This window comes from Ferrimicrobium sp. (assembly GCF_027364955.1).
Classification (GTDB): Bacteria; Actinomycetota; Acidimicrobiia; order Acidimicrobiales; family Acidimicrobiaceae; genus Ferrimicrobium.
The window spans coordinates 1-56,347 of sequence record NZ_DAHXOI010000012.1 but is presented as its reverse complement, the minus strand read 5'-3'; the positions used below and the strand labels follow the sequence as shown (position 1 = coordinate 56,347).

The 56,347-nt window shown below is 57.5% G+C and carries 61 protein-coding genes (1 of these 61 cut by a window edge); 15 read left to right on the top strand and 46 right to left on the bottom strand.

Annotated elements, in window-relative coordinates; translation table 11 throughout:
- A protein-coding gene (locus M7Q83_RS09255; protein WP_366526395.1) for an MFS transporter crosses the window boundary here: on the bottom strand, positions 1–1,530 show its 5' portion. The gene continues 264 nt to the left of window position 1, outside the view; the window shows 1,530 of its 1,794 coding nt (coding positions 1–1,530); it begins with the start codon at positions 1,528–1,530; its stop codon lies beyond the left edge, outside the window.
- A 300-nt stretch (positions 1,531–1,830) separates the two neighbouring features.
- A complete protein-coding gene (locus tag M7Q83_RS09250; RefSeq protein ID WP_366526394.1) occupies positions 1,831–2,598 on the bottom strand; it encodes a class III extradiol ring-cleavage dioxygenase in 768 nt (255 codons plus the stop codon).
- A gap of 191 nt (positions 2,599–2,789) precedes the next feature.
- Here M7Q83_RS09250 and M7Q83_RS09245 point away from each other — a divergent pair, with 191 nt between their 5' ends.
- Together M7Q83_RS09245 and M7Q83_RS09240 are read left to right on the top strand one after the other, a co-directional pair.
- Complete coding sequence (locus M7Q83_RS09245) at positions 2,790–3,590, top strand: DMT family transporter (protein ID WP_298337877.1); 801 nt, start codon at positions 2,790–2,792, stop codon at positions 3,588–3,590.
- Between the two features lie 49 nt (positions 3,591–3,639).
- Positions 3,640–4,470: a rhodanese-like domain-containing protein gene (locus M7Q83_RS09240; RefSeq protein WP_298337838.1), complete on the top strand. Its 831-nt coding sequence runs from the start codon at positions 3,640–3,642 to the stop codon at positions 4,468–4,470.
- Between the two features lie 88 nt (positions 4,471–4,558).
- On the opposite strand, the gene M7Q83_RS09235 is transcribed toward M7Q83_RS09240, so the two are convergent.
- From M7Q83_RS09235 to M7Q83_RS09215, 5 genes are all read right to left on the bottom strand, one after another.
- A complete protein-coding gene (locus M7Q83_RS09235) occupies positions 4,559–4,978 on the bottom strand; it encodes a hypothetical protein (protein WP_298337836.1) in 420 nt (139 codons plus the stop codon).
- A gap of 89 nt (positions 4,979–5,067) precedes the next feature.
- On the bottom strand, positions 5,068–6,159 hold the full coding sequence (locus M7Q83_RS09230; protein ID WP_298337833.1) for a substrate-binding domain-containing protein: 1,092 nt from the start codon (positions 6,157–6,159) through the stop codon (positions 5,068–5,070).
- A complete protein-coding gene (locus M7Q83_RS09225; RefSeq protein WP_298337828.1) occupies positions 6,156–7,175 on the bottom strand; it encodes an ATP-binding cassette domain-containing protein in 1,020 nt (339 codons plus the stop codon). The genes M7Q83_RS09230 and M7Q83_RS09225 overlap by 4 nt, the downstream gene beginning before the upstream one ends.
- Entirely contained in the window at positions 7,162–7,965 is an 804-nt protein-coding gene (locus M7Q83_RS09220; protein WP_298337825.1) for an ABC transporter permease subunit, read from the bottom strand. Before M7Q83_RS09220 ends, M7Q83_RS09225 begins: the two co-directional genes overlap by 14 nt.
- Positions 7,955–8,923: an extracellular solute-binding protein gene (locus tag M7Q83_RS09215; RefSeq protein WP_298337822.1), complete on the bottom strand. Its 969-nt coding sequence runs from the start codon at positions 8,921–8,923 to the stop codon at positions 7,955–7,957. Before M7Q83_RS09215 ends, M7Q83_RS09220 begins: the two co-directional genes overlap by 11 nt.
- Positions 8,924–9,131: 208 nt before the next feature.
- On the opposite strand from M7Q83_RS09215, the gene M7Q83_RS09210 reads away from it, so the two are divergent.
- The 4 genes from M7Q83_RS09210 (at position 9,132) to M7Q83_RS09195 (ending at position 13,014) form a co-directional block, all read left to right on the top strand.
- Positions 9,132–10,484: an FAD-binding oxidoreductase gene (locus M7Q83_RS09210; RefSeq protein WP_298337819.1), complete on the top strand. Its 1,353-nt coding sequence runs from the start codon at positions 9,132–9,134 to the stop codon at positions 10,482–10,484.
- Positions 10,471–11,073 carry a class I SAM-dependent methyltransferase gene (locus M7Q83_RS09205; protein WP_298337816.1) on the top strand — a complete coding sequence of 201 codons (603 nt, stop codon included), beginning with the start codon at positions 10,471–10,473 and terminating at the stop codon, positions 11,071–11,073. The genes M7Q83_RS09210 and M7Q83_RS09205 overlap by 14 nt, the downstream gene beginning before the upstream one ends.
- A 165-nt stretch (positions 11,074–11,238) precedes the next feature.
- Positions 11,239–11,880, top strand: a complete 642-nt coding sequence (locus M7Q83_RS09200; RefSeq protein WP_298337813.1) for a DoxX family protein — start codon at positions 11,239–11,241, stop codon at positions 11,878–11,880.
- A 249-nt stretch (positions 11,881–12,129) separates the two neighbouring features.
- The gene (locus M7Q83_RS09195) at positions 12,130–13,014 is read left to right on the top strand and encodes a DMT family transporter (protein ID WP_298337810.1); all 885 of its coding nucleotides are present in this window, start codon (positions 12,130–12,132) and stop codon (positions 13,012–13,014) included.
- A gap of 102 nt (positions 13,015–13,116) precedes the next feature.
- Here the strand turns inward: M7Q83_RS09195 and mftD are convergent, their stop codons facing one another.
- Both mftD and M7Q83_RS09185 read right to left on the bottom strand, forming a co-directional pair.
- Positions 13,117–14,292 carry a pre-mycofactocin synthase MftD gene (gene mftD, locus M7Q83_RS09190; protein ID WP_298337806.1) on the bottom strand — a complete coding sequence of 392 codons (1,176 nt, stop codon included), beginning with the start codon at positions 14,290–14,292 and terminating at the stop codon, positions 13,117–13,119.
- 458 nt (positions 14,293–14,750) lie between these two features.
- The gene (locus tag M7Q83_RS09185) at positions 14,751–16,172 is read right to left on the bottom strand and encodes an APC family permease (protein ID WP_298337803.1); all 1,422 of its coding nucleotides are present in this window, start codon (positions 16,170–16,172) and stop codon (positions 14,751–14,753) included.
- Positions 16,173–16,679: 507 nt separating this feature from the next.
- Between M7Q83_RS09185 and glnII the strand changes: the two genes are divergently transcribed.
- Positions 16,680–17,720: a glutamine synthetase GlnII gene (gene glnII / locus M7Q83_RS09180; protein WP_298337800.1), complete on the top strand. Its 1,041-nt coding sequence runs from the start codon at positions 16,680–16,682 to the stop codon at positions 17,718–17,720.
- Positions 17,721–17,881: 161 nt separating this feature from the next.
- Here the strand turns inward: glnII and M7Q83_RS09175 are convergent, their stop codons facing one another.
- From M7Q83_RS09175 to M7Q83_RS09160, 4 genes are all read right to left on the bottom strand, one after another.
- Positions 17,882–19,078 carry an RtcB family protein gene (locus tag M7Q83_RS09175; RefSeq protein ID WP_298337797.1) on the bottom strand — a complete coding sequence of 399 codons (1,197 nt, stop codon included), beginning with the start codon at positions 19,076–19,078 and terminating at the stop codon, positions 17,882–17,884.
- Between the two features lie 251 nt (positions 19,079–19,329).
- Complete coding sequence (locus M7Q83_RS09170) at positions 19,330–19,569, bottom strand: MoaD/ThiS family protein (RefSeq protein ID WP_298337795.1); 240 nt, start codon at positions 19,567–19,569, stop codon at positions 19,330–19,332.
- Complete coding sequence (locus M7Q83_RS09165) at positions 19,559–19,696, bottom strand: hypothetical protein (RefSeq protein ID WP_298337792.1); 138 nt, start codon at positions 19,694–19,696, stop codon at positions 19,559–19,561. The genes M7Q83_RS09170 and M7Q83_RS09165 overlap by 11 nt, the downstream gene beginning before the upstream one ends.
- 91 nt (positions 19,697–19,787) lie before the next feature.
- Positions 19,788–20,270: a hypothetical protein gene (locus M7Q83_RS09160; RefSeq protein ID WP_298337789.1), complete on the bottom strand. Its 483-nt coding sequence runs from the start codon at positions 20,268–20,270 to the stop codon at positions 19,788–19,790.
- A gap of 321 nt (positions 20,271–20,591) precedes the next feature.
- Between M7Q83_RS09160 and M7Q83_RS09155 the strand changes: the two genes are divergently transcribed.
- From M7Q83_RS09155 to rpe, 5 genes are all read left to right on the top strand, one after another.
- Positions 20,592–21,374 (top strand): ABC transporter ATP-binding protein, encoded by a 783-nt coding sequence (locus M7Q83_RS09155; RefSeq protein ID WP_298337786.1) that lies wholly within the window; start codon positions 20,592–20,594, stop codon positions 21,372–21,374.
- Positions 21,371–22,204 carry an ABC transporter permease gene (locus tag M7Q83_RS09150; RefSeq protein WP_298337782.1) on the top strand — a complete coding sequence of 278 codons (834 nt, stop codon included), beginning with the start codon at positions 21,371–21,373 and terminating at the stop codon, positions 22,202–22,204. The genes M7Q83_RS09155 and M7Q83_RS09150 overlap by 4 nt, the downstream gene beginning before the upstream one ends.
- Positions 22,205–22,347: 143 nt before the next feature.
- Positions 22,348–23,361: an ABC transporter substrate-binding protein gene (locus M7Q83_RS09145; protein ID WP_298337779.1), complete on the top strand. Its 1,014-nt coding sequence runs from the start codon at positions 22,348–22,350 to the stop codon at positions 23,359–23,361.
- A 67-nt stretch (positions 23,362–23,428) separates the two neighbouring features.
- Positions 23,429–24,535: a 23S rRNA (adenine(2503)-C(2))-methyltransferase RlmN gene (rlmN, locus tag M7Q83_RS09140; RefSeq protein WP_298337775.1), complete on the top strand. Its 1,107-nt coding sequence runs from the start codon at positions 23,429–23,431 to the stop codon at positions 24,533–24,535.
- On the top strand, positions 24,532–25,245 hold the full coding sequence (rpe, locus tag M7Q83_RS09135; protein WP_298337773.1) for a ribulose-phosphate 3-epimerase: 714 nt from the start codon (positions 24,532–24,534) through the stop codon (positions 25,243–25,245). The genes rlmN and rpe overlap by 4 nt, the downstream gene beginning before the upstream one ends.
- Positions 25,246–25,407: 162 nt before the next feature.
- Here the strand turns inward: rpe and M7Q83_RS09130 are convergent, their stop codons facing one another.
- Positions 25,408–26,196, bottom strand: a complete 789-nt coding sequence (locus M7Q83_RS09130; RefSeq protein WP_298337771.1) for an enoyl-CoA hydratase-related protein — start codon at positions 26,194–26,196, stop codon at positions 25,408–25,410.
- A gap of 136 nt (positions 26,197–26,332) precedes the next feature.
- On the opposite strand from M7Q83_RS09130, the gene M7Q83_RS09125 reads away from it, so the two are divergent.
- A complete protein-coding gene (locus tag M7Q83_RS09125; RefSeq protein WP_298337768.1) occupies positions 26,333–26,485 on the top strand; it encodes a hypothetical protein in 153 nt (50 codons plus the stop codon).
- Between the two features lie 9 nt (positions 26,486–26,494).
- Here M7Q83_RS09125 and M7Q83_RS09120 read toward each other — a convergent pair whose 3' ends face one another.
- From M7Q83_RS09120 to M7Q83_RS08960, 32 genes are all read right to left on the bottom strand, one after another.
- Positions 26,495–26,725 carry a hypothetical protein gene (locus tag M7Q83_RS09120; RefSeq protein ID WP_298337765.1) on the bottom strand — a complete coding sequence of 77 codons (231 nt, stop codon included), beginning with the start codon at positions 26,723–26,725 and terminating at the stop codon, positions 26,495–26,497.
- On the bottom strand, positions 26,722–27,936 hold the full coding sequence (locus M7Q83_RS09115; RefSeq protein WP_298337762.1) for a hypothetical protein: 1,215 nt from the start codon (positions 27,934–27,936) through the stop codon (positions 26,722–26,724). Before M7Q83_RS09115 ends, M7Q83_RS09120 begins: the two co-directional genes overlap by 4 nt.
- Positions 27,911–29,953 carry a flagellar biosynthesis protein FlhA gene (locus M7Q83_RS09110; protein ID WP_298337759.1) on the bottom strand — a complete coding sequence of 681 codons (2,043 nt, stop codon included), beginning with the start codon at positions 29,951–29,953 and terminating at the stop codon, positions 27,911–27,913. Before M7Q83_RS09110 ends, M7Q83_RS09115 begins: the two co-directional genes overlap by 26 nt.
- Positions 29,954–30,075: 122 nt before the next feature.
- Positions 30,076–31,206, bottom strand: coding sequence for an EscU/YscU/HrcU family type III secretion system export apparatus switch protein (locus tag M7Q83_RS09105; protein WP_298337758.1), 1,131 nt, complete (start codon positions 31,204–31,206; stop codon positions 30,076–30,078).
- Positions 31,207–31,965 carry a flagellar biosynthetic protein FliR gene (locus M7Q83_RS09100; RefSeq protein WP_298337756.1) on the bottom strand — a complete coding sequence of 253 codons (759 nt, stop codon included), beginning with the start codon at positions 31,963–31,965 and terminating at the stop codon, positions 31,207–31,209.
- 30 nt (positions 31,966–31,995) lie between these two features.
- The gene (locus M7Q83_RS09095; RefSeq protein ID WP_298337753.1) at positions 31,996–32,271 is read right to left on the bottom strand and encodes a flagellar biosynthetic protein FliQ; all 276 of its coding nucleotides are present in this window, start codon (positions 32,269–32,271) and stop codon (positions 31,996–31,998) included.
- A 7-nt stretch (positions 32,272–32,278) separates the two neighbouring features.
- Positions 32,279–32,995, bottom strand: a complete 717-nt coding sequence (fliP, locus tag M7Q83_RS09090) for a flagellar type III secretion system pore protein FliP (RefSeq protein WP_298337751.1) — start codon at positions 32,993–32,995, stop codon at positions 32,279–32,281.
- Positions 32,996–32,998: 3 nt separating this feature from the next.
- Positions 32,999–33,418, bottom strand: a complete 420-nt coding sequence (locus tag M7Q83_RS09085; protein ID WP_298337749.1) for a flagellar biosynthetic protein FliO — start codon at positions 33,416–33,418, stop codon at positions 32,999–33,001.
- The gene (fliN, locus tag M7Q83_RS09080) at positions 33,418–33,726 is read right to left on the bottom strand and encodes a flagellar motor switch protein FliN (RefSeq protein ID WP_298337747.1); all 309 of its coding nucleotides are present in this window, start codon (positions 33,724–33,726) and stop codon (positions 33,418–33,420) included. The genes M7Q83_RS09085 and fliN overlap by 1 nt, the downstream gene beginning before the upstream one ends.
- Positions 33,727–33,728: 2 nt before the next feature.
- Positions 33,729–34,634 carry a FliM/FliN family flagellar motor switch protein gene (locus M7Q83_RS09075; RefSeq protein WP_298337745.1) on the bottom strand — a complete coding sequence of 302 codons (906 nt, stop codon included), beginning with the start codon at positions 34,632–34,634 and terminating at the stop codon, positions 33,729–33,731.
- 45 nt (positions 34,635–34,679) lie between these two features.
- Positions 34,680–35,165 carry a flagellar basal body-associated FliL family protein gene (locus tag M7Q83_RS09070; RefSeq protein ID WP_298337743.1) on the bottom strand — a complete coding sequence of 162 codons (486 nt, stop codon included), beginning with the start codon at positions 35,163–35,165 and terminating at the stop codon, positions 34,680–34,682.
- A 12-nt stretch (positions 35,166–35,177) separates the two neighbouring features.
- On the bottom strand, positions 35,178–35,963 hold the full coding sequence (locus tag M7Q83_RS09065) for a flagellar motor protein MotB (protein WP_298337740.1): 786 nt from the start codon (positions 35,961–35,963) through the stop codon (positions 35,178–35,180).
- Between the two features lie 2 nt (positions 35,964–35,965).
- A complete protein-coding gene (locus M7Q83_RS09060) occupies positions 35,966–36,772 on the bottom strand; it encodes a MotA/TolQ/ExbB proton channel family protein (protein ID WP_298337737.1) in 807 nt (268 codons plus the stop codon).
- Between the two features lie 2 nt (positions 36,773–36,774).
- A complete protein-coding gene (locus M7Q83_RS09055) occupies positions 36,775–37,017 on the bottom strand; it encodes a flagellar FlbD family protein (protein ID WP_298337734.1) in 243 nt (80 codons plus the stop codon).
- Between the two features lie 73 nt (positions 37,018–37,090).
- Positions 37,091–38,380, bottom strand: a complete 1,290-nt coding sequence (locus M7Q83_RS09050) for a flagellar hook-basal body complex protein (RefSeq protein WP_298337732.1) — start codon at positions 38,378–38,380, stop codon at positions 37,091–37,093.
- A 106-nt stretch (positions 38,381–38,486) separates the two neighbouring features.
- Positions 38,487–38,945, bottom strand: a complete 459-nt coding sequence (locus tag M7Q83_RS09045) for a flagellar hook capping FlgD N-terminal domain-containing protein (RefSeq protein ID WP_298337730.1) — start codon at positions 38,943–38,945, stop codon at positions 38,487–38,489.
- Between the two features lie 21 nt (positions 38,946–38,966).
- Complete coding sequence (locus M7Q83_RS09040; RefSeq protein ID WP_298337727.1) at positions 38,967–40,361, bottom strand: flagellar hook-length control protein FliK; 1,395 nt, start codon at positions 40,359–40,361, stop codon at positions 38,967–38,969.
- Entirely contained in the window at positions 40,345–41,487 is a 1,143-nt protein-coding gene (locus M7Q83_RS14285) for an NlpC/P60 family protein (RefSeq protein ID WP_366526392.1), read from the bottom strand. The genes M7Q83_RS09040 and M7Q83_RS14285 overlap by 17 nt, the downstream gene beginning before the upstream one ends.
- Entirely contained in the window at positions 41,487–41,900 is a 414-nt protein-coding gene (locus tag M7Q83_RS09025; RefSeq protein WP_298337724.1) for a hypothetical protein, read from the bottom strand. Before M7Q83_RS09025 ends, M7Q83_RS14285 begins: the two co-directional genes overlap by 1 nt.
- Entirely contained in the window at positions 41,897–43,228 is a 1,332-nt protein-coding gene (locus M7Q83_RS09020) for a FliI/YscN family ATPase (protein ID WP_298337722.1), read from the bottom strand. The genes M7Q83_RS09025 and M7Q83_RS09020 overlap by 4 nt, the downstream gene beginning before the upstream one ends.
- Positions 43,197–43,838: a hypothetical protein gene (locus tag M7Q83_RS09015; RefSeq protein ID WP_298337719.1), complete on the bottom strand. Its 642-nt coding sequence runs from the start codon at positions 43,836–43,838 to the stop codon at positions 43,197–43,199. Before M7Q83_RS09015 ends, M7Q83_RS09020 begins: the two co-directional genes overlap by 32 nt.
- The gene (gene fliG / locus M7Q83_RS09010) at positions 43,839–44,849 is read right to left on the bottom strand and encodes a flagellar motor switch protein FliG (protein WP_298337716.1); all 1,011 of its coding nucleotides are present in this window, start codon (positions 44,847–44,849) and stop codon (positions 43,839–43,841) included.
- Entirely contained in the window at positions 44,850–46,391 is a 1,542-nt protein-coding gene (fliF, locus tag M7Q83_RS09005; protein ID WP_298337714.1) for a flagellar basal-body MS-ring/collar protein FliF, read from the bottom strand.
- 120 nt (positions 46,392–46,511) lie between these two features.
- On the bottom strand, positions 46,512–46,811 hold the full coding sequence (locus M7Q83_RS09000) for a flagellar hook-basal body complex protein FliE (RefSeq protein ID WP_298337711.1): 300 nt from the start codon (positions 46,809–46,811) through the stop codon (positions 46,512–46,514).
- Positions 46,811–47,245: a flagellar basal body rod C-terminal domain-containing protein gene (locus M7Q83_RS08995; protein WP_298337708.1), complete on the bottom strand. Its 435-nt coding sequence runs from the start codon at positions 47,243–47,245 to the stop codon at positions 46,811–46,813. The genes M7Q83_RS09000 and M7Q83_RS08995 overlap by 1 nt, the downstream gene beginning before the upstream one ends.
- Positions 47,245–47,583 carry a flagellar basal body protein gene (locus M7Q83_RS08990; RefSeq protein ID WP_298337705.1) on the bottom strand — a complete coding sequence of 113 codons (339 nt, stop codon included), beginning with the start codon at positions 47,581–47,583 and terminating at the stop codon, positions 47,245–47,247. The genes M7Q83_RS08995 and M7Q83_RS08990 overlap by 1 nt, the downstream gene beginning before the upstream one ends.
- 363 nt (positions 47,584–47,946) lie before the next feature.
- The gene (locus M7Q83_RS08985; RefSeq protein WP_298337703.1) at positions 47,947–48,225 is read right to left on the bottom strand and encodes a hypothetical protein; all 279 of its coding nucleotides are present in this window, start codon (positions 48,223–48,225) and stop codon (positions 47,947–47,949) included.
- Positions 48,218–48,598 carry a flagellar export chaperone FliS gene (locus M7Q83_RS08980; RefSeq protein WP_298337701.1) on the bottom strand — a complete coding sequence of 127 codons (381 nt, stop codon included), beginning with the start codon at positions 48,596–48,598 and terminating at the stop codon, positions 48,218–48,220. The genes M7Q83_RS08985 and M7Q83_RS08980 overlap by 8 nt, the downstream gene beginning before the upstream one ends.
- Before the next feature lie 12 nt (positions 48,599–48,610).
- Positions 48,611–51,160, bottom strand: a complete 2,550-nt coding sequence (gene fliD / locus M7Q83_RS08975) for a flagellar filament capping protein FliD (protein WP_298337697.1) — start codon at positions 51,158–51,160, stop codon at positions 48,611–48,613.
- 88 nt (positions 51,161–51,248) lie between these two features.
- The gene (locus M7Q83_RS08970) at positions 51,249–52,082 is read right to left on the bottom strand and encodes a flagellin (protein WP_298337693.1); all 834 of its coding nucleotides are present in this window, start codon (positions 52,080–52,082) and stop codon (positions 51,249–51,251) included.
- Between the two features lie 97 nt (positions 52,083–52,179).
- Positions 52,180–53,193, bottom strand: coding sequence for an aspartate-semialdehyde dehydrogenase (locus M7Q83_RS08965; RefSeq protein WP_298337690.1), 1,014 nt, complete (start codon positions 53,191–53,193; stop codon positions 52,180–52,182).
- On the bottom strand, positions 53,190–54,398 hold the full coding sequence (locus M7Q83_RS08960; RefSeq protein ID WP_298337687.1) for an aspartate kinase: 1,209 nt from the start codon (positions 54,396–54,398) through the stop codon (positions 53,190–53,192). Before M7Q83_RS08960 ends, M7Q83_RS08965 begins: the two co-directional genes overlap by 4 nt.
- Before the next feature lie 131 nt (positions 54,399–54,529).
- Between M7Q83_RS08960 and M7Q83_RS08955 the strand changes: the two genes are divergently transcribed.
- Complete coding sequence (locus M7Q83_RS08955; protein WP_298337684.1) at positions 54,530–55,270, top strand: peptidylprolyl isomerase; 741 nt, start codon at positions 54,530–54,532, stop codon at positions 55,268–55,270.
- 35 nt (positions 55,271–55,305) lie between these two features.
- Entirely contained in the window at positions 55,306–55,884 is a 579-nt protein-coding gene (locus tag M7Q83_RS08950; RefSeq protein WP_298337681.1) for a peptidylprolyl isomerase, read from the top strand.
- Positions 55,885–56,347: the final 463 nt, after the last annotated feature.

Sequence of the window (56,347 nt, the reverse complement as noted above, 5' to 3'; positions counted from 1 at the left end):
GGAACGACCGATGAGATAATGGGCATTGGCCACTGGCAGGGTGCTAAGAAGCTTGGACCCCAGCAGCTTTGACATCGGGTTGTAACCCAAGAAGGCCGCAAACAGCGTGCTCACCGGTGGCAGCGAGGCCACCTGTTTCGCCAAAGCGACCGGCACATGCTGCTTGGTCAACCCGGACAAGAGGGCACTCGAGAGGTGCGAACGCAACCCAAAGATCATGAGGCTGAAGAAGACACCGATCGAGAGCACCATCGCCGAGTTCATAAAGGTCGCACTCATGCCGGAACCAACTCCGCGTTGATTTGCTGGCAAGCTATTCATGATCCCAGCGCGGTTTGGTGAGGCGAAAAGTCCCATCGCCAACCCGTTGATCGCTAGCAGAATCGCAAAGTCCATGTAGGAGAAGTCCACCGGGAGAAAGATCAACCCGATAAAGGAGCCCGCCGCGATAATCATACCTCCGGTCGCGAAAGGCCGTGCGCCGTAGCGATCTGAGAAATAACCAGATACTGGTCCAGCGACGAGGAATCCGATGGTCAAGGGCACAAGGTAGATGCCCGCCCACAACGGTGTTTGCGAGTAACTGAATCCATGGGTCGGCAACCAAATACCTTGAAGCCAAATGATGAGGATAAACATCATCCCACCCCGGCCTAGAGAAGCCAGGAGACTCGCCAGGTTCCCGGCCGTAAAGGCTCGAATTTTGAAGAGTCGCACGTTGATCATGGGCTCGTCGAGGCGTAGTTCGAGCCAGATAAAGACGCCCAGGGTAGCAAGTCCTCCAAAGATCGCGGCAATGACGCCAGGGTTCGTCCAACCCATGGTGTGGTCACCGTAGGGCTGGATTCCATAGGTAATGCCCACCAAGACTGAGATCAGCCCAGCGGCAAAGAGGAAGTTACCGAACCAGTCGATCTTGGCCTTGATCCGAATACCGGTGTCGTGGAGCACCATGTAGGCCCAGATCGTACCAGCGATGCCGACCGGCACCGAAACGAGGAAGATCAACCTCCACGAGATCGGTGCCAGAATGCCACCGAGGATCAGTCCGATGAAGGAACCAGCGATGGCGGTTACGTTGTTGATGCCAAGAGCAAGACCGCGTTGGTTCGCAGGAAATACATCGGTCAAGAGCGCCGCTGAGTTGGCAAAGAGCAATGCCCCACCCAAACCTTGGAAGATACGCATCGCGATCAGCCACAGGGCGCCAGCACTTCCATGCATCCAGGTAATGGAGAGCATGATCGAGAAGAAGGTAAAGATCGCAAAACCCATGTTGTACATACGAGAGCGACCAAACATATCGCCAAGTCGGCCAAAGTTAACCACCATCACCGCCGTGACGACCAGGTAACCCATGAGGACCCAAAGGAAGTAGGAGGTGTTGCCGGGGGCCAACGGGTCGAGGTGGATGCCGTTGAAGATCTCTGGCAAGGAGATGAGCGCGATCGACGAGTCGATCATAACCATCAACACCCCAAGCGTGGTGTTCGACAGGACTAGCCACTTGTACTTTGGGTTATCTCGCATCGCAGCGCTTCGCTGCCGAAAGGAGGACTTTCCCTCCAACGTTGCCGCCATTTGTTTCTCCTTAATACTCTTCGATTGTTGTTGTGACTATCTGCCATGCAGAGCTGCCACACTGCTTCCTCGTGTCACTCACCCACCCCCAGGCAAAGAGACGGTTCCTCAGACCAACCATCAGCCGCCAACGAAGGTGAACCTTCGGCAACAGCTACTGTTTTGCTACCACAGCCTAGCTGTTAGTTGCTTGCAACCTGCAACTACTTTTGTTACCCACTTTATTCCCAGCTATCAGCGGCAGTTCACTTACGCTCCCATCGAGATGGAACGCTTCGCCAAACCGAACCAAAAGCCCTCAACCTCGTTGACAATTGGGTCATCACCACCGGCTCCCAGCGTCACAAACAACGGTGCAAAGTGCTCAGTGCGAGGATGAGCGATACCTGCCGCCGGTGCCGCGTGTGCGAAATCGAGCAGCTGACCGACCTCACCGTTCGCGAGGGCGTTCGCTCCCCACTCATCAAACTCCCGAGACCATGACGGTGGATCCGCATCGGGCCCAGCGGCCCATCGCATCGCACGGAGGTTGTGGGTAAAGAATCCACTACCGATGATCAGGACGCCCTCATCACGCAGGGGTGCAAGCGCCTTGCCCAATGCCAGCAACTGGACGGGATCCAGCGTCGGCAATGAGAGTTGCATCACCGGAATCGTCGCCTCGGGAAACATGACCATCAGCGGCACCCACGCACCATGGTCCAGCCCTCGCGGTTCATCATGGTCGACTGGCTGGTGTGCTTTGGCAAGCAAGCGATCGAGAGACGCTCCAAGCGACGCTGAACCAGGGGCAGGGTACTCCAGCTGGTAGAAGCGCTCCTCAAAACCCCAGAAGTCATAGACTAACGGCACGGATCCCGAGGAACTCAGACTGATAGGATTCGACTCCCAGTGCGCAGAGATCACAAGAATTGACTCCGGAGTCGGTAGACGGCTTCGCCACTCCCGAAGTTCATCGATCCAACGCGTATCATCGAGCAGAGGTGGCGCGCCATGACTGAGATAGAGCACCGGCATGGAACTAGAAGAGGTGACAGACATGTCCCCAGTATAGTTGCAGATGCACACATTCGTTGGGTTCCTCTGGTCACCAGCGGAACCCAACGGGACGTTGTTACCTGCCATTACACTTTCGTTCATGTATTGTTAACCTTGTTCATGCGTTCGGCGAGGAGGCCACCACGATTGGGATCTGGGTATTGGGGGTCGTGCTTCTTGCCTCTGTCGCTCATGCCACCTGGAACGCGCTGGCAAAGTACATCGACGACGCCAGCCTTGCCTTTGCTTGGATCAATCTCACCGTGGCCGGTATTGGTGTCGTCTTCCTCGGGTTCGTCGGCCTCCCCAACGAGGAGGCGCTACCGTTTCTCCTAGTCTCATTCTTGATCCACATCGCCTATAACATTTTTCTCTTGAACTCCTACCGGTTTGGCGATCTCTCCCAGGTCTACCCACTCGCTCGCGGGCTTGCTCCGATCCTGGTAACGATCGGGGCCTTCCTCTTCGCGGGGGAGAGCCTCGGCACCGGCGAGGTGATCGGAATCCTCATCATCGCCGCAGCCCTCGCCTCTATTGCTGAGTTTCATGCCTCCAAGACGCTTTGGCTCTCCATCGCGACCGGGTTTGCCATCGGCGGGTACAGCTTGGTCGACGGCCTTGGCGTACGACATGCGCATTCCTCATTTGCCTATGCAGGGTTGCTCTTCCTCCTCGAAGGAGGGATACTTGGACTCGGGATCACGTTTTTGCGGATTCGTCAGCAACGCCCAATGATCACCGCCAAGCTCAGCCTTGGCCTTGGTGCTGGTGCGCTCTCCTACCTCGCCTACGCCGCGGTGCTGTGGGCACAACAACGTGCCCCTTTGGGCGTCGTGTCAGCCCTCCGAGAGACGAGCGTTATCGTGGCAGCGCTGATGGGAGCGTTTTTTCTTAAGGAAGGGTTTGGGCGCCGTAGGGCTGTCGCCGCCATCATCGTCTGTCTCGGTGTGGCGATTTTGGTTTTAAGCTGATGAGAGGATCGCACAACTGCTGGATCCTCGCTCAGCCTAAGGTGACCTTATGAATCGCGCACCGTTTATCGAACACGACCACATTAAACGTCTCTCCCACCCGGTTGTGCTTGACGTTCGGTGGTATCTTGACGGCCGCAATGGCCGCACGAGCTATCTCGAAGGGCACTACCCTGGTGCGATCTTCGTCGACCTGGATACCGTCGCCACCCAGCCCGGCAAGGCGACTGCTGGCCGCCATCCACTCCCATCACCAGAGCAATTTGCCTATTCCCTCGCGGCGCTCGGCATCCAACCTACGACGAAGGTACTCGTCATGGATGATGCTCGCGGTTCGATCGCAGCCAGACTCTGGTGGATGCTCGATGTGCTCGGCATCGAAGCCTATGTTCTGTGGGGTGGGATCCAGCAGTTGGCAGCCACCGACCTGTGTACCACACCCTGCCTTCCAGTCCCAGCTGCCCCCTGGGTTCCATCACTCGAGCAATGGCCAACCGAACGTATCGCCACCACCGAAGAGATCGAGGCAGCAACCTCCGAGTATCTGTTACTCGATGCCCGCGCCCAGGCTCGCTACCTCGGCAACGAAGAGCCGATTGACCGAGTAGGTGGCCACATCCCAGGTGCACAGTCGTTCCCGTGGCAGAGCATCCTCGACAGGATCGAGGCTGCCATCGATGTCACTGCAGATCCAGAGCTACAATCCCTCCTCGCCAGCGACCGGGTCATCGTCGCCTACTGTGGGTCGGGGGTTACCGCATGCACGCTGGTATTGGCGTTCCGAGCCTTAGGTCGTGACATCAAGCTCTATCCCCCCTCCTATTCAGGGTGGTCCAGCGACCCATCCCATCCAATCTGCACGCAGCCCTGTCAAACATAGGTCCAGCGCTTTGCAGAGGCCACCGATCGCCTTCGTTACTCCTGTGCCACCGAGAGCAGCGGCTATCGGCACCGTCGATAAGGGCGGCTTAGAGCAGCGCTACGATATCAGCGATCACGAGATAGAGCACCAGTCCGATCACCGCTAGATAGATGAAACTCATCTGCCAGCGCCACTTATGGTTCGCGACCCAGAAACGCCGTATTCCCTTCACATCGAAGAAGAGAGCAGCGACACCGATCGGGATGCCGATCTCGGGGCCAAAACCAGCGAGAGCACCGATCCCGAGAGCCGGGAGAATGAACGGAACAATAACGTAGCTCAAGGTGCATCGCAGTCCAGAGATAACCATCGCCAGACTAAAAAGTCGCTCAGCGGCCTCCTCGCGGCGCACCGTAGGACGAACGTCGGGGATACGAAGAATCTTTCTCGCCAAAGCATCGTAGCGTGACGCTGATGGGGGTTGATTGATCATGCACTGTTGATTCGCTGCGATAGCCTCGTCCATGCTTTCATCATAGCGACCCATCAACTACAGACAAAGTCGAGGGGCGAACACACCCACAGCTCGGCATCAGGTCTTGGAGTTGTCGCTCGTCAGCCCATCGGCTCGCCACTGCGCTCGACCTCAAGATAGCCCCGAATCGCCCCTAGCTGGGATCGCAACTCTTGGCTCGTCAGTGCTCGGAAGAGTGCTCTGATCTCAGGCGTCGAGATGTGCCCCGCCGGGATCGCCAGGACGAAATCTTCGGTCGCTCGCGCCTGGAAGTTGAGCCCAAACTCGAGCGCCACGGGCTCGATCGTGACACCAAAATCCGCAACCCGCGACACGATGGCACTGCCAACCAGTGCGTGGGCCGAGAGAGCAGAGTCATAACCAGTCACGGCTTCACCCGACACGCCCAACTCACTGAGCACTTCGTCGACCATGTGACGCGCCTCCGAGCCCGGTTGCCGATTCGCAAGGCGCAGCCCCTGTTCAATCTTCGCCGGCGTTGGAGACTCAGATCGATAGGCCAATCCCTCGCGCCAACGTGCGAATCGGAACAGCTCAGCGTCAACCTTCGGATAGGGTGCGCCATCAGCAACATGGAATCCGGCTGCATGGATGAGGCCACGACGCAAGAGATCCAGCGCCTCTCCATTCGACGCTGGCCACCAGAGACACCCGATTCGCGGGTCAACGTTGGCAAAAATACTGGGCAGCAGCGCCAGTGCTGGGTCACAGCCAGCGATAATCAGCGCAGGTGGCACCTCGCGATTCGGATTCAGGGCAACGTCACCAAGACGGCGCGGACTCGCTTGTCCAGACGGCGAGTCCGCGGAACCCGCTGTCGACGAAGAGATGGTCGCGCCAGCGGCCCCAAAGCCCACATTGAGGCTGTGATCGCCAGCAAGTGGCAGCGCAACGGCACGACCGTTGACCCAGGAAAAGTCGGCTCGAGAGGCCGTGAGTTCTGGTGCGAGTGAGGTCGCCACCACCTCGGGATACCTCACGGCTACGGAGAACAACTCCTCCACCCCTACTCCCAGCGCCCTTGCCAATGCGATCGCCGACTTCAGGGATGGATCAGAGAGACCAGCCTCGATAGCGGCGATCGCTTGACGTGACACCCCGACCTGAGCAGCCAACTGCTGTTGGGAAAGCCCCAAGCCAATGCGGGCAAGCCGCATCCGATCGCCTCTCATCGTTCGCTCCTTCCATAGCCGCCAGCCGATGAGGTGCAGGACCAGCGCCCGAGACATCGATCGTCATTGCCAAACACCGGGGGATCCAACACCGTCACGCTTGGCTGATCGCTCTCGGTGAGCCGGTTATCGGCAAAGGTCACGAGGAGCTCCTGGTCTGCGAGTCGTAGCCGATAACGCACGCCAGTGCCGACGTCACGTGCGGACAGAATTGAGACTGGGAGCACGCACCCACGGGCTGGATCCGCCTGAGCGATGACACGGTCCGGACGGACCCCGATACGAGACAGCTCATCGATAGCGACAAAACTCGTATAGCCAAGTATCTTCGCCATCGCAACGGTCGACGGCTCTCGCAACAACGTAGCAAGCGCTCCTGATCCAAGGGAACGGCCATGTTCCACAACGACGAGATCATCGGCAAACTGGGCGACAAGCTCCAATTCATGGGCCACCACCACAACCGGAATCTCAAGGGGACTCAGCAGTTCATCGAGCAAAACAAGCAACTCTTGGCGCAGGCGATCGTCGAGTCCCTGGAAGGGCTCGTCGAGTAAGAGCGCCCGGTTAGATCGTCCAAGGGTACGAGCGATGGCGACACGTTGTGCCTCGCCTCCCGAGAGCTGATGCGGTCGTGCGGAGAGCAGAGGCCCCAACTCCAACCGCTCGATCATCGGCAACAATGGCACCAGCGAGTGCTGGTCCTTGCCGTAGAGTAGATTGTCACGCACGCTGAGATGGGGAAACAGGTGCGGACGTTGACTGATGAGACCGATCTGGCGCTCGTGCGGTGCCACAAGAACGTGTTGCCCAGTCGCACCCAGCTGGGTCAGGACACGTCCGCCGAGCGTCACACGGCCCGTCGTCGGGATCGCAAGCCCAGCGGCAATCTCCACTGCGGTGGTCTTCCCCGCGCCAGAGGGGCCAAAGATACCCAGCCTTCGGCTGGGTTTAGCCTCAAAGGAGTATGCGATGGTCTGTTCCTGTCGAGTGATCGCAAAGTCAACGGCGAGCACGCCGACTCCAGAAAAATGCCAGCAAAGGGAACGGCAACGAGACGACCAAAAGCACGAGCGCATAGGGTAGTGCCCTCTGCAGCCCTACCTCGTTGAGTGTCGTCCAAACCTGCATCGGCAGACCATACGGGTGGTAGGCGATGATGATGACGGCACCAAACGCTCCGATCGCTCGCGCCCATGCGATGGCGAGACTCGAGGTGAGTTGTGGCAGCGAAAGCGGCAATGAGATCCGAAAAAAGCGCTGTCTCGGAGTGTCACCAAGGAGAGAGGCTTGGTCAAGCATGCCCTGATCGAGACCGACAAAAGTCGACTGGGCTCCAAGCACGTAATACGGCGCGGCCTCATAGACCTCGGCAACGATGAGGGCAAAGAAGGTGTTCGTCGCGGACAAATGGACGTGTGCCAACAACCCACCCAACGGCGTGAGCGGACCCAGCATGAAGACAAGAAGAAGCCCGATGACCAGGGGGGGCATCAACAACATCAACAACATCCCTGCCTCTAACCAACGAACTCCGCGCCTCGGTGATCGTGCCAAGGTGTAGGCGAGCGGCGTACCCAACAATACCAGGATCAACAGGGCGATAAGCGCCGAGCCGACAGAGACTCCGAGGGGTGAGAGGGCTCCTGGTTGGCGCAGCGCCGTCACGATCTCGGATGGTGAGACCTTCAGCACCAAGGTGATGAGGGGTCCAACAAGAACCAACCAGATCACGATGGTGGAGGCAACCGCGAGCCACGACGCCCACGTCGCAGGTCGGATCGACGGGTGGACGTTAGTCTGCATTCCGAACAGATCGTGGGACATCGGCACCCACAAAGATGGGCTTAAAGACGGTGTAACCTGCGTGGATGAATGCCCGCCGACCCAAGGATTCAAGCTGGTACCGAACAAAAGCGTCAGCGGCACGCGCGTCGTAATGTCCCAGTACCGTCGCATCAACAAGCAACGGTACTCCATGCACGACGGCACCATCGGTAAGGGTGAGCCGTGCGCTGGCATAGTCCTTAGCAAGACGCGGATTCCCGAAGTTGATCGCGGCAGGCAACGCAATGTAGGGCAGGTGGAGTTGGATCGCCTGTGACTGAAATGCACTCGCGGCATCGAGTTGGCCAGCCTCTAATCGTGCCTCAAGTGAGGTCTCCGAAAAGACCTCGGCCGGGTTGTCGAGAGCGCCAAGGATCCCCGTCACGAGACTCGATGGGAGATGCATGCGCCTGACAGCGAGTTCGACCATCTCATAGAAGGCCTGACCCTGGGGATCTGTATTGGGGTTGGTGCGACCGAGGAGGAACCCTTTCGCGTCGAGGAGGCCGAAGAGCCGGGAGATCGGAAGCTTTCCTTGGCTAATTTTTTTAAGAGTCGGGGCATAGGAGGTGTGGGGGTTATAAGCCACCACGATCGGAGAAGCGGCAAAGGAGACATACCAGGAAGTCTTCGACGGCTCGAGTTCGGCGATCGGAGCAGCTCCGATGCTCTCAAAAACATTCGGGGAAATCTCTCCAGCAACGATCTCCTTAGCCAGACCAAAAGATCCAGCACCCCTCCCAAGATAACCATATCCGCTGGTCTTGGCAAAGGCAGGTCCAATGGTCCCTTCATTCAATAATTGCAACGATCCAGCGTAGGCGACATTCGCTGTCTGATGTGAGACAGGCGACGCCCCCGTTGACGCACCGCACGCACTCAGCACCAGGGCACTCATCCCCGTCGCTACCACCATCCGAATTCGAGAACCCTTCACGCAATCTACAATAGCAGATAGCAATTCTTGCTTGCACCTACCGGGAATTTTCTTTATCGTCTGGGATAGGCAATGACTCCCATCGTTGGGGCTCTCCTGCTCCTGGACAGGGTGCACCCTCGTGTCGCCTGGGTTGAGAAGCGGTTGCGAATGCCTCGGCACCCCTGTCGCGACAACAAGCAATCTCGGTCTCCATTAGAGTAAACCCGTGACACGACCGCTCGACCTGCCGACCTCCTTCGCCGACAGGGTCTGCGTGACCGATCCGGACATCATTGATCCGTATTGCAACGACTGGACTGGTCGCGTCATCGGCACAACTGACCTACTCCTGCGCCCCGGTACCCACCATGAGGTTGCTCAATTGGTGCAGGCCGCACGTCAACACCGTGCAACCCTTCTCGTACAGGGAGGCAATACCTCGCTTGCCGGTGGATCCGTTCCGCTTGCTCATGAGATTCTTCTCACCACCGAACGCCTCGACACGATCGCCGTCGATCCAGCGTCGATGACGGCGACGGTCGGAGCCGGCGTAACGCTCGCCCGGCTCCAGTCAGAGATCGCCCGTTACGGATTCAGCTTTGGCGTCGACATCGCCTCTCGAGGCTCCGCGACGCTTGGTGGCATGACGGCAACCAACGCAGGAGGGATCCACGTCCTACGCTACGGACCAATGGCCGATAATGTCGTGAACCTTTCCTGTGTTTTTGGCGATGGATCGACAATCGAGCGCCGCGACACCCTGCTTAAAGACGCGACGGGCCCATCGTTGCAACGTCTGCTTATCGGTTCCGAGGGCATCTTTGGCGTGATCACCTCGGTAACTCTGCGTTTGCAGGCAACATCACAACATCGCTCGGTCGCCATCACCCCTTTGGAGTCGATCGACGAGGGCGTGGCTATCAGCACGTTGCTCCGTGGCAAGCTAGCATCGGTAAACGCCATCGAATACCTCGGACCTGAGGCGATTGCCCTCAGCCCGTCCAATCCACCCTGGGAGCGTGGGGCTGGCGGCGCACTCCTTATTGAGGTTCTCGAAACAACCTCCTCACTGGTCGATACCCTCGACAATCTCAGCCTTGATCGAGAGTGGGTGCTCGCCGACACGACACAAGCGATTCATGGCCTCTGGTCCTGGCGCGAAGACATTGCAATGTGGGTGGCCAGGGTTGGCAAACCGCTCAAACTCGACCTCGCCGTGCCAATCAACCGCATCGGCGACCTCTACCGACAGGCGCAAATGGTAGCACAGGATGCCCGCATTCAGTGCGTCTGCTTCGGTCATCTCGGCGACGGCAACCTCCATATCAACCTCGTAGGCGATGATCATTCCCTCGAAACATCCTCTCGAGCGATCTATCAGGCGGCGGTTGACCTCGGTGGCACCATCAGTGCCGAACACGGTATTGGTACCCTCAAGAAGGGGGTTCTCCCCCTGATGCGATCGGCTAGCGAACGTCATCGTCTCTCTCAGCTGATTGAACTCTTCAACCCAGGAAGGGTTGTCAATCCAAATGTTATGCTGGACCCATCACAAGGAGGCGGATATGAGCGAAGCTGACCAATGGAACGAGCGTTACCGTGAAAGCGACCGGCTCTGGATTCCAGACGCCGACGCATCCCTCAAGGAGGCAATGGCTACAATCGCGCCAACAACTGCACTCGATCTTGGCTGCGGAGAGGGTCGCAATGCTCTCTACCTTGCTCGAGAGGGCTTCCAGGTAACCGCCGTAGACTTCGCTGACGTCGCCTTAGATCGACTTCGTACCGTTGCGGCGAATGAAGGTCTGACCATCGAGACCGTCTGCGAAGACATGTACTCGTACCTCGCCCACCCACATCGCTTTGGCCTCGTGATCCTTGCAAATATCCACCCCCCACGTCCCGCGCGCCTCGATCTCTACGCCCATCTGCGTGAAATCGTGAATCCTGGTGGCCATCTCTATATCATCGGTCATCATGTCGACTCCTTCGGCGTGACCGGTCCACCCGACCGAGATCGTCTCATCGATGAGGACGAGATCCGGTCGGCCTTTGACGGGTTCACCATCGAAACACTCACAAAGGTCTCTGACATCGCCGATCACGGCCACGCGGCACCTTCCCTTGTCGCACTCCTCCAGCGCCCAAGCGACCCTACTACGGCATAACCTTCCGAGCAGGTCTCGCAGAGACGCAAGGATAGCTCTCCGCCACTCCTCACCAAGGCCCTAAGTCCCGCCCTTGCTGTGTCCAAGGCCACTGGGTATTGCCCCGTTCGATCCCTAAAACGAGTAGGTGAAGCCCGGGTGGGCCAGGGAGTGGAAGGAGTGATCATGACCAAGTTCATGCATCATCAGACAACGACACCAACCAAGACGGCCGATGTCACCAATATCGAGGAGCCACGAGCGGCTCGTTGGCTCTTTGCCAGCAAGGCCGCCTCATGGATCTGGCTGATCGTACGGCTCTGGTTGGGCTATGAGTGGATTAACGCAGGTGCCTCCAAGCTCTGGGGAGCAGAGTCGGCGGCGTTCTGGAGGAGTGGCCTTGGTGTCAAGGGCTTTACCCTTGGTGCTATCGCTGAGTCCAAGGGACCCCATGCACAGGTCTCCTATGGCTGGTGGGTCACGATACTGCGTCATGGGGTGCTCCCACACTATCTGTTGGTAGCACGCGTCGATGCAATCGCAGAGTTGGTGATCGGGATCGCCTTGGTTCTTGGTGCCTTTAGTGCAATCGCTGCCTTCTTTGGCCTTGCATTGAACTTCACCTATGTCTTTTCCGGTGCTGTCTCAACGAACCCCGTCTTTATCATCCTTGGCATCGGCATCGTACTGGCCTGGAGGAACGCTGGGTGGCTAGGACTTGACCGTTACCTGCTTCCACGGATGGGAACCCCATGGCAGCACCAGCGTGCTCTCCCAACTCAAGACCCAATCAGCCGAGACCCAATCAGTCGAGACTCAACCAACTGAAGACCCACAGACCTTAATCCACATCCCCAAGGCACACACCAACTCCCCCTCATCTACGAGGGGGAGTTGGTGTCTTTGCATGCACACTCCCCTGATGGCCTAGACGCCAATCCCTGCAAAGGAGAGGCCAGCCAATATCAGAATGATGAGGCCTGCCCTACCGGTAAGCTGGTGGCGTCAGCTAGGGCTGGGCTAGCTCCGACTCTCGGGTAAGGAAAGTTTGGTCGATACGTTGATAGCACCAGCGACGTGAATACTCGAGCCACGCTCACGCTTCTTTGCCTCTCGCTCATCTGGGGCTGTTCCTTCATCTTCATCAAGGTGGGAGTCGAAAGCTTTTCACCCATTGAGATTGCACTCCTCCGCACTCTCTTGGGCTCCGCCGTTATCCTCGTCATCGTCCATGCTCGAGGGCTCCAATTCCCGCATGGTCGCGGTCTCTGGTGGAGGCTCGCCATCGCAGCAGCCGTCTCGAACACGATTCCTTATGTGCTCTTTGGCTACGGAGAGACCCATATCAGCGCCATCTTGGCAGGCCTTCTCAATGCGATGACACCGTTGGTCACGTTCCCAGTAGCGATCATCGCCGGAATCGAACACTCCTCCTCTCGGCGTATCCTTGGACTGGCCCTCGGCTTCCTTGGCGTGCTGGTCGTGCTCGGCGTGGGTGGCAATATTGCGTCAGGATCGCTGCTTGGCAGTGCTGCTTGCCTGTTGGCCGCCGTCTCCTACGGGGTCGGTTTCGTCGTTGTCCGCAAGATCATCCCCATTACCGATGAGGCTCGTCTTGGCCTCGCTGGAGGGCAACTGCTCATGGCTGCCGCTGAAGCTCTCATCGTCCTACCGCTGTTCTGGCACGGCACCCAAGCGATCAATCCGCGATCGATCATCGCGATCCTCCTCTTGGGAGTGATGGGAACAGGTGTTGCTTATATCCTGAACTACGCACTCATCCACCAAGTCGGAGCATTAGGTGCCTCACTCACCCCCTTAGTGATGCCCATTTTCTCCACCCTCGCGGGAGCCTTCATTCTGGAGGAGCGCCTCATCTGGTACCAGCCCATCGGGGCTGCGCTCATTCTCATCGGCGCTTGGTTCGTCCAACGTTCCCCTCGCCTGCTCGCCCACGACTAGCAGACAGTCCTCATGAACCCACCCTGTTTCCTTCCAGCACACCAATCCTGAAGGTGTATACCATGGCCCTCTATCCACGATGGCTCAAGATACTGCATCTGCCTAGCGATCACCGATGGCAAAGTCATCTGGCACGAGCACATCCGCAGGATTGAGATCTGCAATCGATGCCTTGCCCAAGGCATAAAGCGTCTCTGAGACGCCGGCGCGAAGAATCTCGAGGACATTGGTAACGCCAAGCGCACCTCCCGCCGCGAGCCCCCAAAGATATGGGCGGCCAATCATCACCGCGCGAGCGCCGAGCGCGAGCGCCTTTACCACGTCGGAACCTCGTCGGACACCCCCATCGAGCAACACCTCGATGTCATCACCAACGGCATCAACAATGCGAGGCAGACAACGAACCGTAGCCGGGGTCGAGTCGAGGTTGTTCCCCCCATGGTTGGAGACCGAGATAGCGGTCGCTCCAATATCTCGCGCCCGATAGGCGTCTTGGACCCGAGTCACCCCTTTGATCATGAAGGGTCCATCCCATTGTTCGCGCAGCCAAGCGAGATCACCCCACGTCGGAGGAGGGGTACGCATCCACTCCTCGAATGCAGCAAAGAATCCTGGAACTTCACCGCGAAGATCAGCCATGTTAGGGACCCCAAGATCCGGCGGACCGCCTGCGGCGAGGTAGCGCTGCACGTAGCCTGGTCGCCTGACGAGCTCCGGCAGATACCTAACGATGGCCTTTGTGTCGAGGCGTTGGGGGATCCACGGACTTCCCCAATCACGTCGAAAGTCAAAACACCAGTCCAAAGTCACAATCAGGCCGCGTGCACCCGCCTCGCGTGCGCGCTGGAGTCGGCTCATCAAGAGCGACCGAGATCCTGACCAATAGGTTTGAAAGAGAAACTTCTCCGTCACCGCCGCAACGGCTTCGAGGGGAGAGGAGGCGAACGCAGAGACCCCCATCAGGGTGTCCGCTTCGTTCGCCGCGCGTGCCACGGCAACCTCGCCCTCCGGGTGCACCGCTTGAACACCGGTGGGCGAGAGAAGCACGGGGAAGCTCACCGCTGTTCCCATGACGACCGTAGCCAGCGCTCGCTCAGCCGGTAGATCAGCTACCGTCGGCAGAAGTGCAAGACGAGAAAACGCTGCGACATTCTCGGATGCGGTTACCCCGGCCTCAGCACCAGCGCGAATCGCTGCGAAGACAGAGGGCGGGAGTATCCGACGAGCACGACGCTCCGCCTCCGCCACCGATTCAAACCATGTACGTGTACTCGACATCGATTACCTCCACCTTCTCGTACGCTACCACACACCTCCATGGGAGCGGCCAACTCAAGGGGCCGATGCATCGCTGACGTATGACGTATCGGCCTGGGTCTCGATACCGCTCGATCGCCAGCAGTCATCGTCGGCGGTTTGAGCGCCACTGGCCATGTCAGTAATAGCGATTCGCTATCGATCACAACAGCATCTCGATAACACGCGGTTCTCGCTGGCAAAGCTTCCCGATCACAGACCCGCGCCAAGAGTTCTTCGCCAAGGATACTGCTCACTCAGCCATACCGGTACCGACGCTGCTTGGGCGAACCTTAGCAGCGATGCGAGCGTCAGCCATGGAGGTGATCGGTTCACCCAGCAACGGGATCGGAACTCACGAGGATATCCACTTATCTTGCAAACGGCGCACCGAAACCCTGACGAACGCTCACCCCGATCCGGTCAGGCCTTTTCACTAGCTACTCGAAGTCATCGGCAAGTACACTTCCAATCTTCTTCCCAAGATCCGGGATTTGACGTCTACGGATCACGGCAAAGACAAAGCTGACGACTAAGAGGGCGAGTACAATCCACGGGAAAATATCAAATGGATAGGGTTGCCCAGGCTTGATCAACCCCCACAGCGGCAGCACCAACGCGATGACACCAAGAACAGGAATGATGAGGTGTCGGAGCACCGAGAAAAGCTCTCGATGCTCGCGGAGAAAGTAGACCGGCAACGCAACGTTCAGCGCGAGATAGACCAGGATGATGGGGATCGTTCCAAGCGTCGCGATATCGCCAGCGATGTCCAGGGGATTACCATGGCTCGCCCACAGGAGCGTGATAATCAACGCGATCAAGGAGTAGGCCAACAGCGATATTACAGGAGTTCCGTATCGGTCACTCAACTTTCCGAGGGCGCTTGGCAGCAGTTTCTCCCGCCCAGCACTGAAGATGATGCGGGTCTGTGCGGTCGTTGCTCCGATCAGCGAAGAGAAAGTGCTGGTAAGACCGGCAAGGTAGACCAGAATTGATACCGGCCCAAGAGCCTTGTCGGCGGCGGTAACGAATGGGGCCGAAAGACCACCGATGGTCGTGGCGTTGTTGTGGAAGGCCACCGAGGTCGTCCACGCCATCAGAACGTAGATGATCGCCACCGAAATCGTCGCAATGTAGATAGCCCGTGGCACTGCACGTCTGGCGTTACGAGTCTCCTCCACCATAGCACCAGGGTTGCCAACGCCGATGAAGAGGAACATCGCGAGTGGGAAGGCAAGCCCCAACCCCGAGATACCCCTATGAATCAAGCTTGGCTCAAAGCTCGCAAAGTTGAGATGCGAGGAGTTGGTGATGACGATGGCTACCATGCTGACGATGATCAGCAACAGCTCGAACGCGAAGGCCATCGTCGCCCACCGTGCGCTGACTTTGACGCCACGATAGACCAGAAAACTCACAAACGCGACGAAGACAATCGTGATGGGCTCCCAAGCGATGGTGATATGGAGGTACTTCAGGAGGATCAGGCTGGTCCAGCCGCCCATGATCGCCATGACATAGCCAACCGCGACGATATAACCAACAGAGAGTGCCCACGCCGTCATCACCCCAGGAATCGCTCCGAACGCCTTCCCGATGTAGGAGATATAGGAGCCCGAGCTCGGAGACACCTTGGTGAATTCAGTCAGGCTGTTGAGCTTCAGCAGAATGGCGACGGCGGCGACGATGATCGCCAAGGGACTCGCAATGCCCGCCGCTGCCGCGATGGCAGCGAATGAGAAGAAGAAGCTCATCGCCGGCGCCGTGTCGGCCAGCGAGACGCCAAGAATATCAGCGGTGCTCAACGAGTTTTGTCGAAGTCTATTCGACTTTTCGGTTGGCTTCACGTCCTCAGTCATTGCTACCCCCTTATCGATCAACGCCACCACTCTACACCCAGGAACAACACGCCGAGCAAAACATCAGCCTGTGCAACAACGGATCGACTCCACGCACTACCGCACCGAGCATCGCTTTGGGAACGCCGTGATCCGGCACCACTGCTTTCTTGCCACCGTTACTGCCCACTAGTCCAGCGACTGCGCCTCCATCTCGTACAGACCTTCACAATGTCTGGCAACGAACACGTTGACCATTGCCCGCAGCGTCGCACGTGACAGGCAGCGTTCAATCATGGGATGCGTAGCCGGTTGCGACCTCCACCACCCCACGACAAAGCAAACATGGTCCGTCACCCACCGCACCGCCAGGGTATTGGACAGTAGAGACCCAATCGTTACAGTGAGTTAACATAACTCCCCGCACGCGCTAGCCAGAACGCATACTCTTACAGATGAAGCAATTGGAGTGCGGCTGGATTCCTTCTATCGGTGTCAGCCACACCTGAAACCGAAAGCGAAAATACCATGAGTTACCAGGCTGAATATATCTGGATTGATGGAACAAAACCGACGCCTTTGATGCGAAATAAGACTCGTATTATCCAAGATGGCAAGGCACCCGATATCTGGGGATTCGACGGCTCCAGCACCAACCAGGCCCCTGGAGAGAACTCTGACTGCGTCCTGCAACCGGTCTTCCAGTGTCAAGACCCTATTCGCGGCGGAGATAATGTCCTTGTTCTCTGCGAGGTTCTTCTCACCGATTTCACCCCACACCCCACCAATACACGCTCGGCGTTAGTGCAGACGGCAGAGCGTTTTGCCGATCAGGAGCCGATGTTCGGCATCGAACAGGAGTACACCTTCTTCAAGGACGGCCGGCCATTGGGGTGGCCAGTCAACGGCTTCCCTGCGCCGCAGGGAGCCTACTACTGCGGCGTCGGCGGCCAGAAGATCGTCGGCCGCGATATCATCGAGGCCCATACGCTCGCCTGCATGGAGGCTGGTCTCCATATCGAAGGCACCAATGCCGAGGTTATGATGGCCCAATGGGAGTTCCAGATTGGCACGCTCGCTCCACCAGAGATCGGTGACGAGCTTTGGGTTGCCCGTTGGCTACTCATGCGCATCGCTGAGGACTTCGAGGTCGAGGTCAACTGGGATGCCAAGCCCGTCGCTGGCGACTGGAACGGTGCCGGTGCCCACACCAACTTCTCCACCCTGGCTATGCGTAACGACTTCGATCCTATTATCGCGGGGTGTGAGGCGCTTGGCCGAAAAGTCGAGGAGCACATCGCCAACTACGGAGACGGCATTGAGCGTCGGCTCACCGGTAAACATGAGACCGCTCGCTACGACGAGTTCAGCTACGGCGTCTCTAACCGTGCCGCCTCGATTCGTATCCCGTGGGCTGCCGCTAAGGCAGGCAAGGGGTGGCTCGAGGATCGACGTCCAAACGCCAACATGGATCCCTATACGGTCTGCCGTCTTATCATCGACACCGTCTGTTCGGATGCTGAGTCGTCCGTAGAAGCAGCTCCGGCTGATCTCGCCGACGCCATTTAAGCCAAAACCTTTGGGTTGATCGCCTCATCCAGAACGAGACGTCAACATGAATCAGAGTAGAGAGGCCGCCCAAACAGGTAGTTGGGCGGTCTCTCGATTTTGTGCTCAACTCACCCGTCGCGATCTGGCATCTTCTCATGGCCGTCCCAGAACGCGACGACCTATCGTGCTCGCCCCTTCCTTCTCACTTCTTCGACTCCTTTGTAATTCACGATCTGACGCAGCTCATGAACAACCTCAACGAGATCAGTCTGTGCCTCCATCACCTCCGCGATCGGCTTATAGGCATCGGGGTGTTCATCTAAGAGCGCCTCGGCGCTGGCTGCGTTCCAGGTCTTACCTGCCATCTCGGCATTCAACGAATCAACAGAGAGACTCCGACGTGCCTCCATCCGTGACAGACGCCTGCCAGCACCATGGGATGAACTCGTATAGCTGGCTACACTACCTCGACCACGGACAATATAGCTCTTGGCCCCCATCGAACCAGGGATAACGCCCAAGTCTCCACTACGCGCCCGGATGGCACCCTTACGCGTCAGCCAGACATCCTTCCCACCATGGTGCTCCATGACCGTGTAATTGTGGTGACAGTTGATCGCTGGTTCGGGCAGCAAGGTGCGTCCAAGGAACCAAGCTACCTGACGTACCACCTCATCAATCATTGCCTGTCGGTTCGCAAAGGCGTACTCCTGAGCCCAACGCATATCCCCGATATAGGCGTTGAACTCGTCAGTACCTTCCACAAGGTAGGCCAGATCAGGATCTTCAAGTTCAATGAAGTACTGACGCATCAGCCCCTTGGCACACTCAATGTGTTTGGTGGCAAGAGCATTGCCGATACCTCGCGATCCAGAGTGAAGCACTGCCCAGACGTCATCGTTCTCATCAAGACAGATCTCCACGAAGTGGTTGCCACTTCCGAGGCTCCCAAACTGGCTGTAGGCACGTCGTTGATCCTGTTCGTTCCAATCGGACCGCGCGGCGATCAGATGCTCGATCGTGGTCCTGGTCGTGTCATCGCGATGATCACCACGATGCCCCTGTCCCATGCCAGCCGGGATGGAGCGCGCAATCGCATGATGGAGCTCATTGAGATTATCGGGAAGTTCGTCTGCCTTCACGCCCAGGAACTGTGCCACCATGCCACACCCGATATCGACCCCTATCGCTGCAGGAATAATGGCACCGCGCGTCCCAAAGACGGTTCCAATCGTCGAACCCATGCCTACATGCGCATCGGGCATCAGCGCAACGTGTCCCGTGACAAAGGGCATGCGGGAAAGGCGTGCCGCCTGGTCAATGGTGGCATCTTCGATCTCCCCCCAGACGAGTACGTTGTCGTGCATTCTTGGCATGGCGTAACCCCTTACGAATAGCACTATCAGTGTAATCGTCGTGAACTACTGCCGCTATCGATCAAAGGAGCAGTCGGTATCATCGAGTGTTACGACGACAGCACGTTTCTGTGAACACCCATCACGATCGATCACCAGCAACGAGGCTGACAAAACACTACGTCGTACTGGTTCGGTGTTTCTCCCCTACCAGATCACACGACGCATATGCTCGGCCAACGCGCGGACAGTCGTCACCAACCCGCAGAGCGCTAGCCACCAGAGACCGGGGGCAGCACCACAACCTCACCGGTGGTGGGCATGGCACTCTCTGGGTCAAGAACCACGGAGCCGTGGGCCAGACGACAATACGGGAGAAGCGCCTTCATCCCATCGCCACAGTGTTCACCAAGCTGGGCGACAAAGTGCGAGACGGTGCCGGACTCGACCTCAATCTCGATCGTATCGGCACCAGCGACTGCCTTGGCGTTCCCGAAGAATCTAACGATCACGATCCCTCGGATCGAGCAGTTGGGCGATCTCCGTCGTCAGGAGATCGAATGCCTGATGGAGGGTTCGCAGCGTCTCCTCAACTCCGACGAGCGTCTCCTCAACTGCCTGCGTTTCACGATCATCCATCATGTCTGGCAGTTTAGCACCGACTCCATCGGCTCGATAACCACGAGACAACCATCGCGAACGGCACGCTCAAAGCTCAATCGACCCACGCTCAATACCTGAAGGCAGGACGGATCGCAAAGAGCAAATACCATCCACAGGCGACTTCGAGCACCACGAGAGCAATACCGTTCAGGCCAAAGAAGAATGTCAGCGCAACCCCTGCTCCGAGTTGGACAAGGGTACCATGAAAGACGATGCGCCACCCTCGCTCCCGAAGTTCTCGCAGTGGCTGGACACTCCGCAGATACATGACTCCATAGGCGGCAGTCAATGCCGCGGCCACATAGAAGCTCGAGAGCGCAGACCCACCGACACAGCCGAGGAGTACTCCTGTGCAAGATCCTCCAAAGGCCGTCGCAGCGCTCACAATATCAAAGGCGTCCAAGAGAACGAGCACTCCAACCGCCAACGCGATCACCCACGCCCACTTCGTCAGACGATCAACGACGGCATCGGGAAGCTTGGGCAGACGAGAGGAGGCGCTCAACAACCTATCCTCTAACGTGATCAGCACAATTCGATCACCTCCCACCTCGGCTTCTAAGCCAGTATAGTCTTATGGCTCCTTCGCCGGAAGCTCATCGTCATCACCCCCGAGAACTGTTATCTACAGCAACTGGGATTGACGCGGTGGCCAAACGCCCAAGAGGTCTCGTGTTACTTCGCTAGCGGTCACAATCCGATCATGAACTGGGAAGGTGCCCCACGAAGCGCTCAGTCGCGCGACGACCCGCACCAGAACGAGACAGGCGCCTTCAACCAGGTAGACGATGTGTCGTGCGCCATGGCTGGGTCCAACTCAGCAACACCAGTCACTAAACTGCAACACAATCTTGCTGGGAGGATCGATAACGTGACGGGGGTAAACCGGGATGATTGGCTCGTTCGCGCCAAGGGTATTACCAAAGTTTTTACCACCAACGGCCGGGGCGTGCTCGCACTCAACGATGTTGATCTAACATTGGCACGAGGCTCCTTTACCTCGCTCATTGGGCCATCGGGGTGTGGCAAGTCCACCCTCCTCAGGATTGTTGGCGGTATCGAGACTCCGAGCCAGGGGTCCGTCGAACACGCACGCGCACTCCAGGTTGCTTTTGTCTTCCAAGACCATGCCCTTTTCCCTTGGCTCACTGTGCTCGACAACGTCAGCTTTGGCCTCAAAATGGCAGGCGTGGAGACCAAGGAGCGCAACCGCCGATCACAACTCTGGATCGAACGGGTAGGGCTTGCTGGCTTTGAGAGGGCGTTCCCCAATGCCCTCTCCGGGGGCATGCGGCAACGCCTCTCCATCGCTCGAGCGTTCGTGACCGAACCCGATGTCCTCCTCATGGACGAGCCCATGGGGGCACTGGATGAACAGACCAGGCTCCTCATCCAAGAGGATTTGATCCGCCTGTGGGAGGAGACCCGCAAGACGGTGCTTCTGGTCACTCACTCCATTGACGAAGCCATCCTCCTCGGCGACCAGGTGATGGTCATGAGTCGACGCCCCGGCCGCATCAAGGCCAGCCTCACCGTATCGCTGGAGCGCCCTCGCACCCTTCACAACATGGCTGACCCTCGATTCGTCACCTTGAAGGACACCATCATCAACGATCTCCACGATGAGGTCATGGCATCGATGGAGTTTCGTTGACCACAACATCCACAGAGAATCGGATCGATGCTGAACTCAATCGGAGCTCGGCCCACAGTCGCCGTCTGCGCCAGCGCGACTTGGTGCTAGGGATCGCCACCCCGGTCGCACTACTCGTACTGTGGCAGATCGCTAGTTCTACTGGTCTGATCGACGCCAAGATCTTTACCCCACCGACAACCATCTTCTCCACCGCCATCACCCTGATCAACAACGGCATCCTGACCCACGATCTCGGTATTACCTCGCTCCGTCTCATCGTCGGCTTCGTCCTTGGAGGTGCGGCAGGGATCGTTGTCGGGATCTTTCTTGGCATCTTTCGCACGCTCCGTGCCGCCTTCTCTCCGCTGTTTTCCGCCCTCTACGCGGTACCCCAGATCGCGGTACTACCACTGCTCCTCGTCATTTTTGGGATCGGGGAGACACCAAAGATCCTCACCGTGGCCGCTGTCTCGTTTTTTGTCCTCGAGATCAACGCAATGGCGGGGGTACGCTCGATCGATCCCCAACTCATCGAAGCCGGAAGGGCATATGGAGCCAAAGGCCGACGTCTGTTTTGGCACGTCCTCATCCCTGGAACCTTGCCCGCCATCTTCACCGGCCTCCGGGTGGCGGCAGCACTTGCACTTGTCGTCGTCACAGCGACTGAGTTCGTCGCCGCCAACAGTGGATTGGGCTATCTGGTCTGGAACTCATGGCAACTCTTCGAACCCAACCAGATGTATGTTGGCCTGATCACCATCGCGCTGGTTGGAGTGATACTGACCGGTATCGTCGAACTCGTCGCGCGAAGGATCATGCCCTGGTCACGTCGGAACGCTCGTGACTGACCAGTTACCTTGATCTCAGCCGGGAGTGCCGTGTTGGTTGATTATACTCGCCTGAAACATCCACACCAGGACAGTTCACAAGGTACTCCCAACCCTATGTGTCCCTAGAAAACATGCAGTAAGGAACAGATACGATGCGTCAAATGAATAGGTTGGCTGCCGTTGCACTTGCCCTAGGAGCATCGGGCATCCTCGCTGCTTGTGGCAGCACGAGCGCGAATTCAAGTGCAACGACGAGCACCGCGTCCACGACCAATGTCACGGTCGCCTATGTGCCGATCCCGCTTTTTGACCCCCTCTACATCGCTATGGCCAAGGGCTACTTCACCAAGGAACATCTCGACGTCCACTTGACCGTCGTCTCTTCAGGGCAGAGTGCCACCACCTTGGCAGCCACCAACCGCGTCCAGGTCGTCCTTGGAGGCTTCTCTGCGGGCATGTTCGATGCTATCAACCAGGGATTAAATTTTAAGGTGGTCGGATCGATGGCGGCCGAGGCACCAGGCACTGCCGCAAATGGGCTCGTCGTTGCGAACGGCGTTGTACCAGCTGGCAAATCCCTCACCGCTGCCGAGCTACGTGGTGCCAAAATCGGTATCGATGGTGGCGCCGGAGCAGCCGGGGGCTATCTCCTCGCCGAAGCACTCAAGCCGTATCATTTGACCCTCGCTGACGTGAACGTCGTCAACCTCGGGTTACCCGATATGGAGACGGCACTCGCCAACCACTCCGTTGCAGCGGCCTATCCGGCAGCTCCCTTCCTCTCTGCGATTCTGGCCGCCAAGGATGGGACCCTCGTCTCCCCTGCACCAGTCAAGGCTGCGGTCGTCGGTGTGATCTATGGCGGATCCTTCGCCAAGACTCCTGCGGCCCAACGCTTCTTCGATGCACTCGCCAAGGGATCCCAGGACCTCCAAGGGTCCGCTCAGACCAGCGCCGCCAACCTCGCCATCATTGCTAAGGCCACCGGAGAGTCCACGAGTATCTTAGCCACGGAACCTCCGAGCATCTATGCACCAAATCTCGCACCTCCCGTCTCTACCCTTCAAGCGATGCAGCAGGTCTATCTGTCCAATGGACTCGTCGACTATCACCAACCGTTGAGCGCCTCTCGCTATATCGACCAGAGCTTTGCCAACAAGGTGCCGGCGAGTTAACCACGTTTGCCATCGGTGGGAGACGAAGTTCACCGCCGATGTTCGACTCCTGACTAGCCTTACTCATATGCCTTCGCTCTTTGACCTCGATTTCGTCACCGCCGAGGAGACACTCGGCGCTCGCTATCGGGTCGAGCAGCTCTTCGAAGGGCTCTTCGAGAAGGCGCTACCAGTGAAAGAGATCACCAGTCTCCCGCTTCGGCTGCGTGCCCAGCTCGCCAGCGACTATCCCTTGAGCCTCAGCGAAGTGACCATGACGAGCAGCGATGCTATGACGACCCGTAAATGGCTGTACTCAATCGACGGTGGCTATCGCATTGAGACTGTCCTAATGGAGTACCCACAACGAGCCACGGCATGCATCTCGACCCAGGCTGGCTGCGCCATGGCCTGTAGCTTCTGTGCGACTGGCCAGGGAGGGTTTGGGAGACAACTCACCACTGCGGAGATCATCGAGCAGGTCTACCGAGCCAAGCAAGCCGCACTACCTCGCCGCCTCTCCAATATTGTCATGATGGGCATGGGGGAACCCCTCGCCAACTACCGAGCCGTGATAGGGGCGCTCAGAGTCATCGTCGATCGTTTCGGAATATCGCCACGGCGCATCACCGTGTCGACCGTCGGTGTCGTTCCAGGCATCAAGCGCCTTGCCACAGAAGGGCTGCCGTTGACGTTAGCCGTCTCACTCCACGCCGCCAATGACCAAGATCGCTCCGAGATCATTCCGCTAAATCGACGCTATCCGATCGAGCAGATCATGACAAGCTGCGAAGAATGGACAGCGGCTACCTCCCGTCTGGTGAGTTTGGAGTGGGCGATGATCGCTGACTTCAACGATACCGAACGTGCCGCCGACGAGCTGAGCACCATCGCACGACGCCTCAGAGCACACGTCAATCTCATCCCTCTCAACCCCACGCCTGGCTACCTTGTTCGTGGCAGCACGCGTGAGAGAGTACTCGCCTTTCAGCGGGCCCTCCGGGCGAACGATGTGCGCTGCACTATTCGATCAACACGCGGTCAGACCATTGATGCAGCCTGTGGACAGCTCGCAATGCGCACAGAGCCAATGACCATTCGTCGCCGGCCGAACCCCAGCCTCATAGCAGGCAATGCAAGCCCCAATGAGGACAGGTCCCAGCCCATTTCGCAACAGCAAGGAGTTACCACATGACTACATCGCAGCGAGCTGAAAGGATCGTTGAACTCGCCCCGTCGGTTTTGCCGTGTGACTTTGGACGACTCGGCGAGGAGTTAGGGGCCTTAGAAGAGGCTGGCGTGGATCGAATCCACTGGGACGTGATGGATGGCGTGTTTGTACCCAACATCACCATCGGGGCACCCGTGATCGCCAGCTGCCGACGCTACAGCACGCTCCCCTACGAGGTACACCTGATGATCGTCGACCCTGAGCGTTACGTGAGCGAGTTCGTCGAGGCGGGCTGCGAGTTGATCACCGTGCACGCAGAGGCCACCCGTCATCTCCACCGGACCCTTAGTCTCATCAAGTCATTCGGGGTACGTGCCGGGGTTGCCCTCAACCCAGCTACGCCACTCACCGATGTCGAGTACGTCATGGATCAACTCGATGTGTTGATGATCATGAGCGTCAACCCAGGCTTTGGTGGCCAACACTATATCGAGGCGATGGATGCCAAGATTCTGGCGGCGGTTGCTCTCCGCGAAGCTACGAACCCACTGGTCAAGATCGAGGTTGACGGTGGCGTCTCCGAGGAGACGATCCAAGCATGCGTGATCAACGGGGCAGAGGTCCTCGTATCCGGCTCCGCTCTCATGGCACATCGTGGGCATCTCGCCGAGGCGGTTGAGCACTTCCACCAGCTTGCCCGTGATGTTCACCCGCAACGACCTACGTCGACCTAGGCCAAGATTGCCTCCATCACTGTTATCGCAGACAAACGCACCAGGAAAGTTCCAAGCGAAACCTCAAACCCGTAACCAGGTTCCAGAGATTCTCCGCATGCGTGACCAGCCAGAGACGATGGCGAACCTCGTGGGCGACCTGATCCCAGAGCAACAGTATGCCTAGGAGATGGCCTCGTCCTCCAAGGGCTGCCACCTGGGTTCGCGCCGCTCGACAAAGGCCGCCATCCCCTCGGCAGCCTCGGCGGACTCCATGGTGATAACGGCGAGCTCGGAGTTGAGTTGCCAGATCATCTCCGTTGCACGTGCATAGGTGCTGCGTAACAATCGCTTGGCATGCAAAATAGCCTGTGGACCAGCAGCAGCGATCTTCTCTGCAAAGACGAGTGCCTCGGTGAGCAACTGCTCTCGCGGAACGACTCTGTTGATCATCCCGAGCTCCAGAGCACGATCAGCTCCAATCGGCTCGCTGGTCAGGGCGAGCTCCATCGCCACGCTCCGCCCAACAAGTTCGCTCAATCGGATAAGGCCACCGCCCGTCGCCAGGAGACCGCGTTTTGCCTCAGGGAGGCCGAAACGAGCCCCTTCACTCGCGACGACCAGATCACAGTTGAGGACGATCTCAAAACCTCCCGCAACCGCGTAACCATTGACCGCAGCGATCAAAGGTTTGGGGAAATCGTAACCGCCAATACCGGCAAACCCGCGACCGGGGATGATGACGCCACGGCTACCGTTAGCTTGGGCAAACTTGAGATCCATTCCCGTGCAGAAGGCACGGTCTCCCGCTCCCGTTAGGACAACGCTCCGGATCGAGGAGTCGGTCTCCGCATCCTGGAGTGCCTCAGTGATCCCCTCCGCGACCCTATCGTTGACACAGTTCAATTGCTCAGGACGATTGATCGTGACGATCATCGTCGCACCATGTTGTTGGACCTCTACTTCAGTCAACTTCCCCACCCTTACGTCTTATCTCAGTCATGTTGGGCCGTCTTAGATCATGCCTCCTGAAGGCTAGGGCGGTAGACAATCGCTACCACTGGTCATCCATGATTGGAAGAGATTGTAACCTATAAGAATGCCCAGCATGCGCGAGAACAGTGAATCTTTACCCAACAAGGGAGTGATCGCTCATCTTTGGGAACGATGGAAGGGCATTACTGCGCTGTCTCAGAACCCATTCATCGGGGAACTGCCCGCCACCATCTTTCGCGATGAGCAAGAACAGCCCGATCGTTGATCTGCCCCGTTACGGTAGCTCATCTGATCGCCTACGCCGCTCAGCCAAGTTCTGTAAGTTGTACCAGGCGGTGATGGTCGCAAGAATCGAGAGACCGACATAGACAACCAAGAGTGCGATCAATAGATGTTCGAGATAGATTGACCAACCGTTATAGCCCTCCAAAACGTTGCGCAGGCTGGAGTAGGTGGCGATGAAGGCACCGACGAGTGTCAAGCGCACCCGCCATGGCACCTTCACCGATCAGCTCCTGTGGTCGATGGCCGCAACCGCGCAATTCCTAACTTGGCAGCGATCATGTCATCGCCGCGATACCAGAGCGCATCGATCTCACCACAGGGACTCATCTCACGCTCCAGTCGGGCGACCGTCGCATTACCCTCGACAGCGACAACGACGGCCATCATGGAATCCAGAAAGGAGCCGCGCAACAGGCGCAGTTGACCAGGATCCACCAAAACTCCCGTGCGGCCACTCGACTCAGTGCAATCCATTACCGACCGGGCTACCGCGTTGGCTGAACTCAGCATCTGTGGTGGGACTTCTCGGCGACGACGCGCAAGCACAAAACGATGGACCGGCACGATTCCCAGCTCCTCACAGATCTCGGTAAAGCGTCCGATTGGGTCAGTCGCCGACGGCACCACAATGGCTACCAGCTGGGTCTTGCCCCCGAACTGGGCCGTTTCGGCGATGAAGGGATGCCCCCGAAGATCAACAACTGGTTCGTCACGAGCGAGATCAACGACAAGCGCATCGATTCGATCAACGAGGAACGCGCCGGGCGCCGATCCTGCCTCCATCGCACGACGGGCGGCCTGGACGAGCTCTGTCTCTGTCAATGTGGTGCCAGCGTCCATATGTTCGGCGTCCACTTGTTCGACATATTGGGCATCAGTAGCATCAACCATGAGCTGAGCAGGCATCAGCCTTCTATCGGACTCGTCAGACGTGGTCAAGATAACCGGATGCTCTGGCTGGGCCTCGTTCGGAGGAACCATGACCGGATCCGCTAGTGTTGCCCAGCTCGGAGCAGCGATGTTGGTCAACTTCGTCACCTTTCCATCTCGACGGAACACCTTGGGGGTTGACATCGGAGCGGAAATTGGAGGTGTCGGGGAGGAACCAGTTGTCGTAGTTGATCGTCCATAGGTTCTCGCAAGCTCATCTTGAACGCTCCGATAATCGGATTCATCCGCTTCGGCAGGTGCTAGCGGTCGAGGGCCTGCACTGACGAGCACATTACGAAGAGCAGCTGCAAATCCAGGCGCTGAGATCGGTGCCGATGGGGGTTCGACCACGACGGTGAAGCTGATTCTCTTTCCGACAAAGCCGGGCTTGCTTACCCGCTCCGCGGCCACCAGCCGAACGCCCTCGCCAAGTGCTGTTCTCGCCTTTGCGACCGCCTCCTCAATCGTTTTCCCGTTAAACCGTAGCTGGTTCGACATCACCAATCACTCCTATCTGAATCAACTTAAGCGAAGGAGCAAGCTCCCTCACGGCCAACACTGGAATCGCTGCATCACCCGAGCGAAGGGTCTGGAAGAGTGCTTTACGAATAGCGGGCATGCAAACGAGTACTGGCTCATGGCCCTCCATCTCAGCCCGTAGCTTGGCCGCCCGGATCTCTTCTCGAAGGCGAACGATCTCTTCCATGCCGATACCTAACACCCGGCGACCATCTACGGTCACCAGGCTCTCGGCGAAGCGCATCTCGAGCTGTGACGAGAGGTACACAACTGCTAACATCCCATCCTGGGCAAAAGTCGATGAGATGGCCCCGCCGAGCGCTTCTCTCGCCGCATCGAGAAGCGCATCTGGCTCCTTGGAGGTGCGGTACTTATCGACAATCGCCTCAACAATCGCCGGCAGGTTTCTCACCGGAACGCGTTCGTCAAGCAGTTCTCGCAAGACTCGCTGAATGTCACCCATTGCCACCTGAGCGGTGTTGAGTTCGTCAACCACCACGGGAGCAACTCGCTTGAGGGCATCGAGCATCTCTTTGGTTTGCTGCCGAGTGAGTAACGCACCTGCATGATGCTGGACAACCTCTGAGAGATGGGTGACGATCACCGAAGAGCGATCCACCACGGTAGCTCCGAGTACTTGTGCCTGGGTCTTGTAGTCTGGTGGGATCCAACGAGCTCGTAGGCCAAAGACAGGATCGACGGTCGCCTCACCGGGTAATGCATCGAGATTATCACCGATCGCGAGTACGCGATCACGAGGGACTTTTCCGCGGCTGATCTCCATCTCTGCGATTTTGATCACGTACTCGGTGGGACCGATATCCAAATTATCGTGCGTTCGCACCGGTGGGAGCACGAAGCCCAGTTCTCCGGCCAGCTTGCGGCGCAACCCCTTGACCCGCTCGAGGAGATCGCCACCCTTTGCTGGATCCACCACATCGAGGAGTTCAAAGCCCAACTCGAGTTCGAGAATCTCCACACCAACCACGTCCTGGGCAGTCTCGGGAGCAGCGACCTGGGTCAGCGCCTCGGCTGTCGCCTCTTCGTCTCGCTCAGGAGTCTTCGAGACTCGCCACCCAATCACAAAGACGGTACCACCAACGAGTAGGAACGGGAGCTTGGGCAAGCCCGGCAGCAAACCAAGAGTGCCGATAATACCACCGGCGATCTGGAGGGCTACGGACTGCTTCAAGAGCTGTTGTAAGAGGTCGAGGCCAAAGTCTGAGTCATTCGAGGTTCGGGTCACGACCAGACCGGTTGCAATCGACAGGAGCAGCGCGGGGATCTGGCTGACGAGACCGTCACCGACGGAGAGCAAAGAGTAGGTGTCGATCGACTGGCTGATCGAGAGATGATGCTGGACTACCCCGACGATGAAGCCACCGATGAGGTTGATCACGGTGATCACCGCTGCGGCAATGGCATCACCCTTGATGAACTTTGAAGCGCCGTCCATCGCACCGTAGAAGTCAGCCTCCTTCGAGATGCGCGCGCGTCGTCGCCGAGCCTCAGCCTCATCGATATGACCCGCATTGAGGTCGGCATCGATAGCCATCTGCTTACCCGGCATCGCATCCAACGTAAAGCGAGCACCCACTTCAGCAACACGTCCAGCACCAGAGGTGATGACGACAAACTGGATGATGAACAAAATGGCGAAGACGACGAGACCGACGATGACCGATCCGCCGACCACAAAGTGGCCAAAGCTCTCGATCACGGATCCGGCATAGGCATGCAACAGCACCAATCGGGTCGCCGAGACGTTGAGTGCCAATCGAAACATGGTGGCGATCAAGAGCACTGAGGGGAAGGCTGCAAACTCCAAGGGATCGGTCACTCGCAAGGAGACCCCGAGGACAACTAAGGCAAAGGTGATGTTGGCAGTGATAAGAATATCAAGCAACTGTGAAGGAATTGGAACGACTAACATCACCACAATCACGGCGATGCCAATCGGTACCGCGAGCGCCAATCGGCGCATACGGGCACTCTCCATGGTCCTCCCTCATTAAACCTTGGTCATCCTTGAGAACAGGGCTCATCCGTGTACTCAACACTTCGTCAGTCAAGTCCACGACCTTTAATTAAAACCATCAACCAACGATGAATTGGATCTGCCTAGGTGGCGAGTTCGGTGAGAACTCGCTCAAGGATCTCCTCTGGGATCTCATCTAAATTGGACTGATGGGTGGACTCGTAGTACCGCGCGGTCGTCGAGAGCTGGTAGACAAAGGCCAGGAGACGAGCCACGACCAAGAACAGAGAGCCGGGGATCGACTCTCCAACAGGAACCGCGATATTGAGCGCGCGTGCCAAAGGGGGGTCGATGACGATTGGTACCCCTGCCACCCGGGCCCGCTCTCGAATGGTGGCAGCGATATACTCCGAGCCCTTAGCCAACACGATAGGTGCACGATGGGTCGCTGGCTCATACTTGAGCGCAACCGCGACGTGGGTAGGATTCGCTACTACCACGTCAGCGAGGGCGACGTTAGCGATCATGCGCCGTCTGGAGAGCTCCCGAGCGACTCGCCGACGCCTCCCTTTGGTCTGCATATCCCCTTCATACTGCTTGATCTCGTCTTTCACCTCCTGGCGGGTCATCAGCAGCTGCTTGCGCACTTGCTGCCGAGAACGACCGTAGTCAATCAGTGCAATGGCGAGTCCCAAAACCCCGGTGAGTCGTACCAGTTCCAGACTCATGGCGGCGACCTGTGCGGCGACCGCGAGTGGCGCAACTGACGCTGATGTCAAGGCATCGACACCCCCCAACAACAGGAGCGTCGAGACCACCACCACGATCAACAACTTCACGAGCGACTTCGCCGCCTCAATCGCCGGGGTGGTGGAGAAGATGCGTGAAAGGTTCTGCTTCGGCGAAAAATGGGTAAAGGTTGGTGTGATCTTCTTGGGCACAAAGCGTATTCCCACCTGCGCGATGTTGATAAGTGCCACAAAAACTGCGACTGGCGTCGCGACAATAATCGCAAGCTCTCCCACGGTCTCGAGTCCCGCCTCGAGCCGACGCAGGGCCATTCCAGCGGTAATTGACGCACCTCCATCGAGCGCAAGGTGACCAAAGGCGACGATCTTTGCCTCCACGAGATGAAACATCAACGGTGCGGCCAACGAAAAGGCGAGGATCACCAACCACGTTGCTAGCTCGGCTGAACGCGCGACCGTCCCCTCCTTCTTGGCTTTTTGTAGCTTCTGTGCCGTTGGCTGTTCGGTACCCTCATTCTTTGGCACTTAACCTCCCAAGAGGTCCCGCTCTGCCGCTAAGAGGTCGCGGATCGAGGCATCAAAGAGATGTGGTAAGAGGGGCACCGCGACCACCATCAGGATGAACGACAGAAGAATCTGGAGTGGGAAGATGAAGGTCAATGCATAGAGCTGGGGAGCGACCTTGGTGAGGACACCGACGACGATCTGAGAGAAAAACATCACCGCAAGGATCGGCGAGGCTACTTCGAGCGAGGAGACAAAGAGAATCGTCACCGACTTGACTAAGATGCCGAGCGTGAAGGAGAGATGGAAGAGATTCGGTGTCCCAAAACTGGCGAAGTATCCATGGATCACCACCACATCGGCCCCTGAGACGAAGAACAGGACGATCCACATCAGGTTGTAGAACTCGCCAGTCACCGGCGTCTCATTCAGCGATAGCGGGTCGAGCGCTGGTGGAGTCGAGAAGCCACCGAAAAGACCTACCAACCCGCCCGCCGACTCCCCAAGAGAGACAAACAACATAGCGAAGAAGCCGAGCGCCGCTCCAATGAGTAGTTGTTCAGCGGTGGTTCCGATCAAGCCACCCGTCGTCGTCGGCAGTGCCATGCCCCGAACAAGCGGCGACTCGGTTCCAAGGCCAAAGGCGACAGCGATCGCCACCCGCGCCGAGATCGGAACCACCGGCATCGCGAACGGAAAGGCCACCAGAATAAAACCCATCGAACGGCTGAACGCCAGGAGATACCCGATCAGCCAATGCGCGTCGAAGGCTACCTGCATACGAACCCGTTTCCTTGGTGCTTGGCCATCTCAAAGAGAACTCACCAAGGAAGGAATCTCTCGGTACATCTGAATCGTAAACCCATCGAGTTGAGAGAGCATCCAATGACCAGCAAGGAAGATGATGAGTGCAATCACGACAAGCTTTGGAAGAAAGCTCAAGGTCGCCTCTTGAATTTGGGTAAGCGTCTGGATAAAGGCCACAACGAGGCCAATCGCTAGGGCTCCAGCCAAGACCGGTCCGGCGAGCTTGGCGGCGAGATAGAGGGTTTGGCCGGCGATCTGGAGAACAGGTCCATCATTCATTGCCTACTCATTTCATACTCACTAACAACGCATGCACCACAAGTGTCCAGCCATCGACCATGACAAAAAGTAACAGCTTGAAGGGAAGTGATACCAGCGTTGGTGGCAACATCATCATGCCCAAACTCATCAGGATCGACGACACCACGAGATCGATCACGAGAAAAGGCAGAAAGATCACAAAGCCGATGATGAAGGCCGAATGCAACTCCGAGAGTAAGAAGGCGGGTATCACCGCATCCATCGAAACTTTCGTGGGTGCGACCGTGCCTTGATGATTCACCTTTGCGAAGAGCTCAAGCTCTTGGGTCCTGGTATTGGAGAGCATCCACTCCTTGATCGGGGTCTGCGCCCGATCATAGGCCTGCACCGCATTGATCTGTCCGTGCAGATAGGGTTGGACCGCCACATGATCGACGATTTTGATGGTCGGTGCCATGATGAAGATCGCAAGAAAGAGAGCAAGTCCCGCCAGCACCTGGTTTGGGGGTGTCGCGGTAAGCCCAAGTGCATTTCGCGTGATCGAGAGCACCACCACGATCTGGACGAATCCCGTCAACAGGATAAGGAGAGATGGTGCAACCGACAACAGGGTGAGCACCAAGATAATGATCAGCGATTCACTCGGCCCTGAGGCACCGTGCAAGCTGATGTTCAGGCTCGGCAACTTCGTCGCCGGCCCGACGGCCCCAAGTAGTGCCGTCCCGAGAGTAGCAGAGCCCATTGACTAACTCTGTTGTCCGCCGAGTAGCCGGCGAATGCCAGCCACTACGCTCTCCTTCTGCCGTCCATGCCAGATATCGCCATTCGTCCTGCCCCAGGTCGCCAGCAGTTCGCGCTCCGGATCTTCAATCATTGAAAGATCCAAGACTTCGACCGGCTCCTCAGGGGTGAGCTCCACGCCAAGCTCTCCGAGAAGTTGAAGCTGTGTGCCAGAGACCCCAATGAGCAGGCGCTTCTCCCCTGCATCGAGTACAAAGATGTTCGCCTTCTGACCGAGAGCGACCCGTTGGGTCACCTTGAGTGGTCCGTGCCCTCGTTCAGCACCCACCATCCCAATCCGTCGGCGTTTGGCAACCTTACCCATACCAACGATGAGGGCAATGACAGCCCCAAGGGCCAGCAACGCGGTAACAATCGACCCCATCAGCGCCCAGCCCTCAGGTTATCGACCTCTTCAGAGTTGACCACCTCGACGATGCGCACACCGAACTCGTCATCGACGACGACGACCTCACCATGGGCCACCAGGGTTCCGTTCACCAAAACATCGACTGGTGCATTTGCCGCGCGATCGAGTTCGATGACGTCACCGCTGGTGAGATTCAGGAGTGCCTTGACAGACATCTTCGCCCGGCCGAGCTCTACGGTCAACTCCATCTCGACATTGCGAAGCACCGCAAGGTTATCGACCGTCACTGGTCGTTCCACCTCGGCTATCTCCTCATTTTCCATCCTTACTCCTCCTCACCCACGATGATTGCTGCGACACGGGAACCAGCCTGCCCCAGTACCGCTTTGTACAGTTCCACTCGGTCCACCACCACCGACATCGGACGACTCTTTCGATGTCCAAGGCCGACCACGTCTCCTGGCTTAAGCCGAAGGAAGGCCTGCGACGAGATCGTTGTGGGGGTCAGACGAACCCGGGCAATGACCGGTACCTCCTGCAAGCGGCGTTCAAAAGCTGCCTGGAAATCGGTTCCATTCTCCTGCATGACGACCGCCCGGGAGGAGATCGTCTCCACCACCGGACGCAACATCGAATAGGGCAAGATCATCGAGAGTTGACTCAGCTCGTCATCGCCAAGTGAGAAACGGAACTTCGCCCATACGCACATCTCACCGAGAGGGATGCCCTGAATAAACTCCAACGACGGTTCCGTGTGGATACGATCGGGAACGACCGCGGTCTGGGTCGAGATCGCGGCTGCGACCTGGGTCACCATGTCTTCAAAGAGTTTGGAGGCAAGATTCTGTTCGAGATCAGTTAACTCACGCGACTCGATCGGCGGTGAGTCTCCTTCACCTCCAAGGCGAAGGTCGATCAGCCGAAGAGTAACCGCCGCCGGCAGAAAGATCGTCGCTCGCGAGGCGAGCGGATGAAGTGCGAAGTTGATCACCAACCCTGAACCAGTCAGCTCCGAAAGGACACTCTCCCATGACAGCTGGTCGATAGTGTCGAGCTCGATCTTGACATTGCGACGTAAGGCAGCCCCGAGTAGGGTTGCACTCGGCCGCGATGCGCTCTCGAGCAGCAACTCCACACCGCGCAGATGAGAACGTTCAAAACTTCTTGGTAGACGAAAGTCGACCGGTCGTATCGATCGTCGCTTCTGATCCTCTGTGGTCTCCCCGCTCATGGGTTCTTCATCGACCGTAGAACCCTGAACTGAAGAATTTCCTTCCTACTGCACGATGAAACTCGCAAAGAGGATGGACTGCACCGTGTCCCAGGGCTTTGGTCCAGTATGCAACACTGTGTTGAAGGCATTGGTCAGCGTCACCGCCGCCTGCGTTCTGCCTGAGGTCGGAAGGAGTTCGCTATAGCCCATGCCACCAAAGCTCAAGATCGCAGCGTTGTTCAGTTGTGGAAGGTCCTTGACAACCTCAGCCTTGGTATCTCCCGGCGCGAGTTCAAGGAGCATTTGGGCCTGAACGATGTGGCCATCGTCGAGATTGGTCGTAATGACCGGCATCGTGTAGGAGATGCTCGGCAGCGTTACGGCCGCCTTCGTTCCCTTCGCAGTCTTTGGGGGCTTCTTCAGCACCAAGAAGTAGGCTGCTACCGCCGCGATCACCACCACCAAGATGATGAGCATCAACTTCTTCTTACCCTTCTTCTTCGGCTGCTCCTCTGGGGTCGCCTCTGCTGGTGCCATCTTGGTCGCCATCGCTGTGCCTCCTTACAGTCGGTTGTTTGCTTGTGAGTTAAGAATCACGACATCGACTCTTCGATTCAACGCCATGTTCGTCGGATTTGAATTGGGTACGATTGGGTGGGTCGCACCAAAACCAGTCGCGGAGAGCCGGTTCGCACTGACCCCATCGGTACGCATGAGCTGCTCCAAGACCGTCACCGCTCGCACGGCTGAGAGTTCGAAGTTCGATGAAAACGGTCCGCCATAGATGGGTGCTGAGTCGGTATAGCCCTCCACATCGATATCATTTGGCAGCGGCTGCACCACCTTTCCGATGATATTGACGACCTCGCTACCGACCGGACCAAGCGCAGCGGAGTCCGTGTTGAAAAAGACCTTATCCGAGAGCAGCCGAACAACCACTCCGCGTTTTTCAACCGCCACCTCCACATCGTTGGCGAGGTTTGCCTGTGCGAGCGCCGCGTTGATCTGGGCTGCGAGTTGGCTGCTTTGCTGGGAGACACTCGCGGGGGTTCCAGCACCCGTCTGGGGTATTGCGATCTGTGGTGGTCCTGGCGTAACCCCGGGATGGGTGATGAGTGAGCGGTGTTCTAAGAGACCGGTTCCACCCTTCAGGGCAGACTGCAGCTGCATCTGTGAGAAGGTCTGCAATAACCCAGTCTTGAACTCATCGAACTTCTTCTGTGAGATGCTACTCATCGCGAACAGCACGACAAAGAGCGCCAGCAAAAGCGTGATCATATCGGCATAGGTGAGCAACCAACGTTCGGAGTTCTCCGCCTCCGCCTCGCCCTCGGCACGTTTTCCCATGCCTAAGCCGCCTGACCCTTACCCTGACTCTTGCCTTGCTTTGGATTCTCCCCGTTCGCCCGATCAGCCGGAGCTAGATAGGTCAACAGCTGCTGTTCTAAGAGACGCGGCGAGGATCCGCTCTGGATGGCCAAGGCGCCATCGACGATGAGGAGCTTTGCCATGTGCTCCTGCTCGGCCAGATGGGCGAGTTTGTTCGAGATCGGCAACCAGATCACATTCGCCGTCATAACACCCCAGAGTGTGGCGGTGAAGGCGGCTGAGATCGCAGGACCCAAGGTATTTGGTGACGAGAGGTTCGCGAGCACATGGATCAGGCCCATCACAGTGCCGAGGATGCCAAGTGTCGGAGCAAAACCCGCCATGTCCTTAAAGAACTTGGCGCCGGCCTTATGGCGAGAGCGCATCGCCTCGATATCAGCCTCGAGGATCTCGCGAATCTTCTCACCGTCGACCCCGTCGATGATGAGCTGGATCCCGCTCTTCAAGAACGGATCGGTAAGATCCTTCGCCGCTGTCTCGAGAGCGAGTACTCCCTCACGCCGAGCCATCTCCGCGAACTTGACCAGCGTCTCGACGGTCTCTTCCGCTGTCAAGGACTTGGCAAGGATCGCCGACTTCAGTGCGCCGACGATCCTGCCAACTTCCTTGAAGCGGATGCCAGCAAGGGAGACAAAAACCGTGCCGCCGATCACCAAGAGCATCGCCGAAGGCGCGATCAGCGACGCTGGATTGCCGCCATCGAGTACCATCGCAACGATGACGGCGATGAGCGCAAATACGATCCCTACCGGGGTTGCAACATCCATGTCTACTCCAACTCACTTCCATGTAACACCATCAATGACCGATGATCCTGACTCCCAAGCGCTGGATTAAGAATCCTCGCCTTGTACTCGATCACGATCCCGACGATCGCTGACACCGACTCCTTGACGACAAAACACGCTCCCGTCGTAAGCGTGATCACCGTGTCCGGTGTCGCCTCGATCTTTTCAATCAGATCTGCGTTCAGAATAACTGTCGATCCTGACAGCCGAGTTACCTCGATCATCGTGCACCTCCCATGTGCTGTAAGGAGCATCGGCACAAACCTCGGCCACCTCAAGAGCAAATGGGTGCTAATTTTATGCCATCTGCACCAGAGATTGGAGAACCGAGGCGGTCGTGGAGACCACCTTTGTATTCGCCTGATAGGCGGTCTGTGCAAGCACCAGGTCGGTCAGCTCATTACCGAGGTTCACATTCGACTCCTCCACCGAGCCGCCCACAAAGGTCCCACGACCACCCGCTCCCGCCGCTCCAAGTTGCGCAGCGCCCGAGTTCAGGGTTGCCTGGTAGAGGAGGTTCCCCTGCTTGGCAAGACCCTCGGGGTTCGTGAACAACGCACTCGCGATCTGGCCAAGCACCTGCTTGGTGCCGTTCGCATAGGTGCCCTGCACCGTTCCGTCTGATCCGATGCTAAAGCCCGTCAGTGCGCCAGAGGGAGCCCCGTCTTGGTTGGTGACCGCCAAGGATGAGGAGTTCCCGGCGAATTGAGTAACCGCGTTGGTGGAGCCAGCAGCTGGGAAGTCGAGGTTCATCGTCGAGGTCTTGAGGTTATAACCCGAACCTGTCGGAAATGTCAACGTGATCGGCGTGGTCGGGCTGGTAAGTTGGCCCGTGGTACTGGAGAAGCTAATCGAGCTCGGTGATAGGGAAAGCGTCACAGGTGTTGATGAACTCGACCCCGGTGCCGCTGCGGCCGTTGCCGACACTGTCCATGTGTCGCTCGTCGATGACGAACCTCCTGATGGCGGGGTAAACGTAAAGGTAATTGGAATCGGGTCACCTAGAGAGTCATACGCGGTGGTCGTAACCGTCACCGGATTCGTTGCGCCAGCCGCCAAGTTGCCTCCCAAGGTGATGTTCTGAGTCTCCACTGGGTTCGCTACTTGACCTTGGGGAATCGTGATGCCGGTGAGTGGACTGTTCGGATTGATCTGCCCGTTGGCCCCTGGTGCCCAGCCCTGCACGATCGCACCAGTGGAGGTCACAAGTTGACCAGCAGCATCGAGCTGTAGCGCGCCGTCGGTGGTGTAGTAGTCTTGGCCTCCCTGAGAGACTACAAGGAAACCGTTACCGGAGATCGCGAGGTCCGTTGAGACCCCCGTCTGTTGCATCGTTCCTTGGGCGAAGTTGGTGTTGTCGCTGGCGACCCGCACACCCGATCCCATCACAATCGGGTTGGTACCGCCCTGATTGCCCACGGTGGGCGCGCCCGCTCCTTGCGACTGCTGATAGAGTAGGTCAGCGAATTGGATCGAGGTCGATTGGTAGCCAACGGTGTTCGAGTTGGCGATGTTGTTGGCGATGTTGTCAAGCCACTGCTGATCGGCGTTGATACCGGTGATGGCTGCGGATAGGGACTTGGTCATGATTTCCTCCTTGGAATATAGAACTAAAACTCATCGATTGCTCGTGCTGATAAAGAACTTATGGTGATGAAGAACAGGTGGCCGTCTTGCACAGCGTGCACGTTGATCAGTTGCTCGCGCCTCCGATCGTCTTGCCGACGGCGGTCACTTCGGCACTCGGTATCGCCACCCCATCGATATTGAGATTGAGTGATCCGTTCGCCATCGCTACTCCCGAGACCACGCCGCTCCCTTGGGTGCCTCCCGCCGTCGTGTAGCTCACCGTCTGGCCGATCAGGCTGGAGGCGTTCACCACTCCTTCCTGAGATTGGAGCGATTGCAGTTCATTGCTGACGCTGTCAAGAAGTTGCACCATCGACAGACTTGAGGTCTGTTGCACCATCGCACTCGGGTTCATCGGCGAGAGTGGATTCTGGTTCGTCAACTCAGTGACCAGGAGCTGTAGAAACTCATTAGATGAGAGTGAGGCAATCGAGTTATTTGAGGTGTTGGATGGATTGGTAGCAGCGCCATTGGCCGCCCCCATCGCACTTGAAGCACCGACCGAGCTAATAGGTAAGGTCATTGCCGTATTTTCCTTTCTTCCTTAGAGCCGTACATCGACAAGCGAATGTGTAACTACAGCCGTCTGAGCTCCAGCTGCGATATGCGCACCAGGCGTCGCGCCGAGCATCGGCACTCCATCGGATGACGAGGACTGTGATGGCTCCCCCTGTCCCCCAGTCTGCTGGCCACCAAATCCAAGATCACGCTGCAATGTATTGGTCAAATCACTGAGCTGCTGGCTCACGATCCCTCTCGTCAGTGGATCCGCTATCTGGATATGAACCTGGATTTCACCACCATTCGAGGTCACCTGCAGCTGAAGCTGCCCAAGTTCCTTTGGTTCAAGTGCGATGGTGATCGTCCTTGGAAGATTACCCTCCCGAACCACCTGCGCTACGATATTGCCGAGTTGCCCCAGCGGGGAGGATGCCACCGCTTCACCAGTCGCACCAGCCACGGGGACGGAGGGAGGCGGGGCCATATCGAGGCGCTGTAGTGGGCTCGCTCCATTCATCTCGACGAGCGGGCCAACCTGTGCTGGTTGGTGCACCACGCGAGATTGTCCATCGACAAGCTGGGAGCCACTGTACGCATTAGTTTCGGCCTTTGCGTTCACCTCTTGATTCGATCTACCGGACGCGGGTAACGGTGCAGCAGACAGAGACCATCGGATACCAAGGGTTTGACTACCTTGATTCGATCTACCGGACGCGGGTAACGGTGCAGCCGCTGAAGAACTACGAGAGACTGGTCGTGGCAATCCGTCGCCCATGACCGGTGCGCGGCTGACACTGGTAGCTGGTGAAAGGGGTGCGAGTGACGCGCCGACCTCCTCTCCGCCTCGGCCCGGCAGGCTTGTTGGAATGGCGACACCGATCTGGCGATCCTTACCCAGAGGAACCTGCGGTGGTAGTACTACGGCCACTGCTTGTGCCTCGCTCGCCGAGGATACGACAGCTACCGGCTTCGTTGTCGACGCAGCAGCCTGAGCCTGGCCACCAACGTCTTCCGGCGTCACAATCCGGGTTTGAGCTGCTACGTTCCCTAGGTTCTGCACCATTGGAGCGCCAGGGGGCGTCGGGGGCGCGGGAAGGAGGTCGGTAGCGTCGCTCCTCGTGGCAAGGGCCGCCACTCCACCCATAGGTTGTCCAGATTCCTTGGTATCGTGACCAGCCTGAGCGATCGCCGAAGGAACGGGGGCTGTCAGGGTCGTGACGACAGGGATCAGCGTTGTTGGCCGATGCCGATTGACCACAGGCCGATCCAGGCCCGCTTGTACCTCCGCAAAGGTCGGCGGGAGGTGAGTTTTGGCACCACCAGCCTCATCGTGTTCCTTGGAGGTAGCCTGAGGCGTTGACGCAGCACTCGCCTTTGGAGACTCTCGAGGCAGCACCTCAAGGAGCGGTGTGGTTGTTGAACTAGCTATTGGTGACATTTTGGCCTCCCATGAGTCCCATGACCTCGGTCACGTAGTTTTGCGTCTGGGCATACGGTGGGATACCTCCGTACTGCTCCACCGCCCCGTCGCCTGCGTTGTAGGCCGCCAAAGCAAGTGGCACTGATCCAAACTTGGTTAATTTCTGAGAAAGGAGTTCAGCAGCTCCATAGATCGCCTGGGTAGGGTTCATCGGATTCACACCTAACGAGGCGGCCGTCTGCGGCATAATCTGCATGAGTCCTTCTGCACCCGCAGAGGAGACCGCGGATGGATTCATCCCAGACTCCGCCGTTGCTACCGAAGTCAACAGATTCGGTGGCAGGTTGTAGGCCTGGGTCGCCGCCGCAAAGACAGAGGATAGGTCTGATGGCGCGTTCACCTGAGCACTGTTCATGGCCGGCGCAACGGAGCGAATCTCGGTTGGGTCCCCCACTGGCTGGATCTGCACGGTCTGTCCCGTCTCAGGTGCATCGACCATGTATCCGTTGCCGAGATAGATTCCCACGTGATAGGCAGGGTTGCCATAGAAGACCAGATCACCAGGTTGTGCCTGAGCCAACGAGGCGACCTGGGTCCCCACCTGCTCTTGTTGGTCAGCCACTCGTGGCAGATCGATACCGGCCTGGCCATAGGCCCACTGCACCAACCCAGAGCAATCGAACCCGGTCGATGGAGAGGAACCGCCCCAGACATAGGGGACACCGATCTCATTCAAGGCATTGGCAACCGCTTGGGTCACCGGAGAGGAGCTCTGACTAGCAGTTCCCACAGGGCTCGTCGCTGGTGTTGCCCCGAACGCTGCCGACGCCGTCAACGCGGGCGTGCTCACCAGACCGGTGCCGGCCGTTTCGGCTCCTGTGGTACCAGTCGTCGTGCCAAGTCCCATACTCGTCATCCCTGCAGCCAAGGATGTTCCCGTGTTGGTCACGGCCGAGGAATCAACGGCTGACGAGGTACTTGTGGCCGCTGTCGGATCGAGAATCGACCCAATCGTCGACTGCACTTGATTGAGAGTTTGGAGAAACTCACCCGGCCCACTCGCCGAGGTAGCCTGACTGGCCAGTTGGCCAAAGGCATTAGAAAGATCGGTGAGCGCTGGAAGGGTTGCGGGGATGGCGTTCATCACTCACTCCTTAGTTGACGATCAAAAATTTGGCGGGCTACAAAGAAATCAAGAACTTCAACGAGCTCACGTCGGGCGCGTTGGCGCTCAAGTTCACCAACGGTCGCGGTACGCAGATCCTCAAGCGTCCTACGCTTCGCATCGATGGCGACCAGGACTCGCTCCTGCACCGCCATAGTCTGCGTCGCCGCCAAGGCGCGTTCTCCATGTTGCGCAGCCAACGAGAGATGCACTGGACCAAGGGTTCCAAAATCGCTACGAGCCTCGACGACGGCAAGATGGTCATCCACCTTGTCGAGTTCTGCACCGCGACGCTCGGCAGCCTCTCGCAGCTCGCGTAGATGACCCCAACGCTCAATCTCTTGCATACGAAGTAACAGCGTTAACGCTCGTCGGCGACCAGCTAGGTTCATTGTGTCACCCCGAGTACTTGAGATAACCGTGACCAGGTTGCAGACGCCGGGGTCAAGTCCATCAGATCCTGCGCAAATAGCTGCGTTAACCGAGGGACGACAGCAAGCGCTCGATCGACGTTTGGATTCGAGCCAGCGACGTAGGCACCAAGATCGATCAGGTCGCGCACCTGATCGAGTTCGGCGTAGAGCCGCCGAGCCTCATGGGCTAATGCACGCTGGGACTCATCAAGGATCGCAGTCTCAAGGCGCGAGATCGACTCCAATACCGACACCGCTGGATAGAGACCACGCTGGGCCTGGCTCCGGCTGAGGACGATGTGACCATCGAGCACTGAACGTGCGGAGTCGGCGATTGGATCATTCAAGTCGTCCCCATCGACGAGGACCGAATAGATTCCGGTGATACTTCCGCGGCTCGAGGTGCCGGCTCGCTCCAACAGTCGTGCCATCAACGCAAAGACCGAGGGCGGATAACCGCGCACGCTCGGCGGCTCACCCGCCGAGAGCCCAATCTCGCGCTGTGCCAAACCGAGCCGAGTCAGTGAGTCCATCACGAGCAGAACGCGTTTCCCCTGATCACGGAACCACTCCGCGACCCTTGTCGCCGCCAGTGCTGCACGCACACGCAACAACGGTGGTGCATCAGAGGTGGCCACCACGATCGCCGCCTTGGCCAATCCTTCGGGACCGAGATCGTGTTCTAAGAACTCCTTCACCTCGCGTCCTCGCTCTCCTACGAGCGCCAACACGATCACATCGACATCGGCACCGCGGATCATCATCGACAACAGTGAAGACTTCCCCACTCCAGCTCCAGCAAAGACACCGAGCCGCTGGCCGATCCCACACGGGACCAGTGTGTCGATGACCCGTATCCCAAGCGAGAGTTGCTCGTCGATGAGGGTGCGATCCATTGGCGAAGGTGCCCTGCCATCGATCACCACTAGATCCTCGGGTGCGAGCTGTCCGAGTTGGTCAATCGGGCGCCCCTCCGAGTCCAAGACCCTTCCCAGGAGGGCTGGTCCAACCGGAAAGAGAGGTGGCCGCTTCAGTGACCATGCCGGATTGCCATAACGCACACCGGTCATCTCCTTAAAAGGCATGCAGATGAGCCGCTGGTTATCGAGCCCAACGACCTCCGCGATCAGGGTCTTATTCCCTCCCAGATCCACCACGACCGCATCCCCGATCCCCGCTTCGACTCCCTCAACCTCGAGGTGCATCCCCACCAACCGACAGACACGCCCCCTCGGCGTTGGTTCGACCACCGACAACAGTCGCTCCCGCATCAGCTCAGGAATCATGGTGCCAACTCCCCAGCTCATTCACGACCCGTTCAAAGGCCGTAGCGATTCGAGCGTCAAGGACGCGTGCACCTGACTCGATGACAAGATCATGGATACCGAACCCTTCACCGACGACCGCCACCGCCTCGAAACCCTGGTCCAACAACTTCGGAAGCACAACGGCGCTGACGGCTTCGAGGTTGTCTGTGGCAACCCGCACTAAAAATGTCTCCTGGGCCGCCGCTGATTCTGCCGTCTCATCCACGATCTTTTGGATGCGATCGATCGGATCTGCGACGTCGGTGCGCAGGATACGCTGGGTCAGTTCGAGAGCGAAACGAATGATATCAGCGAGCTCCAACGAAAACTGCTGAGCTCGAGCCTGGTGAAGTCCGCGAATCGCTGCATCGAGGAGTTCGTTATTCCTGCGATAGCGTTCCAGCTCCTCTTTGAGCTCCCGATCGAGGATACTTCTGGCGTGCTCGATACCCGCAGTGAAACCCTCGCCACGGGCGAGTTCGAGCTCTTCGCGCCACTGGCTCGTCGATCGTGCTGTCGTCGCGTTCCCGAGTCCAATATCCTCCAAGACGGAGTCGACTGAGGGCAGATCGAGACGGATGACATCGTTTGGATTCGATCGTGGCTCCATCTAGTTCACCAGCTCCTCATCGGAACGAGCGATCATGATCTCGCCGGCGGCTTCGAGCTCTCGAACTGACCGCACGATAGATGCTTGGGCAGTCTCGACCGTGGAGAGACGAACGGGACCAAGGATCTCGATCTCCTCCTCAAGGTCGAGCGCGGCGCGCTCGGAGATGTTGCCCATCACCTTGGCGACCAAGGAGGGTGCTACGCCCTTCAAGGCAACCGCCAGGTCCTTCGGGCTCACCTGCCGCAGCACACGTTGGAGCGTCCGATCATCAAGGGCGAGCACATCCTCGAAGACAAACATCTGCTCCCGAATCCGATCAGCTAGTTCAGGATCGACGGCATCGAGGTCAGAGAGGATGCGCCGCTCAGTAGTCTGATCGATATTGTTGAGGATCTCAACGACGGAACTGAGTCCACTGTGCATCGCCACTGGGCCAGCCTTCGTCAGTCCAGCGAGTTTGCGCTGCAAGATAACGGCGGTTTGTTCGACGATCATCGGATCGACCCGATTGAGGAGGGCGATACGTCGGGTTACGTCAGCGCGCATCTCATCGGGCATCGCGCCCATGACCTCTGCGGCCATCGTTGAGTGCACATGCGAGAGTATCAACGCCACCGCCTGGGGGTGTTCCCCTTGCAAAAAGGAGGCGAGCTGGAAGGATTCTACGTGCGAAAGGAATGAGAGTGGATTTTCGACCGAACGACCAGAGAACTGGGCGAGCACCTCGTCGGCCTGGTTCTTACCCAGACGAGCCGAGAGGATCTCGCGCGCGGCGTCCATCCCCCCTTGACCCACGGTCTTGACCGCGATCACCGACTCGACAAACTCCTCCATCAGCTCAGTGATGGTCTCCTTCTCAAGACTTGGCAGCTTGGCGATCTCAAGGGTGAGGGCTACCGCCTCGGTCTCGCTCATCGAACGCAACACCCGGGCGGCGAGCTCGGTGCCGAGCTGTACTAATACGGCAGCCGACTTCTGCATGCCAGTGAGGTCCTTGACCTGGGTCATCTATCTCGCACCCCGTGATCCCATCCAGATGCGGAGCAGCTTGGCAACATCGTCTGGTTGCTTATCGATGTAATCGAGCACGTCATCGGCGACGATCGGCTGGGCCATCGGCATCGAAAGGGCGGGCATGAGTTGGGTGGCATCGCTAGGGCCAGGACCCAGCGCCATGGTCGGAGCTGCTGCGTCCAGGAAGAGGGGCTCAATCTCGGTGCGTGCCGAGGATCGTGCCATCAACAGGATAGCCCCGACGACTCCGAGCACTAGCAACAGGATTTTGCCCAACGAGAAGATCGAACCCAGTGGGCTCGCGGCCGCAGGTGCCGCCGTGGTCTGGGTAGCAAACGGCAGGGCAACCACGCTCAGGGTGTCCCCACGCTTGGCGACAATGCCAGCGGCCGCCGCGACCATGTTCTTGATCTTGGCGAGTGAGTAGCCCCCCTTGAGCTTTGAGTTCACCGCAACCGCTACCGAGAGGCGCTGTACCTGGCCGGGGGCCTGCACGGTCGTCTGATCGATCTGACCGACCGCGTAGCTGTTATTCGTCGAGTTCTGCTTATAGTTGCTGTTGGTGCCGTTGCCGGGGGCCGGGGTAACCGCGCCAAGGGTTCCGCCAGCGACCGTGCCGGCACCCGTAAAGGTCTGCGTCTGGGTATTGGATTGGGTGAGTGCAGATTGGACTTTTCCCTTGACCGTTGGTACCTGCTGCGACTTGGTCGTCACCTGGTTGTAGTCGAGGGTGGCGGCCACTCGAACATTGGCTTGGTTCGGACCGAGCACCGAGTCAAGCATCGACTGCAGACTCGCCTCCAGCGTGTTGTCGTAGGATTGGGTCGCAGAACTGGTCCCCGTTCCGGTCACTCCTTGACCAGGTGCGGCCAAGACGTCACCGTTCTGATCGACGACGGTCACCCCGTTGGCGTTCATGTTCGGGATCGCCGAAGCGACGAGGTGCACGATCGCCTGCACCTGGGTCGAGGAGAGTGTGACGCCGTTGTCGAGCGTGACGATCACCGACGCCGTGGGCGTCTGGTTTCCTCCGACCGCAAAGACATCGGTGGGAGGCAAAGCCAAGTTGACCTGTGCAGCCTGCACGCCATTGATGGCCTCGATCGTCTGCTCAAGCTGGCCCTGGAGCGCCTCCTGATAGTCAGCCTGTTGGGTGATCTGCGAAGTGGTGATACCAACACTCGACAACAAGGAGAGACCTACGGTGGAGTTGGCCGGTAGTCCAGCCTGTGCCATCGCGATACGCTCTTGATCGACCATGTTTTGTGGCACCTCGATCACCGACCCCGAATCCTCGAGCTGATAAGGGACCCCGGCACTGGTGAGTTTGGAGGTGATAGATCCCGCATCCGAGGCTGACAGGTTCGTAAACAACACTCCATACGTCGGCTTGGAGGTCATCGACGAGACCACAAAGACGATGGCCACCACGATCGCGAGACCAACCAAGACAACGGCCTTCTGACCGGTGGTGAAACCGTCTGCAAACTTCTTGAGACTCTTCGTCACATTCGACAAGGTATCCGTCGATGCCATTCCTACTCCCTACCCAAAATTCAATTGATGGAAATGAACCATTGCACTGTGTCGATCCAGCACTGTGTCGATCTAGAACTGTGTCGATCTAGAACTGTGTCGCGCTAGAACTGTGTCGCGCTAGAACTGTGTCGACATCACTTGATTGATGGCACTCACCGCACCATTGCGCAGCGCGACCACTAACTGCGTCGCGAGTAGAGATTCGTTGGATGCCACCATGGCATCACTGAGATTTGCTTGACCCGCAGCAACCTGTTGCGCCTGTGTCGCCGCCGTTGCTTGTGTGCCTTGGAGTGAATCGATAGCGTTGCCGAGAATCTGGCCAAAGGAACTCGAGCTTGCACTCGGCGCGCTGGAACCAATCGGCGGCAGGTTTGCGCCAAGACTTGAGGTGATGGCACCGATCGCGGGGACCATCAGCTCACGATCCCAAGGACTGACAGATAGGCAGCTTTTGCCTGACTGATGACCGATGCGTTTGCCTCGTAGCTGTATTGAGCGGTGACGAGATCCCCAAGCTGAGTGCCGAGGTTGATTCCTGGCTCCTTGACCATGCCCTGTTTGTTCGCCAGCGTGGAACTTGGATCATAGGTCAATTCACCGTTGGGTTTCGGGGTGACAATGGAACTCACCTGCACGCCATCCCCAAGTGCATAGTTGGTAAAGTTAGGAATCCCTGACGAGTTGACTGACGGCTTTGGAGCGACCAGAACCTCTTGTTCTTGGTACTGTGGTTGATTGACTCCTGCGATATCATTCGCATTCGCGATGTTTGAACCGATGGAATTAAGCCAGGTTTGCTCAACACTCACGCCAGTTCCCGCGATGTTGATTGCACCGAAGAGTGACATCAGAATTGACCTCCCATCGCTCCTGAGAGAATCTGGAATTGCGTGGTAAGTTGATCGGAGACGGCTTGGTATGCCAGCGCATTGTTCTGCAACCGAACCAACTGGTTACCCATAGAGACATTGTTGCCATCAAGTGATTCCGGGTTAGTCGACGGGGTAAGTGTCGCTGATGCAGTCCCTCCGTTGGCCAGCGCATTCGAAAGCGAAGACTGGAAGGAGACGTTGGTCGCTTGGAAACCCGGCGTGTTGACGTTGGCCAGGTTATTCGCGATCGCCTGCTGTTGCGATGTTAATCCATCAAGAGCAAACTGGAGAGCCTGAATCGAGGTAGAACCCACGGTAGCGCCCTTTCAAAGTAAAGCTATCCGTAGCCCACTTCCGAGCGATCCATGCCCGCATGAAGAGCTTCGGTTCATCCATGTACCCACTTAAATAACTTTTGTTGATGGCTACTAGATCATTGTACCCACCAGTGGGAGGAAGCCAAGTCAAAGCAAATAGTTGGAATCGTTCACTAGAACAGTGCTATCAGACATGCTCGGTACACATGCCGAATTCGTTCGAGGAAATTCGTGGCAAAGACGAGGATCGTCCACAAAGGATATGAGTGATCTCAAGCAAGTTATCGAGCGGCGGTAACCGCTCGCCCGGTCGAAGTTCAGCGCCGTCCGCAGCGAAAACAGCGCCATAGGCGCCACCAGTTAGGCAAGTACGTCGATCAGCACAATCCGCTCAGGATCTTTCATGCGAGAATATCGCAACACTGTTGCAAATGCGTCCATGCGCGAACGCAACTCCTCACTCAACTCCTGCGTACGAAGCACGAGCGACTCCGAACGATCCCGCAGGGCCCGAGGCAGATGGACGCTTGGCTGTTCGCAGCAGAAGCTCGTCGTCACCACTCTGCCGGTGGCGAGGGAGTCTGCGACGGCATTCAGATGCGCTTCGTACGCGTCAAGATAGGCGAGCCACTCATCCATCCGCGTTCACCAAGACCGCTGCCTGGCGCCAGGCACTCATCAGTGGGCGAAGGACTGCCTCAGCTTCTGCGAGCAACTCGCGCTCCTTGGCAAGGTTTGAGCGGACGAGACGATCAAGCGAGTACTCATACAGTCGCCGCATATCACTCGCACCATCCCACACTTCGACCTGCAGGCAATCGCGGAGCAAGGCCACAACAGCCTGTGCATTCTTTAGCCCACAGTGAATCTCGTAGAGATCATTCTTCTCATAACCGCTCAGTGCGCGGGCGAGAGAGGCATCCAATTGGTCGATCACCATCACCAAACGCGTCGCTGGCGAGGCGGTCTGGACCGCATTGATGGTGTAACTTCGCTTGCCAGAATAGGCCACAGGGCATCCTTTCTACGGGAGTTGGGCGATCTCGCTAGTGAGATAACTTCCCTGGTTCTTTAACGACCCAAGCTGGGTCTCCATATTGTTGAACTCCTGCTGAAGCATCTTCTGCTCTGAGTTGATCATCGGCGTATAGTTTGCATACTGTTGCTGCAAACTCGAGATTTGTTGATTAATACTGGCGATCGTTGAAGTGATCGAGCCATTCACCGGATCACTTGCCTGGTATCCAGTCGTGGCAAAGCCGCCAGCAATCCCGGGAGTGTAGTCAAAGTTGCCAAGGTTGGTGGCGGTACCAGAGATGCCGGTCGCGGTCACCTGCACCGTAAGACCCGCGAGCGTCGCGTTGGTGATGGGTGCGGAGAGAAACTGACCATTCCCGGTAGCCTGCACCCCGTCGATCGTTCCTGCGACGTTCGATCCCGTGTAGGTGGTGCCATTTGCTGTGAGGCCAAGTTGGCCAGTTGTACCACTGGTGGCAATCGAAAAGCTCCCCGCAGAACCATAGGAATCGGATGACACCACGAGCTGCGCACCGGAAGAACTCGTCTTCACCGTCGCCGAGAGGGACAGGCCAGAAGCCACAAAGGCGGCGTTTAATCCCTGCGCAATACTGGTGAGCGACTCGCCGGCACTAGCTGCGTAGGTTGCGGTCGTCCCAGATGAGGTGATCGAGAGGTTCTCCGCACTGGTGATCGCGCCTCCAGCAACGACGCTGCCAGTGTCAACCGCCTGGGTTGCTGACTGCGTGATCACAATTGGGTAGCTCCCAGCAGCAGTGGCATCACCCGCGTAGTTGAGCGTGACGGAACCCGAATAGGCATTCGATGCAGCTTGAAGGGTGCCGCCCTGTGTAAACAGAGAGGAGACCTGTGAAGGGTTCGCATCAAAGGCCTGGGCAAAGGTGGTGGCGTTGAAGTCAATGGAGCCGTTCTTATTAAGGTTTAACCCTGCGGTAGCGGCGGTCGATCCATTGAGACCGACAACGTTCGAGATGACTCCGAGAATCTGCGAAGTAATGGCGTTGAGGCTCGAGTTACCCATCAGTGGTCCACCGGAACCCGTTGCCTCGTTGTAACCAGCGTACTTGTTGATATCAGATAGCGCGGTGTTGGCGGCCGTCACCAAGGTTTGGACACTGGTGGCCATCGCCTTCCCGTCCGGGGTAACCGAGAGAGTTACCGGCGAAGATCCAGGAGCCTGAGCGGAGACCAGGTTGATGCTGACCCCTGGCAGGACACCCGAGACCGTGTTAGTCTGTGAGGACAGTTCATACCCATTGGAACCACCGACGTTGATCACCGCGTCCTGGCCCTGGGTGATGGAGTTGAAGCTACCGACTGACGCTGAAAACGGTGACGACTCAACGGTGATATTGCCGTTGGTGCCCGTGGTGTTAGAGGAGAGCTGCAGAATATAAGCGTTAGTGCCTACCCCCACAGCAGAGGCGGTTACACCGGCGTTCGCAGCGTTGATGTTGCTCACCACCTGACTTAAGCTGCCGCTCCCCGCAGAGACCTCCGTCGCCGAAAAACTACCCTTTGCGAGACCTGATGTGCCGACACCGAGGGTCACCGTGCCCCCCGAACCGTCGGTCAGCGTCGTCGTGGAGCCAGCTTGGACGTTGTTGATACTGGTGGCTGTGCCGTCGAGCGTAATCGCTCCAGCGGTACCCACTGAGGCAGTCGATTGTGTGGCAAGACCGAGGCTCGTCAACGCCGTACCACCGGTGACTTGCAAGGAAGAAGAGCTTCCGAGTAGAGCAGTACTGAGCTGGAGTTGGCCGCGAGCGTCGATCGTAGCATTCACCAAAGGTGTGCCACTCCCCGACGTCGCTGCGGTGATCGCTTGGGCAAGTTGGGACGGTGTGTACGTGCCACTGGCAATCGTGAAGGTTTGGGCGGTCCCATTCACGTTGGCGGTGATGGTATCGTTGGAGGACCCTATGGTTGTCGAACTCGCCAGTGCCGATGTTGTCGAAGCGGTACCACCGGTCAATGCCTGGGTGACATCGAAGGAGTGTGACCCAACCGCCAATGAACTCCCTGCCAGTGAGGTGACACCAAATCCGGCGGCGGTCGAGGAAAGAAGAAAATTCCCAGAGGCAACGGTCGAGGAGAGGGAACTCACGGTGCTGGAGCCAGCCAGAACGTTGGCTTGTGCGAGCTGGTCAACGTTGAAACTGATCGTCGAGGGAGCGGCGCCGGTTGAAGTGGTGGCGGTCGCAACGGCAGAGTTTGAGGTCGACGCTGACATCACTTGCCAATCCGCACTCGAGGTCAGATTACTCGCCGCGCTCTGCAAGCTGAGAAGGTCCGCCGAAAGCTGCTGATAGTCGTTCAGGTTGGTCTGAAGCGAGGTGATCTGGTTCTGGATATCAACCTGGGGTTGTTCATAGGCCTGCATTAGTGCGTTGATAATGGAACTGGTATCAAGACCAGAGATCACCCCGTTGAACTGAATCGGCGGGGCAAAAGGGTTCGTGGAACTCGTCGACGTCGTGCTACTGGTGGTAGGCGTCGTCGACGTCGTAGTCGTTGTTGGAGAGACGGAAGACATTCGACCTCCTCATTGCAGAAGGGAAAAGGAAAGAAACCAGGATGGGCCAGAGAGCATGCTCTCCGGCCCATCCATCGATCGAAATAACTTATGGCAGAAGTTTGAGAATCAACTGCGGCAATGCTTGAGCTTGTGACAACATCGCCACACCAGCCTGCATCAGCACCTGCTGCGACGAGAACGTCGTCATAGCTTGGGCCATATTGGTGTCGATCAGCGTGGAGTTTGCCGAGGTCACATTCTGCTGGCCCACTGTATCGTTAGCAACAATGGCCTGGATCTGATTCTGGATCGCACCAACTTGAGCTTCCGTGGTTGCCACTTGCGTAATCGCCGATTGGACTGCCAACATTGCCCCAAGGGCAGCAGTGGAGGAACCAATGCTAATTGTACCACTTGAGACTCCAAGTGCGCCGGTCGTCAATGCCCCAATCGTTACGACAATCTGATCAACAGAACTGTCGTAGGCACCGATCTGGAACGACTCGTTTGCGAAACTACCATTCAGCAACTGCTGGCTGCCAAACTGGGTCGAATTTGCGATCTGATCGAGCTGATTCTGCAACGCCGCAAACTCCTGCTGGTCTGCAGTGAGCGAATTGGTATTCGATGCGCCTGAGTTTGCAGCTTGGGTTGCTAACTGGTTCATCGTCTGCAGGATAGCCACCTGTTGGTTCATGGCGCCGGTGGCAATCTGGAGCACCGAGTTTGCGTCTTGTCCGTTGTTGATCGCAACGCCAAGGCCGTTCGCCTGGGTCTCAAGGCCCTGGGAGATCACATAGCCTGCTGCGTTGTTGGCCGCCGTCTGAATCTGCAGACCAGATGACAGTTGATTAATAGTTGTCTGCATCGCGTTGTTCGTTGCGTTTAAGTTGTTATACGCCTCGATCGCCGAGATGTTTGTGTTCACCGAAAGGGACATGAATCCTCCTTGAATTCCCTCATGTATTATCTAACCAACGCCAGGCTTACCAAGCGTCTTTGGATACATCGGGAGCTCATCGGCAAACCTTGAGGATCTATTGCAACAACAACTCCAGAATCTGAATCGCGTTCAATGCCGCTCCTTTACGCAGATTATCTCCTGCCACGAAGAAAGCGATGCCATTCGTCGATGAATGATCCGGTCGAATCCGTCCAATCAGGACCGGATCGACCCCAGCCGAAGCGAGAGGGGTTGGCAGCTCAACGATCTGACAACCCGGTTCTTGCTTGAGCGCATCCACAAGCTCAGCGACTTGGGGAGTGTCTCGGCACTCTGCAACAATCGCGATACTATGTCCAGTAAAGACGGGCACCCTCACACAGGTGGCATGGCAACGCAGATCAGCCAACCCCAAAATTTTTCGCGACTCATTGACGAACTTCTCCTCCTCAGAGGTGTCGCCATCGTGAAGATCCCCTGCGAGGGGGATGACATTTCCTGCCAAAACAGCTGGAAACTTTGCTGGAGACATGAAGTCGACGGCACCACCATCGAAGGTGAGTGCTGCGAGGTTGGGCCGTTGCAATTCGGCATCAAGTTCTGCCACCCCTTCCCTACCAGCTCCAGAGGCTGCCTGGTAAGTCGAAGCGATCACACGCTCGAGACCAAAAAGGCGATCGATGATCGCCAATGGAGGCATCGCAATCATCGTTGTACAGTTCGGATTCGCGATGATCCCATGTGGGCGGTTGTGAACTTCCCTAGGATTGACCTCCGGAACCACCAGCGGAACCTCGGGGTCCATCCGATACGCCGATGAGTTGTCGATCACCACCGCGCCAGCCTCAACAAAGCGAGGAGCGTGCACTTTGGAAGCGGTCGCCCCGATCGAGAAGATGGCGTAATCGACTCCTCGCAGATCTGCTGTCTCCACATCCTCGACCGCGACAAGACGCCCACTGAACTCGATAACAACGCCTGCCGATCGAGGGGAAGCGAAGAAGCGAATGTGATCGAATGGGACCTGTCGCTCCTTGAGAATCTGGCGCATCACGCCACCCACCTGGCCGGTTGCACCTACAACGGCAAGGGTTCCAGCGCTCCTCATAGTGAAAATGCCTCATGTAGTGCTTGCACGGCAGTCTCCAGCAGTTCAACTCGAATAACACACGAGATCCGTATAGCGGAAGTGGAGATCATCTCGATGTTGATGTTGTGGTTAGCGAGCGTCTCAAACATCGTTGCGGTTACGCCAGGGTTCGACTTCATGCCAGCGCCGACCAGGGATACGCGACCGATCTCGGTATCCGTCACCACTTCACTCGCATCGACCTGCCTCGCCACCTCTTCGGTCACGCTTCGTGCGAGCTCGAGGTCAAGTTTCGGTGCAGTGAACGAGATGTCCGTATGACCCTCGATGGAGGTATTCTGCACAATCATGTCGACATTCACACCAGCGTCGGCGATCACGCGAAAAATTCGAGCTGCCACACCAGGTTGATCAGGCACCCTCAACAATGTGAGCTTCACCTCAGATGCGTCATGGGAGATTGCACTCACCACTGCCTGTTCCATTGTCTCTTCCTCCTCTACCACCCAGGTACCCGGCTCCCACGTGAAACTCGAACGAACATGGAGCCGCACGCCGTAGTTCCTGGCAAATTCAACCGAACGCAACGCAAGGACTCGTCCGCCAGAGGCCGAGAGCTCAAGCATCTCCTCAAATGAAATCCTTGGGATCTTACGAGCGGCAGGAACCACACGAGGATCAGCCGTGAATACCCCAGAGACATCGGTATAGATCTCGCAAACATTCGCTCCAAGGCTGGCTGCGATAGCGACCGCTGTCGTATCAGAGCCTCCTCGTCCCAGCGTCGTGACATTGCGATCCGTGGAGACCCCCTGAAAACCCGCTATCACCGGAACCACCCCGGCGGCGAGTGCTGCCTTAATCCGCTCGGGTTTGATCTCAACTATTTTTGCTTTGGTGTGGTCGGTGTCAGTGATGATGCCTGCCTGCGAACCAGTAAAGGATTCTGCCGCTACGCCTAGATCGGCGAGCGCCATACATAGCAACGACACCGAGATGCGCTCACCAGCAGTAAGCAACATGTCCATCTCGCGTGGAGGGATCGTCCTACTGACATCTCCTGCGAGTCGGATCAGGTCATCGGTGGTCTTCCCCATCGCAGAGACGACCACCACCACATCGTCTCCCCTGCGCCTTGAGCGTGCAACGTAGTCAGCGACCGTGCGAATACGGTCGGCATCAGCTACCGAGGTACCACCGTACTTCTGAATTATGAGAGCCACTAGAACAATCTACCAGCCCGAAAGGGTCGAACCAAGAGGATAGACCGGTCTTGTGCTATTAAAGTGTTCACGTGCCAAGCGAAAAGCGGGCTCGGATTCGAGCGAACCAACAGAAACTGAAGGAAGCGGAAATGGCGCGTGCCAAACGGCGTCGACTGATGCGCAACGGCGCGATCGTGGTGATAGCTGCGATCGTGGTCTTTGTGGGAATCTATTTTCTCACCAAGCCAACGGCGAAGAAGACAACAGCCACCACCAAGACTACGGCGAAGACATCAACAGCGAAAACGACTGGCTACCTACTGCCTGATGGGTGCCCGAATCCGAATGCTATCATCCCGCACAAAACCCACTTCAAGAAGTATCCACCAGAGTGCCTTAATCCGAAGGATCACTACACGGCCATCGTGAACACCACGGCCGGCACCTTTGATATTAAGCTCGAACCAAATCTGGGGCCGAAATCAGCAAACAACTTCTATGTGCTGTCTCTCTACCACTTCTTCGACGGAACAACCTTCTTCAGAGTCATTCCCGGGTTCGTGATCCAGGGAGGTAGCCCAACCAACAACGACTTTGGAACTCCCGGCTATAGTTTTGGTGACAAGAACCCTCCGGCCGGCTCCTATCACATTGGAACCGTTGCGATGGCCAACAGCGGCTCACCGAACTCCAACGGGAGCCAATTTTTTGTGGTATCGGGAACCGCCGGTGAGAAAGAGTTGAGCGACACCTACAGCGTCTTTGGCCAGGTGACCAAGGGGCTTTCGGTTATCGCGAAAATCAACGCAGGTGGAAGTACCGCAAACAATGGCATCCCACCGAAGACAACTTACAAGATCAACACAGTCACGATCCAGGTCACCAAGTAACACTGGTCTCTACAAACAACTGAAGGAGTTAGACGATGCTGGGCAAGAAGAAGGAAAGTTACCCGTGTCCCGAGGCTGACGGTTCAAGTCCTCAAGTTCGACACTTCGATGCGAGCCCTTCGTACTGCCTCGAAGACAACGCTACCTACGAAGCCATCATGGAAACCAACCATGGCACCATGCGCTTTGAGCTATTCCCCGAACGCGCACCTATCACCGTCAACAGCTTCGTCTTTCTCGCCCGCTACCACTACTTCGATGGCATCAACTTTCACCGGATCATCCCAGGCTTTGTAGTCCAAGGTGGTGATCCAACAGGATCGGGTGCCGGCGGTCCAGGTTATAAATTCCGTGACGAACTCCCTAACGCCGGAGAGTACCAGCGTGGCAGCTTGGCCATGGCGAATGCCGGGCCGAACACGAACGGTAGCCAATTCTTTATCATCTCGGGGCCAAGTGGCGTATCGCTACCGCCGCTATATAGCCTTTTTGGACAACTCAAAGATGGTGATGATGTCATCACATCTCTCGATTCAGAAGGAACTCCAGGCGGAAACCCAAAACAGGCGTGCACGATCACATCTGTTGTGGTAATCCAGGAATCTCGAAAATAACTCACTCATAGTTCCTACTCCAACAAACTCTACATGGATCATACAGTCGGCCCGAATTACGCTTTAATTCAACTTACCCATGATTGGTCTACCTACTCCTAATCCTAAAGCAAAAGAATCACAAAATGGTCCACCACACATCAACAGGGAGCTTATCCTCGCATCTTCACCAACTGAAGGGAGAGCTTTGATGTCCGAAAAGCTGCCCACCTGTCATGGGTTTTTAGGCTCTCCTGACATTCATGTGGATGGATTTGGTTCGGATCTGAGCCGTAGTCCCAGTTCAACGGGAGTAATTGGGGCCGAAATAGCCGCATAAGGAACGCGCACGGTTTCTGAGCTCTAAATTTGGTGTTAACAACGCATCAAAAAGGAGTTCAGAACCATGCGCGCTACCTCTCTAGTTAAGCAGATGCTAGGCCTTCGTGGTGTCACCGTGACTGAAGTTTTGTTGGGTTCCGGC

Excerpts from the sequence above, each read along its gene's own strand:
- M7Q83_RS09165 (WP_298337792.1), bottom strand. The coding sequence starts at position 19,696 with ATGGATGATCGTGAAACGCAGGCAGTTGAGGAGACGCTCGTCGGAGTT.
- M7Q83_RS09175 (WP_298337797.1), bottom strand. The coding sequence starts at position 19,078 with ATGCCAAGAATGCACGACAACGTACTCGTCTGGGGGGAGATCGAAGAT.
- fliF (WP_298337714.1), bottom strand. The coding sequence starts at position 46,391 with ATGGCATCGACGGATACCTTGTCGAATGTGACGAAGAGTCTCAAGAAG.
- rpe (WP_298337773.1), top strand. The coding sequence starts at position 24,532 with ATGACTACATCGCAGCGAGCTGAAAGGATCGTTGAACTCGCCCCGTCG.
- M7Q83_RS09065 (WP_298337740.1), bottom strand. The coding sequence starts at position 35,963 with ATGGGAAAACGTGCCGAGGGCGAGGCGGAGGCGGAGAACTCCGAACGT.
- fliD (WP_298337697.1), bottom strand. The coding sequence starts at position 51,160 with ATGTCTTCCGTCTCTCCAACAACGACTACGACGTCGACGACGCCTACC.
- M7Q83_RS08985 (WP_298337703.1), bottom strand. The coding sequence starts at position 48,225 with ATGGATGAGTGGCTCGCCTATCTTGACGCGTACGAAGCGCATCTGAAT.
- fliN (WP_298337747.1), bottom strand. The coding sequence starts at position 33,726 with ATGGAAAATGAGGAGATAGCCGAGGTGGAACGACCAGTGACGGTCGAT.
- M7Q83_RS08965 (WP_298337690.1), bottom strand. The coding sequence starts at position 53,193 with ATGAGGAGCGCTGGAACCCTTGCCGTTGTAGGTGCAACCGGCCAGGTG.
- M7Q83_RS09050 (WP_298337732.1), bottom strand. The coding sequence starts at position 38,380 with ATGACCAAGTCCCTATCCGCAGCCATCACCGGTATCAACGCCGATCAG.
- M7Q83_RS09240 (WP_298337838.1), top strand. The coding sequence starts at position 3,640 with ATGAATCGCGCACCGTTTATCGAACACGACCACATTAAACGTCTCTCC.
- M7Q83_RS09095 (WP_298337753.1), bottom strand. The coding sequence starts at position 32,271 with ATGAATGATGGACCTGTTCTCCAGATCGCCGGCCAAACCCTCTATCTC.
- mftD (WP_298337806.1), bottom strand. The coding sequence starts at position 14,292 with ATGTCGAGTACACGTACATGGTTTGAATCGGTGGCGGAGGCGGAGCGT.
- M7Q83_RS09075 (WP_298337745.1), bottom strand. The coding sequence starts at position 34,634 with ATGAGCGGGGAGACCACAGAGGATCAGAAGCGACGATCGATACGACCG.
- M7Q83_RS09045 (WP_298337730.1), bottom strand. The coding sequence starts at position 38,945 with ATGACCTTACCTATTAGCTCGGTCGGTGCTTCAAGTGCGATGGGGGCG.
- M7Q83_RS09110 (WP_298337759.1), bottom strand. The coding sequence starts at position 29,953 with ATGGAGAGTGCCCGTATGCGCCGATTGGCGCTCGCGGTACCGATTGGC.
- M7Q83_RS09185 (WP_298337803.1), bottom strand. The coding sequence starts at position 16,172 with ATGACTGAGGACGTGAAGCCAACCGAAAAGTCGAATAGACTTCGACAA.
- glnII (WP_298337800.1), top strand. The coding sequence starts at position 16,680 with ATGAGTTACCAGGCTGAATATATCTGGATTGATGGAACAAAACCGACG.
- M7Q83_RS09025 (WP_298337724.1), bottom strand. The coding sequence starts at position 41,900 with ATGAACCTAGCTGGTCGCCGACGAGCGTTAACGCTGTTACTTCGTATG.
- M7Q83_RS09100 (WP_298337756.1), bottom strand. The coding sequence starts at position 31,965 with ATGCAGGTAGCCTTCGACGCGCATTGGCTGATCGGGTATCTCCTGGCG.
- M7Q83_RS09235 (WP_298337836.1), bottom strand. The coding sequence starts at position 4,978 with ATGGACGAGGCTATCGCAGCGAATCAACAGTGCATGATCAATCAACCC.
- M7Q83_RS09230 (WP_298337833.1), bottom strand. The coding sequence starts at position 6,159 with ATGAGAGGCGATCGGATGCGGCTTGCCCGCATTGGCTTGGGGCTTTCC.
- M7Q83_RS09220 (WP_298337825.1), bottom strand. The coding sequence starts at position 7,965 with ATGCAGACTAACGTCCACCCGTCGATCCGACCTGCGACGTGGGCGTCG.
- M7Q83_RS09145 (WP_298337779.1), top strand. The coding sequence starts at position 22,348 with ATGAATAGGTTGGCTGCCGTTGCACTTGCCCTAGGAGCATCGGGCATC.
- fliG (WP_298337716.1), bottom strand. The coding sequence starts at position 44,849 with ATGACCCAGGTCAAGGACCTCACTGGCATGCAGAAGTCGGCTGCCGTA.
- fliP (WP_298337751.1), bottom strand. The coding sequence starts at position 32,995 with ATGGGCTCTGCTACTCTCGGGACGGCACTACTTGGGGCCGTCGGGCCG.
- M7Q83_RS09020 (WP_298337722.1), bottom strand. The coding sequence starts at position 43,228 with ATGAGCTGGGGAGTTGGCACCATGATTCCTGAGCTGATGCGGGAGCGA.
- M7Q83_RS09085 (WP_298337749.1), bottom strand. The coding sequence starts at position 33,418 with ATGGGGTCGATTGTTACCGCGTTGCTGGCCCTTGGGGCTGTCATTGCC.
- M7Q83_RS08995 (WP_298337708.1), bottom strand. The coding sequence starts at position 47,245 with ATGTCACTCTTCGGTGCAATCAACATCGCGGGAACTGGCGTGAGTGTT.
- M7Q83_RS09250 (WP_366526394.1), bottom strand. The coding sequence starts at position 2,598 with ATGCCGGTGCTCTATCTCAGTCATGGCGCGCCACCTCTGCTCGATGAT.
- M7Q83_RS08950 (WP_298337681.1), top strand. The coding sequence starts at position 55,306 with ATGCTGGGCAAGAAGAAGGAAAGTTACCCGTGTCCCGAGGCTGACGGT.
- M7Q83_RS09060 (WP_298337737.1), bottom strand. The coding sequence starts at position 36,772 with ATGGATGTTGCAACCCCGGTAGGGATCGTATTTGCGCTCATCGCCGTC.
- M7Q83_RS09040 (WP_298337727.1), bottom strand. The coding sequence starts at position 40,361 with ATGTCACCAATAGCTAGTTCAACAACCACACCGCTCCTTGAGGTGCTG.
- M7Q83_RS09200 (WP_298337813.1), top strand. The coding sequence starts at position 11,239 with ATGACCAAGTTCATGCATCATCAGACAACGACACCAACCAAGACGGCC.
- rlmN (WP_298337775.1), top strand. The coding sequence starts at position 23,429 with ATGCCTTCGCTCTTTGACCTCGATTTCGTCACCGCCGAGGAGACACTC.
- M7Q83_RS09015 (WP_298337719.1), bottom strand. The coding sequence starts at position 43,838 with ATGGAGCCACGATCGAATCCAAACGATGTCATCCGTCTCGATCTGCCC.
- M7Q83_RS08955 (WP_298337684.1), top strand. The coding sequence starts at position 54,530 with ATGGCGCGTGCCAAACGGCGTCGACTGATGCGCAACGGCGCGATCGTG.
- M7Q83_RS09055 (WP_298337734.1), bottom strand. The coding sequence starts at position 37,017 with ATGATCGAGGTAACTCGGCTGTCAGGATCGACAGTTATTCTGAACGCA.
- M7Q83_RS09000 (WP_298337711.1), bottom strand. The coding sequence starts at position 46,811 with ATGGTCCCCGCGATCGGTGCCATCACCTCAAGTCTTGGCGCAAACCTG.
- M7Q83_RS08970 (WP_298337693.1), bottom strand. The coding sequence starts at position 52,082 with ATGTCCCTTTCGGTGAACACAAACATCTCGGCGATCGAGGCGTATAAC.
- M7Q83_RS09205 (WP_298337816.1), top strand. The coding sequence starts at position 10,471 with ATGAGCGAAGCTGACCAATGGAACGAGCGTTACCGTGAAAGCGACCGG.
- M7Q83_RS14285 (WP_366526392.1), bottom strand. The coding sequence starts at position 41,487 with ATGAACGCCATCCCCGCAACCCTTCCAGCGCTCACCGATCTTTCTAAT.
- M7Q83_RS09070 (WP_298337743.1), bottom strand. The coding sequence starts at position 35,165 with ATGGCGACCAAGATGGCACCAGCAGAGGCGACCCCAGAGGAGCAGCCG.
- M7Q83_RS09125 (WP_298337768.1), top strand. The coding sequence starts at position 26,333 with ATGCGCGAGAACAGTGAATCTTTACCCAACAAGGGAGTGATCGCTCAT.